Annotated in this window: 41 protein-coding genes and 1 pseudogene; 25 read left to right on the top strand and 17 right to left on the bottom strand. The window is 42.0% G+C overall.

Going from position 1 to position 50907, the window contains the following annotated elements:
- The first annotated feature begins 307 nt into the window (after positions 1 to 307).
- From LZF95_RS22070 to araD1, 4 genes are all read left to right on the top strand, one after another.
- On the top strand, positions 308 to 1342 hold the full coding sequence (locus LZF95_RS22070) for an LLM class flavin-dependent oxidoreductase (protein WP_233757443.1): 1035 nt from the start codon (positions 308 to 310) through the stop codon (positions 1340 to 1342).
- Between the two features lie 135 nt (positions 1343 to 1477).
- On the top strand, positions 1478 to 2308 hold the full coding sequence (locus LZF95_RS22065; RefSeq protein WP_233757439.1) for an alpha/beta fold hydrolase: 831 nt from the start codon (positions 1478 to 1480) through the stop codon (positions 2306 to 2308).
- A gap of 489 nt (positions 2309 to 2797) precedes the next feature.
- Positions 2798 to 3853 carry a family 43 glycosylhydrolase gene (locus LZF95_RS22060; RefSeq protein WP_233757437.1) on the top strand — a complete coding sequence of 352 codons (1056 nt, stop codon included), beginning with the start codon at positions 2798 to 2800 and terminating at the stop codon, positions 3851 to 3853.
- A 119-nt stretch (positions 3854 to 3972) separates the two neighbouring features.
- The gene (araD1, locus tag LZF95_RS22055) at positions 3973 to 4992 is read left to right on the top strand and encodes an AraD1 family protein (RefSeq protein WP_233757436.1); all 1020 of its coding nucleotides are present in this window, start codon (positions 3973 to 3975) and stop codon (positions 4990 to 4992) included.
- 368 nt (positions 4993 to 5360) lie between these two features.
- Here araD1 and LZF95_RS22050 read toward each other — a convergent pair whose 3' ends face one another.
- The 3 genes from LZF95_RS22050 to LZF95_RS22040 all read right to left on the bottom strand — a co-directional run bounded on the left by LZF95_RS22050 (position 5361) and on the right by LZF95_RS22040 (position 8510).
- The gene (locus tag LZF95_RS22050; protein ID WP_233757434.1) at positions 5361 to 5867 is read right to left on the bottom strand and encodes a DUF2911 domain-containing protein; all 507 of its coding nucleotides are present in this window, start codon (positions 5865 to 5867) and stop codon (positions 5361 to 5363) included.
- Positions 5868 to 6080: 213 nt separating this feature from the next.
- The gene (locus LZF95_RS22045; RefSeq protein WP_233757433.1) at positions 6081 to 7229 is read right to left on the bottom strand and encodes a Gfo/Idh/MocA family protein; all 1149 of its coding nucleotides are present in this window, start codon (positions 7227 to 7229) and stop codon (positions 6081 to 6083) included.
- A 171-nt stretch (positions 7230 to 7400) separates the two neighbouring features.
- Positions 7401 to 8510 carry an MBL fold metallo-hydrolase gene (locus tag LZF95_RS22040; protein WP_233757432.1) on the bottom strand — a complete coding sequence of 370 codons (1110 nt, stop codon included), beginning with the start codon at positions 8508 to 8510 and terminating at the stop codon, positions 7401 to 7403.
- Positions 8511 to 8962: 452 nt separating this feature from the next.
- On the opposite strand from LZF95_RS22040, the gene LZF95_RS22035 reads away from it, so the two are divergent.
- Entirely contained in the window at positions 8963 to 9421 is a 459-nt protein-coding gene (locus LZF95_RS22035) for a (2Fe-2S)-binding protein (protein ID WP_233757431.1), read from the top strand.
- Between the two features lie 2 nt (positions 9422 to 9423).
- A complete protein-coding gene (locus LZF95_RS22030; protein WP_233757430.1) occupies positions 9424 to 11589 on the top strand; it encodes a xanthine dehydrogenase family protein molybdopterin-binding subunit in 2166 nt (721 codons plus the stop codon).
- A 361-nt stretch (positions 11590 to 11950) separates the two neighbouring features.
- Here the strand turns inward: LZF95_RS22030 and LZF95_RS22025 are convergent, their stop codons facing one another.
- Entirely contained in the window at positions 11951 to 12295 is a 345-nt protein-coding gene (locus tag LZF95_RS22025; protein WP_233757429.1) for a hypothetical protein, read from the bottom strand.
- Positions 12296 to 12534: 239 nt separating this feature from the next.
- Between LZF95_RS22025 and LZF95_RS22020 the strand changes: the two genes are divergently transcribed.
- From LZF95_RS22020 to LZF95_RS22010, 3 genes are all read left to right on the top strand, one after another.
- Positions 12535 to 13689: a cysteine desulfurase family protein gene (locus tag LZF95_RS22020; RefSeq protein ID WP_233757428.1), complete on the top strand. Its 1155-nt coding sequence runs from the start codon at positions 12535 to 12537 to the stop codon at positions 13687 to 13689.
- 171 nt (positions 13690 to 13860) lie between these two features.
- Positions 13861 to 14235: a hypothetical protein gene (locus LZF95_RS22015; RefSeq protein ID WP_233757427.1), complete on the top strand. Its 375-nt coding sequence runs from the start codon at positions 13861 to 13863 to the stop codon at positions 14233 to 14235.
- A 306-nt stretch (positions 14236 to 14541) separates the two neighbouring features.
- Complete coding sequence (locus LZF95_RS22010; RefSeq protein ID WP_233757425.1) at positions 14542 to 15414, top strand: AraC family transcriptional regulator; 873 nt, start codon at positions 14542 to 14544, stop codon at positions 15412 to 15414.
- 7 nt (positions 15415 to 15421) lie between these two features.
- Here the strand turns inward: LZF95_RS22010 and LZF95_RS22005 are convergent, their stop codons facing one another.
- The 6 genes and pseudogenes from LZF95_RS22005 to LZF95_RS21985 form a co-directional block, all read right to left on the bottom strand.
- The gene (locus LZF95_RS22005) at positions 15422 to 16102 is read right to left on the bottom strand and encodes a LytTR family DNA-binding domain-containing protein (protein ID WP_233757423.1); all 681 of its coding nucleotides are present in this window, start codon (positions 16100 to 16102) and stop codon (positions 15422 to 15424) included.
- Positions 16103 to 16283: 181 nt separating this feature from the next.
- Positions 16284 to 17351, bottom strand: a complete 1068-nt coding sequence (locus LZF95_RS22000; RefSeq protein ID WP_233757422.1) for a serine hydrolase — start codon at positions 17349 to 17351, stop codon at positions 16284 to 16286.
- An 80-nt stretch (positions 17352 to 17431) separates the two neighbouring features.
- Entirely contained in the window at positions 17432 to 18829 is a 1398-nt protein-coding gene (locus tag LZF95_RS21995; protein WP_233757421.1) for a sensor histidine kinase, read from the bottom strand.
- Between the two features lie 604 nt (positions 18830 to 19433).
- Positions 19434 to 20900, bottom strand: coding sequence for a DASS family sodium-coupled anion symporter (locus tag LZF95_RS21990; RefSeq protein ID WP_233757420.1), 1467 nt, complete (start codon positions 20898 to 20900; stop codon positions 19434 to 19436).
- Between the two features lie 175 nt (positions 20901 to 21075).
- Positions 21076 to 21282: pseudogene (locus LZF95_RS27810) on the bottom strand (ATP-binding protein); the annotation flags it as partial.
- A 76-nt stretch (positions 21283 to 21358) separates the two neighbouring features.
- On the bottom strand, positions 21359 to 22015 hold the full coding sequence (locus LZF95_RS21985; RefSeq protein ID WP_233757419.1) for a hypothetical protein: 657 nt from the start codon (positions 22013 to 22015) through the stop codon (positions 21359 to 21361).
- Positions 22016 to 22276: 261 nt separating this feature from the next.
- On the opposite strand from LZF95_RS21985, the gene LZF95_RS21980 reads away from it, so the two are divergent.
- From LZF95_RS21980 to LZF95_RS21965, 4 genes are all read left to right on the top strand, one after another.
- Positions 22277 to 22711: a helix-turn-helix transcriptional regulator gene (locus tag LZF95_RS21980; RefSeq protein WP_233757418.1), complete on the top strand. Its 435-nt coding sequence runs from the start codon at positions 22277 to 22279 to the stop codon at positions 22709 to 22711.
- 114 nt (positions 22712 to 22825) lie between these two features.
- Positions 22826 to 23176, top strand: coding sequence for a hypothetical protein (locus LZF95_RS21975; RefSeq protein ID WP_233757417.1), 351 nt, complete (start codon positions 22826 to 22828; stop codon positions 23174 to 23176).
- On the top strand, positions 23173 to 24168 hold the full coding sequence (locus LZF95_RS21970; RefSeq protein ID WP_233757416.1) for a type II TA system antitoxin MqsA family protein: 996 nt from the start codon (positions 23173 to 23175) through the stop codon (positions 24166 to 24168). The genes LZF95_RS21975 and LZF95_RS21970 overlap by 4 nt, the downstream gene beginning before the upstream one ends.
- Before the next feature lie 8 nt (positions 24169 to 24176).
- Positions 24177 to 24470 carry a helix-turn-helix transcriptional regulator gene (locus tag LZF95_RS21965; protein WP_233757414.1) on the top strand — a complete coding sequence of 98 codons (294 nt, stop codon included), beginning with the start codon at positions 24177 to 24179 and terminating at the stop codon, positions 24468 to 24470.
- A 221-nt stretch (positions 24471 to 24691) separates the two neighbouring features.
- Here the strand turns inward: LZF95_RS21965 and LZF95_RS21960 are convergent, their stop codons facing one another.
- The 4 genes from LZF95_RS21960 to LZF95_RS21945 all read right to left on the bottom strand — a co-directional run bounded on the left by LZF95_RS21960 (position 24692) and on the right by LZF95_RS21945 (position 30626).
- Positions 24692 to 25987, bottom strand: coding sequence for a serine hydrolase (locus LZF95_RS21960; protein ID WP_233757412.1), 1296 nt, complete (start codon positions 25985 to 25987; stop codon positions 24692 to 24694).
- A 304-nt stretch (positions 25988 to 26291) separates the two neighbouring features.
- The gene (locus tag LZF95_RS21955; RefSeq protein ID WP_233757411.1) at positions 26292 to 29237 is read right to left on the bottom strand and encodes a M43 family zinc metalloprotease; all 2946 of its coding nucleotides are present in this window, start codon (positions 29235 to 29237) and stop codon (positions 26292 to 26294) included.
- Positions 29234 to 30076: an energy transducer TonB gene (locus tag LZF95_RS21950; RefSeq protein ID WP_233757410.1), complete on the bottom strand. Its 843-nt coding sequence runs from the start codon at positions 30074 to 30076 to the stop codon at positions 29234 to 29236. Before LZF95_RS21950 ends, LZF95_RS21955 begins: the two co-directional genes overlap by 4 nt.
- Complete coding sequence (locus LZF95_RS21945) at positions 30066 to 30626, bottom strand: RNA polymerase sigma factor (protein ID WP_233757409.1); 561 nt, start codon at positions 30624 to 30626, stop codon at positions 30066 to 30068. The genes LZF95_RS21950 and LZF95_RS21945 overlap by 11 nt, the downstream gene beginning before the upstream one ends.
- Positions 30627 to 30897: 271 nt before the next feature.
- On the opposite strand from LZF95_RS21945, the gene LZF95_RS21940 reads away from it, so the two are divergent.
- A complete protein-coding gene (locus LZF95_RS21940) occupies positions 30898 to 31563 on the top strand; it encodes a hypothetical protein (protein WP_233757408.1) in 666 nt (221 codons plus the stop codon).
- Here LZF95_RS21940 and LZF95_RS21935 read toward each other — a convergent pair.
- Positions 31538 to 33067 (bottom strand): GH3 auxin-responsive promoter family protein, encoded by a 1530-nt coding sequence (locus LZF95_RS21935; protein WP_233757407.1) that lies wholly within the window; start codon positions 33065 to 33067, stop codon positions 31538 to 31540. The genes LZF95_RS21940 and LZF95_RS21935 overlap by 26 nt on opposite strands.
- Positions 33068 to 33240: 173 nt before the next feature.
- Here LZF95_RS21935 and LZF95_RS21930 point away from each other — a divergent pair, with 173 nt between their 5' ends.
- From LZF95_RS21930 to LZF95_RS21905, 6 genes are all read left to right on the top strand, one after another.
- Positions 33241 to 35292: a glutamine--tRNA ligase/YqeY domain fusion protein gene (locus tag LZF95_RS21930; protein ID WP_233757406.1), complete on the top strand. Its 2052-nt coding sequence runs from the start codon at positions 33241 to 33243 to the stop codon at positions 35290 to 35292.
- Between the two features lie 337 nt (positions 35293 to 35629).
- The gene (locus tag LZF95_RS21925; RefSeq protein WP_233757405.1) at positions 35630 to 36256 is read left to right on the top strand and encodes an RNA polymerase sigma-70 factor; all 627 of its coding nucleotides are present in this window, start codon (positions 35630 to 35632) and stop codon (positions 36254 to 36256) included.
- 189 nt (positions 36257 to 36445) lie between these two features.
- Positions 36446 to 37408 carry a FecR family protein gene (locus LZF95_RS21920; protein WP_233757403.1) on the top strand — a complete coding sequence of 321 codons (963 nt, stop codon included), beginning with the start codon at positions 36446 to 36448 and terminating at the stop codon, positions 37406 to 37408.
- 120 nt (positions 37409 to 37528) lie between these two features.
- Positions 37529 to 41080 carry a TonB-dependent receptor gene (locus tag LZF95_RS21915; RefSeq protein ID WP_233757401.1) on the top strand — a complete coding sequence of 1184 codons (3552 nt, stop codon included), beginning with the start codon at positions 37529 to 37531 and terminating at the stop codon, positions 41078 to 41080.
- Between the two features lie 41 nt (positions 41081 to 41121).
- On the top strand, positions 41122 to 42867 hold the full coding sequence (locus LZF95_RS21910) for a RagB/SusD family nutrient uptake outer membrane protein (protein WP_233757399.1): 1746 nt from the start codon (positions 41122 to 41124) through the stop codon (positions 42865 to 42867).
- On the top strand, positions 42867 to 43745 hold the full coding sequence (locus tag LZF95_RS21905; RefSeq protein WP_233757397.1) for an endonuclease/exonuclease/phosphatase family protein: 879 nt from the start codon (positions 42867 to 42869) through the stop codon (positions 43743 to 43745). Before LZF95_RS21910 ends, LZF95_RS21905 begins: the two co-directional genes overlap by 1 nt.
- A gap of 129 nt (positions 43746 to 43874) precedes the next feature.
- On the opposite strand, the gene LZF95_RS21900 is transcribed toward LZF95_RS21905, so the two are convergent.
- Positions 43875 to 44843: a PmoA family protein gene (locus LZF95_RS21900; RefSeq protein WP_233757396.1), complete on the bottom strand. Its 969-nt coding sequence runs from the start codon at positions 44841 to 44843 to the stop codon at positions 43875 to 43877.
- A 229-nt stretch (positions 44844 to 45072) separates the two neighbouring features.
- On the bottom strand, positions 45073 to 45945 hold the full coding sequence (locus LZF95_RS21895; protein WP_233757395.1) for a sugar phosphate isomerase/epimerase: 873 nt from the start codon (positions 45943 to 45945) through the stop codon (positions 45073 to 45075).
- Positions 45946 to 46321: 376 nt separating this feature from the next.
- Here LZF95_RS21895 and LZF95_RS21890 point away from each other — a divergent pair, with 376 nt between their 5' ends.
- The 5 genes from LZF95_RS21890 (at position 46322) to hppD (ending at position 50777) form a co-directional block, all read left to right on the top strand.
- A complete protein-coding gene (locus LZF95_RS21890; protein ID WP_233757394.1) occupies positions 46322 to 46969 on the top strand; it encodes a SatD family protein in 648 nt (215 codons plus the stop codon).
- Positions 46963 to 47673: a DUF3307 domain-containing protein gene (locus LZF95_RS21885; RefSeq protein ID WP_233757393.1), complete on the top strand. Its 711-nt coding sequence runs from the start codon at positions 46963 to 46965 to the stop codon at positions 47671 to 47673. Before LZF95_RS21890 ends, LZF95_RS21885 begins: the two co-directional genes overlap by 7 nt.
- The gene (locus tag LZF95_RS21880; protein ID WP_233757392.1) at positions 47670 to 48572 is read left to right on the top strand and encodes a bile acid:sodium symporter family protein; all 903 of its coding nucleotides are present in this window, start codon (positions 47670 to 47672) and stop codon (positions 48570 to 48572) included. The genes LZF95_RS21885 and LZF95_RS21880 overlap by 4 nt, the downstream gene beginning before the upstream one ends.
- A 33-nt stretch (positions 48573 to 48605) precedes the next feature.
- Positions 48606 to 49607 (top strand): 1-acyl-sn-glycerol-3-phosphate acyltransferase, encoded by a 1002-nt coding sequence (locus tag LZF95_RS21875; protein WP_233757391.1) that lies wholly within the window; start codon positions 48606 to 48608, stop codon positions 49605 to 49607.
- A gap of 75 nt (positions 49608 to 49682) precedes the next feature.
- Positions 49683 to 50777, top strand: coding sequence for a 4-hydroxyphenylpyruvate dioxygenase (hppD, locus tag LZF95_RS21870; protein ID WP_233757390.1), 1095 nt, complete (start codon positions 49683 to 49685; stop codon positions 50775 to 50777).
- Positions 50778 to 50907 lie beyond the last annotated feature (130 nt).

Raw genomic sequence — 50907 nt, 5'->3', positions numbered from 1 at the left:
AAGGCTACATTTAAGTCTTGTTTTTGCACACCTCAAAATACATGTTTTGAGTTAAAACAGGAAAGGCTAGCCGAGAAATCGACTAGCCTTTTAAACTAGCTACTTTTGAGACAGCCTCTTTGTTTTTCCTTGTTTCATTATGCTTTTGCTATTTCACCACTAACTACATGTGGTACATTCCTAGATATAATCCCATTTCAATAGATACCTCCTAATCTTCCAGCTTCCCACCCTCTTCAATAAATCTACTTTTCACTAAACTTTTTACCCTCCCATGCCTGTTGTGCTACCAAATTTTAGCCAAAACATGGAATTAGGAATCAGTACTTTCGCCGAACTCACCCCGGACCCCAAAACAGGAGAAACACTATCTCCCGCACAACGAATGAAAAATCTGATGGAGGAAATCCAGCTTGCAGACCAGGTAGGCCTGGACGTATATGCCATAGGTGAGCACCATCGGCCAGATTTTGTGGTTTCTTCACCCGCTACCGTGTTAGCTGCTGCCGCTATGATCACCAAAAACATCAAACTTTCGTCTGCAGTCACGGTACTGGGTTCTGAAGACCCTGTCCGTGTTTTTCAGCAATTTGCCCATGTGGATTTACTTTCCGAAGGACGTGCTGAGATCATGGCGGGAAGAGGGTCATTTATCGAATCTTTTCCTCTTTTTGGCCAGGATCTGAATGACTATGATGCCATCTTTGCGGAGAAATTGGATTTACTCCTACAACTGAACAAAAGTGAGCAAATCAGCTGGAGAGGTAAATTCAGGCCCGCTATCGCCAATAGAGGTGTTTTTCCCAGGCCATACCAACAAGAAATCCCTGTATGGTTGGCAGTAGGAGGTACTCCGCAATCGGTAGTCAGGGCAGCAGAAAAAGGCTTACCTCTGGCGTTGGCTATTATCGGTGGGAGTCCTGACCGCTTTACCTATTTCACTGATCTATATAGGCAGTCTTGGATCAAAGCTGGGAGAAACCAAGAAGACATTCAGATTGCCGTTCATTCACACGGTTTCATCGGAGCGGACTCACAGCAAGCTGCCGATGACTTTTATGCCCCCTATGCATTGGTGATGACCCAATTGGGAAAAGAGCGGGGTTGGCCTCCGATGAATAGAGGTCAATATGACGCAATGCGGGCCAAAGACGGTTCTTTGGTGCTGGGCAGTACCCAGGAAGTCATAGAAAAGATTCTGATGCAGCAGGAGATGATGGGCTTGACGCGCTATTTGCTTCACTTGAGTGTGGGAACTATGCCTCACGACAAGCTGATGAAAGCCATTGAGCTATATGGGGATGTAGTCGCTCCGGCAATCAGAAAAGCACTGAAAAAATAGGGAATAAACTTCCCGAAAAGAGTAAGCATTTTGGTAAGGATATTTACAATCCCCTTCTAATTACATCATTTGCCAATGAATTTAAGGCGGCACTGCTTTTGAAGATTCTAAAGAGACAACCCTAAAGACTAAACTATGCCCTTTTTAAAACACGATAACGGAAACGAAAAAGTAAGAATCTTTTACCAAGATTACGGACAAGGAGATCCTGTCATATTGATTCATGGTTGGCCGCTGAGTCACCAAGCCTGGGAAGGACAAATCGCCACCTTGATAAACGGCGGCTACCGAGTGATTGCATACGATAGACGGGGATTTGGAAAATCATCCCAACCATTGGAAGGTTACGACTATAGCTCGTTAGCAACGGATCTGAGGGAATTGATTTTACATCTGGATCTTACTAATGTGACTCTGGTAGGCTTTAGCATGGGTGGGGGAGAAGTAGTGAGATATTTCACTGATTACGAAGGAGACAGAGTAATCAAAGCTGCGCTGATCGCCTCTATTATCCCATTAGTGGCACAAAAAGATGACAATCCTGATGGAGTCCCTCAGAAAAACCTAGATGAGATCATGGAAGCATTGAAAAATGACCGCATTGGTTTTCTAAAGGGGTTTCATGAAAACTTCTACAATTTCGATCAGCTGAAAGGCCAGATATCGCAGGCAAGTCTGGATTATGACTTTTCTATTGCCAGTCATGCATCCCCAATCGCGACGATCAAAGCTGCAGAAGCTTGGGCTACTACGGATTTTAGATCAGAACTGAAAAATATAGATGTTCCCACACTGATCCTCCATGGTGATGCTGATAATATTGTGCCTTTCCAGACTTCAGCCCAGCAGGCAGCACAAGGAATCGCCACAAATGAGTATCGCCTCATTAAAGATGCTCCCCATGGTTTGACGCTGACCCATAGGGATGAAGTGGACAAATTGATCTTGGAATTTTTGAAGAAGTAAACGCTTCTGCCTTTACATAAATTCTAGTCTTAAAGGCGGGACTGAGACGGTTTAAATTGCCATTTAACCTTCAGTTTCGCCTTTCTTATATTTTGGTGCTACTTTCAGTAGAGTCACTTTTTGGATTGTAAATAAATAGGGTAATTTAGGAAGGCATAAAGTTTCTTATATGCTGTGACCTTCTCAGTAGTGTTTTAAGAAGGCAAACGAATAGGGTATTCCCAATCTTTTTATTAGTAGTATTTACCGGTTTAGAGGTCATCGATCTTTTGATAGATCCTGTGCAACTGTGGAAAACACCTTGTAAAATTTTCCATTAGTAGCCGATAAAAAATACATCTAACTGTTCTTAAGCTCTTTCCCGAGATCTTGAACTCTATTCAAAACTGATTTGTGACTATTATTCCTAGTCAGATAATCGATGCAATGAAGTTGTCTGCGGATCAATGAAGAAATTCCCAATCCAATTAACTCAAACCCATAAAAAACATGTTTAACAATAAATTTTTCAGTAATGGAGAAAGTAGCTCACATGTAAGATTGCTACGATTATTCATCTTCTTTAGCATTCTGGCTATAAGTTCTCAAAATGTACATGCCCAACGAAGGATACCCGATGATTCGAAAGGACTGATAGCCCATGATCCGGTGATGATCAAGCAGGATAGCCTCTATTATTTGTTTCTGACCCATGGGGGAATAGCCAAAAGCACCGATATGGAAAACTGGACTAGAATAGAGCCTGCGCCAAGAAATCTGGAATGGGTAACAGATGACATCGTACCGGATTACCGGGGCGGATTTTGGGCTCCGGACATCCAGTATTATAACGGACTGTATTATCTATATTATTCCCCTTCTGCCTTTGGCAAAAACACTTCTGCCATAGGTGTAATGACCAGTAAAACCTTGCATCAGGACAGTCCTGACTACAAATGGGAAGATCATGGCATGATCGTACAGTCCATTCCGGGGAGGGATTTTTGGAATGCGATAGATGCCAACGTCATCTTTTCGAAAGAGAATTCCGGAGAAACAGTAGGGTGGTTGTCTTTTGGATCTTTTTGGGGGGGATTGAAGCTGGTGAAGCTGGCACCGGATATGAAGTCTCTGGCCGAACCACAAGAGTGGTATGGAGTAGCCCAGCAGGAGCGTACATTTGGCAGACCTGACACGAATGGTGGAAATGGAGCTATTGAAGCACCATTTATTTATCATAGGGACGGCTATTACTACTTATTCGCTTCTACAGATTACTGTTGCCGGGGATTGGAAAGCACTTATAAAACCATCGTAGGTAGAGCAGAAGATGTAAGAGGCCCATATTTGGATAGGAATGAGACACCAATGTACGCCGGAGGCGGAGAATTGATTGTGGGTGAGACTGACCAATATGTTGCCGTGGGACATTGTTCTGTTTATGATTTTGATGGGAAAACCTATTTTGTAGCCCATGGGTACGACAAAGAAGATGAAGGAAAATCAAAGTTGGTCATAAAGGAAATCCACTGGGATGCTGATGGTTGGCCTTCGCTGGTATATTAATCTTTCGATAATTGTTAAAAACTCTACGGATTACGGCTGAGAATTTCTATGTTTAATATTCGATTTCTTGCACCAAAGCGGCTCGCTGCTTTGGTGTTTATCTTTCATTTGACATTCCAATGCAAAATAAAATAAGACTTGTCCAACTCACACATCCTTCCCATGGAAGAAGAATTGCACTGGTCCAAGAGCCTAATTTGACTTTTCTAAACAATGTCAATTCAGTGTACCAACTTGCCTTACAGGCTTTGGATCAGAATAAAAAAATCAAAGATTTGATTCTGGATAATTTATCAGGAGAAAACCTGGTTTATGATTCCATATATGAAGGAAACAGCGAGTGGAAATTATTGCCTTCTTTTGATCATCCCGAATCCCCTTTTGCCTGCATGGTCTCAGGCACGGGATTGACTCACCATAACAGTGCTTTGAACCGGCAAATGATGCATAGTAACAGTAGTCAGTCTGAAAATCCAACAGACAGCCTCAAAATGTATGAAATGGGGGTAAAGGGAGGCAGTCCGGCAAAGGGTGAAGTGGGTGTTCAGCCTGAATGGTTTTACAAAGGCAACGGAGCAGTATTGCGGGCACATGGAGAAACGCTAACTGTCCCTTACTTCGGCGATGACGGTGGGGAAGAGCCGGAGATAGCAGGGGTCTATATTATTGATAGGTCAGGAAAACCTTGGAGAATAGGCTTCACCACAGGGAATGAATTTTCCGATCATGTCATGGAAAAGATGAACTACCTCTACCTGGCCCCATCCAAAATCAGAACCTGTGCAATAGGGCCTGAACTCGTAATTGATGCGGATTTCGAAAACTACTCTGGCGAAGTCTCCGTATTCCGGGCTTCTGAGCCTATCTGGAGCTCGGCAATCAATACAGGACAAAAGAACATGTGTCACAATCTGGCCAACCTGGAGTTTCATCATTTCAAATACGACTCCCATAGAATTCCGCTTCAGGCTCATGTTCATTTTTATGGAGCTGATGCTTTTAGCTTTGGGAATAAAGTTGTGTTGGAAAATGGTGATTCCATGCGTGTGACTTGGAATGGAATGGGTAGAGCTTTGGTGAATCCTATAGCAATAGATTCTTCCGACAATCCAGAATTCCCGGGGATAGGGACCTTATAAGACTTCCTTCTGAAAGTAACCTATAAGCCTCTGAGTTCGACCTTAATTTATTGATCAACTTTTCCAAAGTTGAAGTTTAGTTGATATTTCTTAATATCTGTCAGAATTTATAGTTGCATTAAACTCTTAAAATTAATTGAAACTTTGGAAAAGGTTTGTTTAAAGTAAGCCAGAACATATACCATGTGGTATAATTATCGATTAATTAATCGAACTCAGGCTATAAGGTATCTGAAAATTGTCAGTGACTCTCATCAACATGTACGACTTAGAGTATTACTTGATTTACTCTTATAAAATTCATCGTAGAATAATAAAAAAACCACGGAATAACTCCCGTGGTTTCTTGTTTGTGTACCGAATTAATCTTATGAGCCTAATTTAGCCGATGCTTTTCCGTATTCCCAACGGATCTCAAAGCTATCGGGCTTTACTTCATAGACCAAACGCTCCTCCAATGAAGAAGTCTGTTGAGAAGGAACAGACACTCTCAACGCATCTTCTTTTGAATCATAATCAAAAGCTCCCCATTGCTTGGCAACCTTGTTGAAAATCAAGGTAGAGGAAGTCTCACCAGGGATCACAAAAAAGCTATAAGTACCTGCGGGCAAAGTCTTACCTTCAACCATGATGTCCTTAGTAGTGGTAAACGTGGTAGCCTCATTGGCCCCCGCTCTCCATACTTCTCCCATAGGAACCAAATCTCCCCAGATCGTGCGGCCTTTCACCGCAGGACTGCTGTAATTAATGGTGATTTTGGCATCGCCAACTGTGCCTTCGGCAGTTTTTGCCGGGCTGGCTTTCTCTTGGGCAAAGGCCGCTACTCCCATAAAGGCCAATAGGGCTGTTGCCAGTAAACTCTTTTTGAAATTCATTGCTGTTAGTTTTATTGTTATGTAGGAAAAATAAAGAAATTAATTAATTCCTCTAGTCATTGAGCTAACATTTCTGACAAAAGGTTTTGAGAATTAAGCCTTTGAACTCGAACTAGAAGATAAATACAAGAATTGTCAGCCTGAGCGAAATCGAAGGGTCTCGGCTCCGCTCAACTGACAAATTTTAAGCTAGCTATTAAGAAGAGAACAGGCTTAAATCTTTACCCAAGCTTCTTTCGCATTACTTTCCACGATAGCCTCTCCGATGATCAACTCTCTCAAGCCATCAGCAAAAGTAGGGTAGGTAGGGGACTCTGGCTGCTTACCTTCTCTCACTGCCGCATACACCTCTTTGAAAAGCTGCTTGGAGGTATCCGGAAAACCTTCTTGGTGTCCACCAGGGAAACTTACCAAAGAACGTGCGCCTTCGTCCACCAAAGCAGGATCTTTCATCAATATAGAATTGGCCGTATCACGCTTTCCAATCCATAATTCGTTTGGCTTCTCCGCGTTAAACTCAAAGTTGGCTTTCGACCCTGAGATCTCGATGTTCAGACGGTTTTTACGTCCTGCATTCACCTGACTTACGACGATGGAACCAGTGCGACCGTTGTCAAAGCGCAGCATAATGGTAGCGTAATCCTCAGATTTAACCTCATATTCTTCATAATCCTTTGGATCCAAGGCTTTGCCTGAAAAAGATTCCACGGCCTTCAGCGGTTTTAATCGGGTAGGGTGTACAATGGAAAAATCGGCCATTACCGCCGTGATTTTCAATCCAGTCACATATTCGGTCATATCCAATAGATGGGAACCGATATCTGCCACCACTCTTGATCCGCCGGACTGCTTAGGATCCAATCTCCAGCTGTAGTCCGTTTTGTGGATAAGCCAATCCTGCAGGTAAGATCCCATTACAGAGTAAACATCTCCCAGTTCACCTTTTTGGCGCATGACCCGCATCTGGCGCACCATAGGGTAATAGCGTAGGTTAAAGTGAACCGCATTGATCAATCCGGTTTCTTTGGCCACAGCCACTAGTTCCTCCGCCTCTTCGATGGTCATGGATAGTGGCTTCTCACATACCACATGCTTGCCGGCCAGCATACACGCTTTTGCCTGAGGGAAATGCAGGAAGTTTGGCGTACAGATATGCACCACATCTATGCTGTCATCTTTCAGCATATTGTCAAACGTGTAGGCATTTGCAATTCCAAGCTCTGCTGCTTTAGCTTCAGCCACTTCTTGATTGACTTCCACAAGGCCTGTTACCTCAATATTTGGAATTCTTCTAAGTGCTTCTAAATGAGCTGGGCCGATAAATCCTGTTCCCACGATAGCGGCTTTGATAGTCTGAGACATAGGTTTTTTAGGTTGTTTATAATGAATTTTAGAATGTCAAATTAGGAAAAATGGCTTAAAAAACGGCAGGGTTGATTTCATGAAATTAGAAATATCTCTATCGTTCATACGTATTTGAATTTAATTCAGGCTTAATTCATCTTTTTTAAACTTTGATAGCCAGGATTTTAATCATCGAGATGGAGATCTCCACCATTCGGAAATTGTTTCAAGATTTTCACCCAGAATAATAAACTCCCCGATTTCCGGGACTATTATCGGTTGGTTGATTTTGGCCGCTTTATCTATTACTCGTGTCACCGGATCAGTCCAGCTATGCATGGCCAGCGTAAATGCAGCCCAATGTATGGGCATAAATACCTTGGCTCCAACATCCTGGGCTGCCTGGGCAGTTTCCTCAGGCATCATGTGGATCTCTTTCCATCGCTCATTATATTGACCGCATTCCATCATTGCAAAATCAAACGGACCATACTTTTCACCTATTTCTTTGAAGTGAGGCCCATACCCGCTGTCCCCGCTAAAGTAAATCGCATCAGACTCTCCCTTGATGACCCAGGAACCCCAAAGTGTGGAAAAGCGGTTGGTAAGCCCTCGACCGGAAAAATGCCTTGCAGGCGTCAAAGCCAGAAATATCCCGTCTGCCTGGATTTCCTCCCACCAAGACAGTTCATGGATTCTGGAAGTATCTACGCCCCATTTTTCAAAGTGTGCCCCCATTCCCAAAGGCATATAAAAGGATTTGGTCTTAGTCTTTAGTCGCTGGATGGAGCCATAGTCCAGGTGGTCATAGTGATCATGGGACATGATAACCATGTCTATTTGTGGAAGTTCTTCTATGGCTATAGGCAGCTCATTGCTAAAACGCTTTTTGCCTAAAAGAGGATTTGGAGCCGGAACATCCCCAAACATAGGATCAACCAGAATATTTTTTCCGTCCATCTGAAGTAAAAAAGAAGAGTGTCCAAACCAGATTAGGCGTGTCTCATTGTTTATTTTTACCAGTTCAACTGAATCCCTCTTTACTACGGGAATTTCAAAATCCGGTCTCCGGGTTGGATCATTTTTGAAAAACTCCGGAAGCATCTTTACCGCCTCGATGAAGTCCATGTCCATATTGGTGGGAGTAAGATTACTGAACTTCCCATCTTCGAAATAGTCAAGCTTTTCATATTGAAGGATCCTAACTTTAGATGGATTTGCTCCGAATTGAGGACTAAGATTGATGAAAAGAACGGCTATGACGGTTACAACAAGAAGTATTGAAATGATGGTAATCATTAGGTATTTGAGCGTTTTAGATAAAACCTTATTCATGAAATCGAGCACGACGCAGAGCGTCACAGAGTGAGAGATTATAATGCATGCGAGATTCCATGTGGCTATTGAAAATCAAAATATAATCACATGAAAAGTCTATGATGCATGGAAGTAAACTAGTGGCTTTAACTGTGAAACACTACAAAAAGGTGCAAGAAAGGCTTGATTATTTCTGGATTTAATTTCCTGAAACTTACACGGGACTTTAGAACAGTCAGTGGGCACTGTCCGGAAACAAGAGCGTTTTTAGGTTTGTGCCCTTTTAATATCGCATCAGGGTGATGTTCCTGAGGGACGAATGTTGCTTTTTTAGAATGAATTCAAATAGTGGGAGCCAAGCCATTTTTTTACAGTCGGTTTCTCTACTCTCCTGATTTTCTTTAACTTAATGCGGTAAACTTAATCAATAACCCATGGCACTTATAAACCTTAAAATCAACGGAAAGGCTCATTCAGTTGATGTAGAAGAAGATACACCATTACTCTGGGTACTTCGGGACCACCTAGGATTAGTCGGGACCAAGTATTCATGTGGGGTAGCCCAATGTGGCGCATGCACTGTCCACAGAAACGGGGAGGCGATGTTTTCCTGCATCACACCGGCTGCAAGCCTGACCGAAGATGAAATCACGACAATAGAAGGACTGTCCAAAGATGGTGATCATCCTGTGCAAAAAGCCTGGGCGGAGGTGGACGTGGCCCAATGCGGCTATTGCCAGGCTGGACAGATTATGAACGCGTCGGCTTTTCTCAAAAAGAATCCTGCCCCCAGCATGGAAGAAATAGATGAGGCGATGAACAAAAACATCTGTAGATGTGGAACTTATCATAAAATCAGAGAAGCTGTTGCGATGGCTGCAAAATCGAAATAATCATGGCTACACTGACTAAAACTAACCGAAGAGATTTTCTGAAAATCGCAGGAACCACCGCCGGAGGCTTATTTATCGGCTTCAATTGGATGAGCTGCGACTCTCCAAAAATGGAAGTTCTGAGCACAGAGGAAGTACTGGCGAATGCGCAAAATTTCAATGCTTTCCTAAGCATAGCCCCTAGTGGGGATATTGTGATTTATTCACCAAATCCTGAATTGGGACAGAATATCAAGACTTCTTTTCCCATGGTGGTAGCTGAAGAACTGGATGCGGACTGGAGTAAAGTCAGAGTGCTCCAGGCCAATCTTGACACAGAAAGGTTTGAGAGACAGCTGACCGGTGGATCCGGAGCCATGCCTCACTCTTGGGAGCGCTTGCGCAAAGCCGGAGCTACAGCTAAATACTTACTCGTATCCGCAGCTGCCAATAAATGGGAAGTTCCGGCTGAAGAATTGACCACTTCTGAGGGGGTTATTTATCATAAAGCAAGTGGCAAAAAAATAGGATACGGTGAAGTAGTAAACGACGCGGCGCAGCTGACCCCACCTGAGGAAGTATCATTGAAAGACAAGAAGGATTTTAAAATCATCGGCACTCCGGTGAAAAATGTGGACAATAAATCGATTTTCACAGGAGAGCCTCTTTTTGGACTCGATTTTTATAGAGAAGGGATGCTTCATGCGATGATTCAGCGGGCTCCTTTTGGTATGAAAATAAAATCCATCGATGATGCCGAAGCGAGAACTGTTTCAGGGGTGAAAGATGTAGTGACTTTTGAAAACAGTGTGGCTGTAGTCGGATCTTCCACCTGGCCCTTGATGAAAGCCAAGAAGCTTTTGAAAGTGGAATATGAAGCTGATGGAAAGGTGGAGAGCTCTGCCGATCATGACCAAATATTCAAAGACTTACTGGCCAATGGAAAAGCCGAAATAAAGCGGGAAGATGGCAATGTAAATTCAGCATTCAAAAATGCTGCTCAGGTAGTGACTGCGGAATATCAATGCCCTTTTCTTTCACACTCTCCTATGGAACCCATGAATTTCTTTGCCCATGTCAAAGAGGGTTCTGTGGAATTAGTTGGCCCAACACAAACACCAGACAGTGCCAGAAGGGCTGCCGCAGAGATTACTGGAATTGCCCCTGAGAATATATCAGTGGAAATCACTCGACTAGGAGGAGGATTTGGTCGAAGGCTGCGTGCAGATTATGTAGCAGAAGCGGTACATGTTTCCAAACTGATGAATGCCCCGGTGAAATTGACGTGGAGTAGGGAAGATGATCTAACTGGTGGGGCTTATAGACCCGCTGTCCGCTATAGATTTGAAGCGGCTCTGGATGCAGAGGGTAATATGACTGGATACAAACTGCGGGGTGTTGGTATGAATGCCGGCAACAGCACACGGGAGCATAACTTCCCTTCAGGCGCAGTGGATAATGTGCTGATAGAAAATGTGAATTACGAATCTTCCATAACCACCAATGCCTGGCGGGCCCCTATCACCAATTTCCTGGCTTATGCGGAGCAGTCCTTTCTCGATGAAGTAGCCTTAGCTGCAAAGAAAGACCCGGTGGAATTCCGACTGAAATTAATGGAAAAAGCAAAGGAAAATCCAGTAGGAGGTGAGCTACAGTATAATGTGGATCGCATGATCGCAGTGACTAAAACAGCTGCCGAGAAGTCAAACTGGGGAAAAAACCCTAATGTAAAGCAAGGATTTTCTGTTTACTTCTCTCATAGAACATACGTGGCCCAAGTGGCTGATATCGAGATGGAAAACGGGACTCCTTCACTGAAGAAAATTCATGTCGTAACAGATTGTGGGATGGTAGTCAATCCTACCGGAGCTGATCATCAGGTACGTGGCGGAGTAGTAGATGGAATGGGACATGCAATGTATGGGAACCTGACTTTTGAAGGGGGCTTGCCTACACAAACCAACTTCGACAAATATCGTCTGATCCGCATGAAGGAAGTTCCCGAAGTGGATACCTATTACCTGGATAGTGGCTACGACCCTACGGGACTTGGGGAGCCATGTCTTCCACCTACGGGAGGAGCTATCGCAAATGCCATCTACAGTGCCACCGAAAGAAGGCTTAGAAGCCAGCCGTTTATTGAGCAGAGTGAATTCCAGGATTTGAATCTGAATATTAAAAGAAGTTAGTCTCTAGATATAAGTATGAAGGTATTAGTAATAAGGACCAAGAATCTAGAGTCCAGAGCCTAGATTCCATCAGGTAAAATCTGGACATAATAGTTGTTCCTTTGCCACGGTTCTTATGACACAAAGAGGATCTGAGAAATGTGGACTTCACCCACTTTATGGTCAGGAATTCCATCATTATTAATAGCTGCCTCTTTCAGAGTTTCACGTGAGCTTATGTCTAAGTCAAAACCCAGCCATGACGGCTGGGTTTTGACAATTCGGGCTTTCAGCCCTCTAGTTATATATCCCACTAATCTCCTTGGACTTAAGCTGTTCCCTGCCAACTGTCTTGATTCTTGGCTCTTGATTCTAATATCTGTTAAATTTCATCCATCCCTCTCTCCGGCCAATACGGGCCAGTAAGAATAAGCCCATTATCTTCGATTTTGAAATTGATATTTATTTGATCGCGCTTTTGCTCATGAATCGCCAGACAGGCATTGAAGTGTACCAGATCAAACGCCAAGGTGAAGCTTCCGGAATTGTGGTCTTTCATACTTATCTCAGAGTCCAGGCTTACATTTTCCGCAAGCGCACCTTCTTTTTTGAAGTAATAGGAAAGAAATATGCCTAAATCCATTTTACTTTCTACTAAAACTTGCTTAATGACTTCTGAGGTCAGTTTTCCTGAATTTGGGAGAGGAAGTGTCCATGTCTCTTGCATGCTTAAAATTAAAGAAATATTACATGTCGCCAATTCATCAACCCAAGTAAAATCTAATATGACTCTTTGATAGAAAGTCAATGAAAAGTAATTGGGTTTTGATATCCTGCACGATGACACAAGTACGAACTTAGCGCGGAACAAGATAAGGAACCCACAAATTATCCTCTGGACCTGAAAACTCTCACAGACTTGAATTATGCGATTTCTTCCCATATAAAAATCCCTATTTTGCAGGCATGAATTATCCCGTTTATCTTGATTATAACTCTACGACACCTTGCTCACCTGAAGTTATAGAAGCTATGCTGCCCTGGTTTGGAGAGCATTTCGGAAATGCGGCCAGTAAATCACATGCCTTTGGATGGGTAGCGGAAAATGCTGTAGAAGAAGCTAGAGAGCGCGTGGCCAACCTTATTGGAGCAAAATCAAAGGAGATTGTTTTTACCTCCGGGGCTACAGAAGCCATTAATCTCGCCATCAAAGGAATTTTTGAATGGTACGCTCAAAGGAAAGACAATCAGCATTATATCACTTGTCAAACAGAGCACAAAGCAGTGTTGGATTGTTTTTCGGAACTGGAGAAGCGGGGTGCGGCAGTAACTTATCTGCCGGTGCGTCGCGACGGAACGCTGGATTTAGAACTCTTTGAAGCTTCCATCAGATCTGATACCAAGATGATCTGCCTGATGTGGGCCAACAATGAAACCGGAATAATCCACCCTATAGAAGAGATAGCAAAAATTGCGGAGGAAAATAACGTCATTTTTTTCACTGATGCTGTACAGGCAGCGGGAAAAATCCCGATTTCAGTACGTGGAGTTCACCTTTTGGCCATTTCGGCACATAAATTTTACGGTCCCAAAGGAATAGGGGCTTTATATGTCCGGCACAACCATTCTCTACCAAAACCCTATGCGCAGATATCAGGCGGGGGACATGAAAAAGGATTCCGAAGTGGAACCCTGAATGTACCCGCAATAGTCGGGATGGGAAAAGCAGCTGAAATAAGACTAAGTGAAATGCAAGGGGAATATCATAGGCTAAAAGAGCTAAGGGACAAGCTTGAACAAAGATTAATAGAGCTACCCAACGCGGTTTTGAACGGAAGTCAACATGGCCGTTTACCACATGTAAGTAATATTTCTTTTGGTGGGGTAGAAGGAGAGGAGCTCTTGCGAAAAGTTTGTCAAAAAGTAGCGGTGAGCTCCGGATCGGCCTGCAGCAGCATTACTCCCAAACCTTCACATGTACTGCTGGCCATGGGTGTGGATCCTGATTTGGGTAGGGCTTCTATCCGGTTCAGTCTCGGAAAACATACCGACGAGCAGGATGTGGACGATACAGGCGACTGGGTTGCAGATGTGCTGGAAATACTCAAGAAACAGGACTGAAGCCCTCTCTCTTTTTTGCAGCTGGCTGGAAAAGGTGTATCATTCAAACAAGATTTCTATGTAGCCAGGGGTAGTTTATAAAATTTTTCCCTGAACAATATTTGTAGCTTAAAAAAATATATGTTTATTGTACCAAAATAAGACAATAGCCAAACCCAAAAGCCTAGCTTCATGAATTCAAACAAACTTATCCTATCGGGAGCACTGTTTATGTTTTCCCTAGGTTTAGCATTTGCGGGACATATGCCCAGTCCTGAATATTTCGAAGGCAAGTGGAATGTGCTGATCAAAGGAACCCCTCATGGCGATGCCGTAATCCCAATACGCTTTGAAACAGTGGATGGTAAGACCACAGGTTACTTTATCGAAGAAGGTGCCGCAGAGGAGAAAAAAATGGATTCAGCAATTATAAGCGGAGATGTAATCAACACTTCCTTTACTATCAGTGGATACGACGTGACATTATCGTTGACTAAAGTTGATGAGGATAACTCCAAAGGTGATCTGATGGGAATGTTTGATGCTGAGGGAAGCAGGGTTAAGTGATTTCCGCATGGATTTCCCCAATCATCGAGGATCTACCTAGCCGTCTCATACTAACTGTACTATATATAAAACTAAAAATCCAGTAACCCAATCTATCTATAAACTCAAAAAAGGTGGCATAATGTTATGCCTCCTTTTTTTATGTTCTGGATCCTTTGAAAATATGGACGCTAAAAAATATATCCAAATACTGGATTTGATATAGCAAATCTGGCCTTTGATATAAAATTCACTTGAAAAATGACTGAATTATGATTAAATACGTATTCCAAAGAGATAAATCCAAGTATAAATCAGATAGAATAGATGAAGAAGCCTTTACAGAAATCTAAGATTCCAAGCAATAAGGTGTTTGTGATTAAGGAGTTGCGTGAGGCATACCTGGATAAATACTGGCATTCACACGAAGAGTACCAGTTAAATGTAATTCTGAAGGGTAGGGGGACACGCTATATAGGGGATCACATGAAGCCGTTTAAGGAAGGGGATTTGGTACTTACAGGCCCCAATCTTCCTCACGTATGGAGATGTGACAACGCCTACTTCGACCCGGAAAGCAGACTGGAGACGCATGACATTGTGATCTATTTCCCGGAAAGTTTCCTGGGCAAGGACAGTTTACAGAAAGATGAATTTGAGGAAATACGAAAACTGCTGGCCAGAGCTGACAGAGGTCTTGAAATCAAGGGCCATACCAATAAGGTGGTAATTAAAATGATGAAGGAACTGGTACACCGTCAAGGCGGTGCAAGTATTATCGGACTACTGGAAATTTTAAATGTACTGGCGCACTCCACTGAGCTGGAACCTATCACCCAAATAGACTATAAAAACAACTACACGGCCCACGAAAAGGATAAAATCTCTGAGATTCTGGAGTATGTCCTGCATAATTTCAAGAATAAAATCACCTTAAAGGAAGTGGCTGAATTGGCCAATATGTCTGAAAGCGCGTTTAGCAGGTATTTCAAGGCCCGGGTAAATAAGTCTTTCTCCGATTTCCTGGGAGACGTGCGGATCAGCAATGCTAGAAAACTACTTCAGGATGAGGATCTTAACATCAGCCAGGTGTGCTATGAAAGTGGGTTTCCTACGATTTCCAATTTTAACAAGCAATTCAAAGACAGAATAGGAAAAACCCCAATGGCTTACAAAAAGGATGTGATAGATTCACTTTAATACTCAATCAGCCTTTTTCAAAATAGCCCAATACCGTATCCATAAAAGACATGCTCACAGGAAAGGACTGCCCATCAAGGATGAGTTGATGGCGCTCTGCCTTGTCCACCAGTTCCGCATTGACGATATAGGAGCGATGGGTCCGGATGAAATGAGGCGGAAGTTCCTTTTCTATTTCAGCTAGGGTGATCCTACTGATCAGCTTTTGGTTTCTCAGATGGAAAGTCACGTAATTTCCCGTCGCCTCACAGCAAAAAAGGTCTGAAAACTTCACTTTGATCTGCCCTTCTGAGGTTTTAATATACAGGTGGTGCTGCCGGATCCCAGGTTGTAATAGTTGCCATTCCTGTGCCTTCTGGCAGGCTTTCAGGAATCTCCCCAGATTAAATGGCTTCAATAGATAATCCAGCGCATCCAGTTCAAATCCTTTCACCGCATAATCCGGATAAGCTGTAGTGAATATGACCATTGTCTCTTTTGGCAACAATCCCGCAAAATCAACCCCTGAAATATCCGGCATATTGATATCCAAAAAGACCAAATCCACAGTATTTCCTTTGATGTATTCCAACGCCTCTATGGCATCGGTAAAAACGGCGACCAATTCCAAAAAGGGGACTTTGGAAGCGTGTGATTTGATCACTTCCAAAGCCATATTTTCATCATCTATTGCTAAAGCTTGAATCATTCCTCTTGATTTTTTAATTGATTGATAGGTAGAGCAGTTCCCTCTTTCTCCAAATGATCGACTACAGAGGAAGTCATTTACTTACCTATTTAGTTGTGAGTTTGTTTTGGGTAAATTCTATAATTTCAGAGCTTTGCCCCTCATTTGTAATAGCTGCTGTTACCCGTTGACACATGACACGTTATTCCAATGTGGTTTTTACCATTAATCTCGCTATATCTCGTACAATTTGAGTCGGAGAATGACAATCACAGTTACTCAGCCCCAAAACATACATATCCATGTTTGGGACGTAAACACCCATTGATTTAAAACCAAAAATACTTCCTCCGTGCTCTCTCGTAGGGATTCCGTCCTCATTTTTTAAATGCCATCCGTAACCATATTCTATTATTTCACCGTTGTTTAAACTATGCATTGTAAACGCTTTGGCAAGATTTTCAGGTTGCAATAATACATTTTGATTAAGTGCATTTTGCCATTTTAGCATATCGCTCAAAGTGGACATCAAGGAACCTGAAGAAAAAGGAACACTAAAACTAATCGCTGTTTTGTTTACGAATTCATAACTTTTTTGATGATAACCGTACGCTCTGTTTTTTATCACTCTTCTGTCACTTGCAAAATAGGAATTTTCCATTCCGATTTTGTCAAATATATTTTTCTGAATGAAGTCTTCATATTTTTCTCCTGATGTCAACTCAATGAGATATCCAAGCACTACATAACCCGAGTTGTTATATTCAAATTTTTCACCGGGGCTAAAATCAACAGGTTCTTCTTTGAAAAAGTCCACCATATCTTTTGGGGTCATTTCCTTTTGTGCAACCTTGGAAATGGTTTTCATTTGGGTAAAATCCTTGATTCCAGAAGTATGTGTAAGTAGGTGATAGATAGTAATATTATTTCCATTAGGATAATCAGGGATGAATGTGGAAATCGGGTCATTTACAGTGAGCTGTCCTTGTTCTTCCAACATTAAAATTGCAACAGCAGTAAATTGTTTTGTCATTGAACCAATTTGAAAAACATTTTCAGATGTCATTTTCACATCTAATTCTAAGTTAGCCAAACCAAAAGCCTTTTTATAAATAGACTTTCCGCTTTTGGAAATCAAAAATGCACCTCCTGGTTCATAGGGATTACTAAATTCAGTATGGATTATACTGTCTATTTTGTTTTCTAAATTTTGAGAAAAAGAAAGATTTGAAATCAGGAATATGATTAAAAGTGATAATAGCTTTAGCATACATATAGATACTTTATGGTTTTCCCTTTAGTTTTTCCTTTATGCATTATTTAGGAGATAATACCCTCAGGGAGAGTTTTTTAATCCAACTGTAGAGAAAGATGAACGAAATGTTCCGCATCGTTTGCCACGATGGTCAAGTTATGTTTTTGCGGATAAAAATGCGCAAGTCTGCTCTTGACATTTTCCAGCCCGATCCCGGATTCATCCCTCGGGTCTTCACTTTGCTTTTTGGGATGTATGCTATTCACCACATCCAAATGGAGGGAGCCTTGCATGCACCGTAGGTTGATTTTGATCCAGGATTTATTTTTGGTACTGATGCCATGTTTGAAGGCATTTTCCACAAAAGGGATCAACAGCATAGGAGATATGGCTCCTGTACAAGGATCATCATTCAGATGGATAGTAACATCCAGGTGATCCTCTTTTGCAAAACGAAGCATCTGAAGATCAAGGTAATTCCGGAGGTAATCCAGCTCTCTGGAAAGCGGGATTTTATCCATCTGATTCTCGTGAAGCATAAAGCGCATCATGTCTCCCAGTTTCTGGATCCCGTCAGATGTCTTTTCAGCGTTTTCCATCAATGCCGCCCCATATAGGGTATTGAGCGCATTGAATAGAAAATGCGGATTGATCTGTGAACGCAGAAAACTTAAGTTGGCAGAGCTCTGATTTACCCGAATGGATAAGTCGTCTATTTTTCCGATGTAATCTTCATATTTTTTGAAGACAAGACTGGAAAGGGGAAAGATCACGAAAATAAGCAGTAAGACCATTCCCAGCCCCAGCAACATGATTTCGGGGATACCCTGCTCTACCGCAATGATAAAAAACACCAGGGAAATGATCGAAATAAGTCCCCACAGAAACCAACGATAGGCTCTCTTGTTACCTTCCAGTTTATTTCTAAACAATAGGAAGTAATTGTACAATACAAAGAAAACAATGCTAGGGATAATTACGAAAAGAATGATAAACACGGCTTCATTGACAAATATCTGTGAGGCTATGAGAAAAATGGCCACGAAGAGCAGCAGCATAAAAAGCCGAACCCCATTGTAGAGTTGGAAATCCTTAAATGCTGGAGGTAAGAACATTTTTTGCAGAAGAAGGGAAGTCAGAAGATATCCGGGATAAAGTGCCAGCATACTGAAGTAGAATCTGAAAAATTTCTCCGCATGGATACTGAGTCCTGCGGCACAGACCCCGGCCAGTACACCGGTAACTGCCGCAGTCAATATGCTGAAAATAATCAGCTGTCCTTTCTTTTTGTCTTTGAGGTATTTGGGAATGATTACCAGATGAATCATGTAAAATCCTAAATACACAGCAATGGGCATAAAAACACTTCCAAAGAATCGTTCGATTCTATCGTAGTCAATACCAATCACTATATTGGTGAGCACGATGATCAGGAACACAAAGGTGGCTACCCACCATTCAATATCTCGAAATACAAATCTTCTTGACTTCATAATGTATTGTAAATAAATAAGTTGAATTATTTTTGTTCAATTAGATTTGTTTGAATGTTCAAGGTGATTTTTTCACTATCTTCTTTCTCTACGCTATTATCGGCAAACATCAACACGATATTGTAAACAAGCGCCAAAAGGATAAGCAAATAAAAGACTTTCTTGGTGTTCATTAGTTCAATTTCTAATCGATAGCCAAGATTAGTTCTTGTAGGAAAGCTTTTCAAAAGAATGTGACGAAATGCGGGGATTTTGGGGCGGATAAAAAATTGGGATTTACGAAATACGATTTACGATTTACGATTTACGATTTACGGGATCAACGGAAAGTGAAGGTTTACTCTAAGAAGTTGAAACTTTTGGTCAGGAAGTCATTTCGACCAAAGGGGGAAATCTCCTATTAACTACAATTGACAAAAAACGAGGGATTGGATAGTCTTTGATCATCCTGATTTTTCAATCTTCAAATCTTACAATTTTCCAATGAGGTTCAAATAAACGTACCCATTATCAAGAATGCCGTAAATCCCATATCGTAAATCGTAAATAAGCAAATAATGAATGTAGAATTCCGAATGATGAATGTCGAAGTAAGTCTATGCTGCTAAAATGGGTTCTGTAGCAAATTAATTCCCCACATCAGCGGAAGTATAAAATACACCATAAAAGTAACCAAAACTATGGAAATGATATTCAGCCAAAAACCGGCTCTCACCATATCTTTCATTTGCAGAAAACCAGAACCAAAGACCACGGCATTGGGTGGGGTGGCCACAGGAAGCATAAACGCGCAACTTGCTGCCAACGTAGCCCCGACCATCAATCCGAAAGGATGTAAATCCAGCTTGAAGGCCACTGAAGCCAAAATCGGGAGCAACATGGAAGCTGTCGCTACATTGGAAGTGACCTCAGTAAGGAAGTTAACCGAGGCTACTATTACAAGAAGCAAGAGTAAAAAACTGATGCCTTCCAGCAGCGTGAATTTCTGCCCAATCCACTCAGCCAATCCGGTACTTTGAAACCCTGCCGCCAACGCCAGGCCTCCTCCAAATAAAATCAGTACTCCCCAGGGAATCCTCTCTGCGGTTTTCCAGTCGAGAATCTGCTCATTTTTGGTAGAGGAGGGGAGTATAAACAGCAGAACCACACCGATCAGTACGATAATAGTATCATTTAGCTGAGGTATAAATTGCTGTAGGACACTTTCACGAAGTATCCATGCGACACAGACCAAGCCAAAAACAATCAACACATTCCATTCCTCATAAGAGGTTCTCCCTAAATCGTTTAGCTGCTTCCCTATAATGCTTTTTTCATCATCAAGACGGAATTGCTTGGGAAGAGGGTTCGCAGAAGAAACCAAGTAATACCAGCAAATAAACAATAACACGGCGGCGAGGGGCAGCCCAAACTGAAACCATTCATTGAATCCTATTCTATAATCGTAAAGATCTTCTATGACTGCCGCCATGATGGCATTGGTAGGAGTGCCAATGAGCGTAGCGACACCGCCAATAGACGCGCTGTAGGCGATACCCAGCATTATATTTTTCCCAAAACGATCAGCAATGCTATTATTTGCGTCACCTAACTGTGCTTTGAATTGTCCGACAACTGCCAGACCGATCGGTAGCATCATCAGGGAAGTGGCAGAATTGGAGATCCACATGGAGAGAATTCCGGTGGCGAGGATAAACCCCAAAACAATGCGTCGCAGATCAGTGCCTAATAAATTTATTATGTTAAGTGCAATTCTGCGGTGCAGATTCCATTTCTCAATTCCTGTGGCCAGTAGGAAGCCGCCCATATAGAGCATAACTGTAGGATGCATGTAGTTGCTCGATACATCTACTATAGGCAATATCCCGAGCATAGGCATAAATATCAGCGGGAGAAAAGCCGTGGCAGCAATAGGAATGGCTTCAGAGATCCACCAGATTGCCATCCATGCAGCAAGCGCCAGCATGGCTCTGGATTCGGGAGTCAAGCCTGGAGAGTCCACAAGAAAAATAATCAGCAGAAAAGCTATAGGTCCAAGAAAAAGCCCCAGTCGGGGAAGTTGATTATTCATAAAGCTAGCAGGTCGGGGTATAGGGAATCCAGAGCCTTAAGTTAAAAATAAATGGGAAATGGAGGGGTATTGATTTTTATATTTAACATAATATAAATTATGTAACAAATAGTAAAACTTCATCTAAAGCTGGATGCCGCATAGAACTCCTTTCTGATTTTAACAAGCATGTCATTCAATTCCTTTTTATCCGGTTGGTCTGGCAAATCAGATTTTTCATACAAAGCATTGCCGGAATAAAGTGTCTTCTATCAGGATCATCTGTGTCGAATGAAGGCTTGTTAGAGCCATTATCATGTAGGGACTTTATAATCGTAGGAATACCAGTCCCTCTACCTTCTGTTAACCGTAGCTCCTTCAGAAATTCTCCCACACGTCTATTTCTGTATCTTCTTGCTAATTAAAATATTTGATGGCATATCGGATCCAACCCTAGCTACTTGGGTGTAAACTACCCCTCAATCTCCAAAATAAAAATACACCGCATCTATAAAGCTTCGGCATATTCCAAACCAAATCATCATCTGGTAATGCTCTCTAAGTTCAGGGTCATCTTGAAGTGATTCTGACTCTTTTGGATTATCCCTTGAATCTAGAATACTGATCTTTTCTAGAAATATCTCGTAATACGCAGGACCAACTATCGAAAGCACAGATCCTGCCAATTCACCTTGAAAATCCTCTAAGGTTATTTTATTCAAAATTTCTTTTAGCTCTTCTATTTCTGTATTCTCATTATTTATAATCGGCCAGATTCCTTCAGGTTTTTTATACAATTTTTCACCAAATAATTTCCAGCAGTTAACCACCATACTCATTAAAGAAGCTGCCAATGCGGCTTTTCGGACGCTATGTTTATTAGAAATTTCAGTTAAATCGAATTCAGGATCAAGCAGATCACTGATTTCGCATTTCTCCAATAGTTCTGGAAGACTGAAAACTAAAGTAAGTGTTTCTGGGTCGTTGTCCTTATAAAGCCAATCAAATATTCCGCTGATAAATGTGTCTTCGGTATGGTCGGTGAAGATTATTCTGAATATAGCTTTTGCCTGATCTAAGGTGGTTACCAATACCTTGTGTTTCTTTTTCTTCTCTTGGGACTTTTTCGGTGTCATAATGCGCAAGTTTATTTGTGATTTCCAAGAGTAAATTCACCGATGCCTGTATTCTAAACCAGTTTTAAGGAGTATAAATTACTTTAAGTAAAGGATATTTTAGAAATCAACTAGGATTTGAATTAAAGCCGATTTTCAGATATATTTATCAAACAATTTGCTTCAAAATAGTTATTAAGCGTAGCTTGCTGTACAATTGAATGGGAATCCTTCACAATATTTTATGTATTTTTCCTATATAATTTTGAATAAAAACTTCTTATGAACGCAACAACCAACTCCCCTCACAAGTCCATTCACGAAGGACGAAACATCAAACGTTTTCGGGAAATGCTAGGCATCAAACAAGAAGCACTGGCCTATGAATTGGGCGATGACTGGAACCAGAAGAAAATCTCCCTACTCGAGCAAAAGGAAAGCATCGAGACAGCACTGCTCCAAGAAATAGCTGATGCATTGAAGATTCCTGTGGAAGCCATCAGGAACTTTGATGAGGAACAGGCAATAACTTTTATCTCAAATACTTTTAATGATCAATCCAACGGATACAATTTTCATCCAACCTTCCATTTTAACCCAGTTGAAAAATGGCTTGAAGCCATGGATGAAAACAAAAAGCTGTACGAGCGTATGCTGAAGGAAAAGGATGATATGATCCTAACCTTGCAGGCGATGCTGGAGAATATGAAGAAATAGTATTCTTTTGAATCTATAGGTTTATCATAAGAACATAACCTTTAAAGGTGATATTTTTCGTAGATTTTTACTTTTTTAAACTTTAAAGTGTTAAATTTGCAAAACGATAATATCATGAAAACTGAGGTGAACGAATTCCTCAGCAATTTTCAGGAGAAAAGAAGGACTTTTGAGATCATTTTTATTGATCGTCCTAAAAACAAGCAAACGTTGCTTGACCTGGAAATAAGACCTATAGACAGAGAAAAATTCATCGATCAATTAAGTACCGAGGATTTTTCAGAAGGACCACTGCCAGAATATTGGCATGGAAGTAAGGAAATGTGGGTGTTTGGAAAGGAGATCAAAAGCAAAGAAGTGTATATCAAGATCTGCCTTGGAGCTCCAAACTCAAATGTTATTTGCATTTCCTTCCACATCGCTGAGTATCCCATGAAATACCCATTAAGATCGAATCAAAAATGAATAGTCCAATCACAGGAAAGCCAATGGCAATTCATACTGAAGTTCAAACACTGAACTTTCGTAAGGAAGAATTTACCGTAAAGCAGCGATTTTATCTCTGCGAGGATTCCGGTGAGCGATTTACCAGTACTCCATTAGATGAGTTAAATCTTTCTTTGGTGTATAATTCCTACCGGGCAAAGCATCATATCCCCTCACCTGAAGAAATTAAAGAAACCCGTGAGAAATATGGGTTGTCGGCTGCAAAAATGGGTGAAATTCTAGGCTTTGGGTCTAATAGTTATGGACTCTATGAGAGAGGAGAAATTCCTAGTTTAGCTAATTCTAAACTATTGAAATTGGCTTCAGATCCTGAAAGTTTCTATAGTCTTGTGAAAGATTGGGAAGTAGAAAATGCTAAAACAAAAGCTAAACTATTGGACAAGGTAAATGCAAGGATTGAAGAAGAATCAAAAACAGACTTTCTGGAATTTTATCTGATTGGAAATTCGTATTTAAGCAAATTGACCGGGTATAGAAAACCAAATCTTGAACGACTAAAAGAGATGGTTGTATTCTTTGCTCACAAAGTTCCCTCCTATAAGACAAAGATGAACAAACTCTTATTTTATGCTGATTTTCTGTGCTTTAGAGAGCTTGGATTAAGTATGAGTGGAGTCCGATACAAAGCAATCCCATATGGCCCTGTGCCAGATAAGTTTCAGACTTTGTTTGAGAATCTATCTGAGACAGAGGTTATAGACATATTTTATACTCCATTGGATACTGGAAACAGAAAGGAAAAATTAGTAGGCAGAGAGGATCGACCGTTCAATTCTACTCTTTTTTCAAAGTCAGAAATTAGTCTACTAGAAAAAGTAGCTAATACATTTATGAATACCACTCCTAGTGAAATCGTAGAAATTAGCCATAAAGAAGTGGGTTGGATCGAAAATGAAGCCGTAAGGAATTTTATCCCTTATGACTATGCGCTAGAATTAAAAGCTTTGTGATTTTGACTATGGGAAAGTTAAAAGATTTAGCGGCAAAGAATCCCAGTTCCAACTGGAAGGAGAAAGTTGTTTTTAGAAAAGAAAACAAGGAATGGCTCAAGAGTTCTAGAAAGATAGCTTTATGCATTCTGGATGCATTGGATGATAAAGGCTGGAATCAAAACGATCTGGCCAATACACTGAGTTTAACTCCTCAGCAAGTAGGCCAAATGGTAAAAGGTGAATTTGATTTTAATTTATCAACCATATCCCAATTGGAAAGAGCCTTAGATATTGACTTACATGCTGTTCGGGATTTGTAATCTCATGTGTCCTTCGCGCCTTTGCGGTTAAAAAAAATCACTCAGCTAGTTGGCTCTCGATAAATATCGAAGATGTAAAGCTGAAGATTGTTCTGAAGATCTGAAACCTTCGAGGTGTAAAAAACCTCAAAGGTTATTCGCATCGAAAACCCTACGATATAGGTTCATGATCAACACAGGTGGTTATAAAAGAAATTTCCCGTTTTTTTCACATCAGAAACCTAGTCCTGTCCCGCCTGATAAAAAACATCTTGCAAAGCTGTTCGAATATTGAGACTATACAAGTTCTGGTGGTCTCTGGACGGATAGACCCGGTTGGATAGAAATATAAACGTGAGCTTTTTTTCGGGATCGGCCCACACAAAAGTCCCAGTAAAACCAGAGTGGCCAAAACTTTCGGGGCTTGCCAAAGGGGAAGGATAAGCTTCCGACAAGGGAAGCTCGGCATTATTAAAGTAAGGTTTGTCAAAACCCAGACCGCGGCGGTTATCATTTTCTCGAAATTGCACCTCGGTAAACTCTTTCACGGTTTCGGCAGAAATAAGCTGTAAGCCGTCCACTCTGCCATAATTTTGATAAAAGAGCATCAATTTGGCCAAATCATCGGCCGTACCAAATAACCCTGCGTTGCCCGAAACACCTCCTTTAAGCGCTGCGTTTTCGTCGTGTACCCATCCTTTTACCAAGGTTTTTCTTAAGAGAGAATCCACTTCGGTGGGGACAATGTCGTTTACATAATCTTTTCCCTCTGGTAGATATCCCAAGGTATGACAACCTAACCGCTGGTAGAAATTCTCTTCCAAATAGGTTTGATAGTCGGTTCCCGTGAGTTGCTCGATCAAACTGGGAAAAATCAAAAAAGTGAGTCCCGAATACAGGTATTTCTTTTCGTCCGAGACCTTGGATCGCTTAATGATTCGGTTCATTTTCCGTTCAAAGCGATTGTTGATATAAAGCCCATCATATACTTGCCCTTGAAATCGATTATCTGATGAAGAATGCACAAATCTTGGTTTAATCTTGCCGTTCTTCCGAACCACTTTTTCCAAAAACACAATGTAGGGCACTAAACCTGCCTGATGTGCCAATATCTCCCGGAGCGTAAGCTCTTTTTTGTCTTTTCGGTTTCTCCAAGGTTTCCAATAGGAGCTGAAAGGCTTGTCCAGATCAAGTTTCCCCTCGTCCACCAACTTCATTAAGGCGGGTAAAGGCCCGGCAATTTTGGTCACCGAAGCTAAATCGTATAAGTCGTTCAATGCGACGGGTTGATTGTTGCCGTAGGTATGATAACCGTAGGCTTTGTGAAAAATAACCGTATCGTTCTTCGCTACCAAAAGTTGTGCTCCAGGAAAAGCCAAACTGTCGATTCCCATTTCCATAATTGAATCCACTTTTTGGTTGATGAAATCTTCATCAAATCCTAACGTAGCCGGCTTGGCATGAATCAGTTCCCGTTGGGCAAATCCAAGTTGCGTCACAGAAGTAAGTAAGAAAAACGAAAACGCTAATATTTTCATTATGGATAAGTTTTACCGCTAAATATGCAAAAATCTTTCACAAAATAACTGGCAATTGTATTAGCGGTAAGCTATGAGGCTTTATCATTTTATAATTCTCCTCACAATTCTCTGTCCCCTTCGCGGCTCATATGTAGTTAGCCATTTTTTTCACCACATGGAATCATATATTCCATAGTTTATGCGAAATACATGTGGTTCAAAATCTTCAGGCTTGGACATATTCTGGTGCAGTCTTTAAGACAACCATTCTTTTTCCCCGCTGAAAAACAATTCGCCTTGGCACCAACTAGGTTGAAATGCATTACCGAATCAAAACAAAACCACCCCTTAATTCACCGTTTTGAATAAGATCGTTTTGAGAGTAGCTATACTGTAATAGATAGGAATACCCTCCCAACAGGGATTCAGCTCCCGATATCTTCCCATCCCAGCCTTCTGAACCGAAATATACCAGCTGCCCCCATCTATTCCAGATCATCAGTTTATAGGTTATTTCACAGCTGAAAACAGGGAAATAGGATCCGTCCAAGGGATTGAATCCCGTAGGCATTCTGATCTGCGGAACGGCCTGTTCTACTTCACCGACGGCAGTTATAGTACATCCATTAGAATCTGTAATCGTCACTACGAATACTCCTGGGGTTAAACCTGCGAGTGTTGGACTTGTGGATCCGTCTTCCCATAGATAGGTGTACGGCTCAGTTCCCCCGGTTACTTCAGTGATCAATTGTCCATCGCCTCCCCCCGGACAGCTAGGGCTTTTGGAGATAAAGCTGAGTTGCAATGGCTCTGGACCGGGCATTTCTCCCTCGTACGAAATACTACAACCTAACTCGTCTTCAATCAAAATTGTAAATGCACCTTTGGAAATCCCAGGTACGGTTAGTGTTTCCCCATCCCAGACTGAAGGAAAATCAAGAACTTGAAACTCCCCTGCTCCTCCGCTTAAGGTTAGTATCACTTGCCCGTCATTTTCCGATGCACACGTGGGAGAAACAAGTATGGGTTCCTCTGTGATTTCTATTGGTTCAGGATCAATCAACTCAAGCTCCAAGAGCTCGAAAGTGCAGTTTGCGGCATCACTTACCTCGACAGAATACGTTCCTGCCGGGAGCCCGGAAGCCGTGTTTTCTGTCAAGTCAGGATCATGATCCCAGGCATAAGTATAGGTTCCGGATCCCCCTTCTGCAACAATACGGATCACTCCATCGGAATTTCCCGGGCAAGTAGGATTATCCAGCTCAGAGGATACGGTAAAAGGATCGTCAGTTTCATTACCCAGCGGATAGCTACTGAAGTTATTGTCATAGGTGAGCTCAGAATAGCCCGAAGGAGGGAAAATAGTGTTCACACTTAGCCTATCTTGATCTCCTGGAGGGAAAATAAGTGGTAAATCAACTGTACCGGTATCGTTAAACACCATAAACAACTCTTGAACGGATCGGATATCTCCTTCCACTACCGCCGAGAAATCTTCCTCATCAAATCCATATACCACCATAGGCAATTTCCATACGCCCAGCAACTGTGCGCTTGCTGACTTGCCGGGATCTCCATCGTAGAATGCCACCGGTGTATTCACATTGACCGTGTCATAGCCATAGTTGTGGAGGGTAAACGCTACCTGAAAAGAATCTTCATTTATGCAGGTGACTTGGCTGATTTTAGGACTTCCATCCATAGTGGGGTCATCCACCGTAAGGGAGAATGTAGTGCTGACGTCTTCGCAACTGCCGTTTCGGGCAAGTAGAGAAATCTGATAATCTCCAGGTTCTTTAAAATAATAGCTCAGATCAGTTTCCTCAGAGCGGAATGGCGGAAGACTTGGATAACTAGGATTGAAATTCTGATGGGTAATCGTCCACTCAAAAGAGCTCCCATTATAGGAACGGTTGGTGAATTTTACGGAATCAGTAAAAAGCGCATGTGGCTGTTTGGAAGCGATGATACGTTTGTCAGGATAAAATCTGGAATCCACGCCACAAGTAACATGTACATTCCTCGAAAAAGAGACAAAACAGGTTGGGTCATTTGCATCCAAAACCTGCAGTGTAACTCTATACAAGCCTTCATTGGCAAAGGAATGACTCAAATCAGGAGATCCGGAAACTTGATTTGCAGGGTTATCTGATCTAGACCAGTCCCCACTTAGGGGGCTTACAAACCATTTGTATGATGGGCTTGGGATATTTCCTGAAAGTTGACTGTTGAAAAACACGGTTTCTCCCGGTTTTGGATATGGGCGATCCATGTAAAATTGTACGGATGCATCATCATCACAAGGTGGTTTACATAAGGGATGTGATAATCCTCTAGAAAACAGCGATGGGTAATAATTTTCAAGAGTGAAGCGCATTCGCTCTGCCTGTCCCCAAGTAAAGTCCTGCGGACAGGGTGTGTAATCCATGAAATTAGTACTCATATCAGGCACATCAGTAAAGAAATTTCCATTACTGAAATTCGACAAAACGTCCGTATCGCAGGAATTGTCCCCACAAGGTTCGGATACACTTTTGTCCGGAGGAGTATCGCAAACCATATCCCCATCTACCAGACAATCGTCATTTTTACAATCCATTCCTTCCCAAGTATGCAACAGTCCAAAGTAATGACCGATTTCATGGGCTAACATTCCAGCTCCCAGGGAGGTGACCACCACCCCGTCCGGAGAAGAATAACCCCCAACCCCAACTCTTCTCCACCAATTTCTCCCTTCATAATAGGCTACCGCCTCGCCAGTTACATGTCTTACAAGCCAGACATTCAAGTACCTGGATACGTCCCACTTCACGGAATGATTCATTAGACCGCTATGGTCTAGATCTTTATCCGTATTTTGATATTCACTTGGAATGTGATTAACCCCGGTAGTGGCTCCCCCGTCAGGAGCCGTGTTTACCAGGCAGAATTGGATTCCTGTATCAGCGCCCTGTGGAGTATTGTAACTCCCCCTATTTGCAAATGCATCGTTAAGTTCACTCACAGCATTCTCAAAAATTGCCAATGAAGGCAAATCTGAGCTAATCACATGAAAGACGATAGGAACGGTCCATACCTCTACTTCGTCACTGCTTATCCTATTATTTTGCCTTGAATTCCATTCTTTGTATTCCCTTGCGTGTGCCAGTCTTTCATTTTTGCTCAGCTCTTGATGATTACCACAGGAAAATCCCCCAAAATAAGCCTGCGAAGGACTGTTGGGGACTATTATGAAAAGTAAGGCAAGTGTGAGTATAAATTGCTTCACCGACTTTCTACTTTGAAGCTAATAGGAAAAACAAGTGTTCTCGAAATAGGAATTCCACCGCGTGTTGCAGGTGCCCATTTTGGCATATGCTCAATCAGCCTAACTGCTTCCCGGTCAAAGGCCACTCCCAGCGATTGGGTTACTTTGACAGCACTTATCGTACTGTCTTTGTCCACCAGGAAAGAAACTTTCACAGAACCTTCAATTTTGTCTTTTCTATGTTCTTCCGGATAAGTGATATTGGAGGCAAACCATGCATATAAATTCTCAAACCCATCGATGGGATGGGCGTCTTCAAAGGGGATGTTTGATGCTGGTGTTTTTTCTTCTGGTAAAAGCAAAGAAAATTCTATGGGCACATCAATATCCGGAAGTAATCTCTTTGGAAGACTGATGGCCTGGTGATAAGACCTGAGGGAAACAAATGAATCTGACTTTGATTCAATCTGATCGCTCTTAGTTCTACCCAGTGGATCTTCCAGTCCCTTATTTTGTGCTGCCAAAAAATCAGAAGTGATGCTATTTTGACTTAAAGTAGAACTCTCATCTTTACTTGTGACTATTTCATCCTTGTTCAAAAAGCCACCTGCTGTATAATTGGCTGATTCAGGTGATAAACTATCAACATCACTAGCTTGATATACAGTATTGAAAATCAGTATTCCTATTACACTAAAAGATATCAAGGCAACTGAAAGCCAAACAACTGAATTCCTCCAATATCCCCGTTGAACAGTCACCGTATTGCGCTTCTTGAGGACAGATTCAAAATCCTTCAGCTTTTCAATCTCCATCGGTGAGAGATACACATCATCAATAATTTTAACCTTATTTTTCATGGCTCTTCTCCAATGCTGTTTTTAATTTCTTAAGTATTCTATAGGTTCTTACTTTGGCCAGATTCTCAGAAATTTTGAGGATAAATGCTATTTCTTTAAAGCTCTTCTTTTCAAAATATCTCAGTTCTATGGCTAAAAGCTCCTTCACAGAAAGCGATTCCATCGCTTTGCTCAAATCAGACAGCTCAGATTCAGTAGAGGTGTCTTCAGGTGATATTTCGCCAATCAGCATAGATTGAATATCAGAATCCATGGAGACATACCGCACCTTACTCGTGTCTCTAAAAAATTGATTGCACTCATTGGCAGCGATACGGTATAAATAGGATGAAAATGGCACATCTCGGTAAGTGTATTTGTCCAAGCTTAGTAGCGCCTTAAGAAAAACCTGTTGGGTGATGTCCTTAGCAGTCTCGATGTCCCCTACCCGCCTGATAACAAACCTGAAAATCTCTTCAAAATGTAGGTTATAAAGCTGCCGAAAATGGGTTGGATCCGATTTAGCTTGCTGAATCAGGTCTTTTTCATTCATGGCAATTTCACTTTCCATAAAAAATAACTCATTATTTGGCACACTTATACAATGCGGGTTTCTCCAAAAGATACAGCTAAGTACATCTTTTTTTAAAATTGGATTAAAAATCATCCCTTACCTATTTTCAAAAAACTAGATGAGTGCCCCGAATCATTATATCTCCTGTCTCTGGAACACTCTTTGCGCTTTTCAGGCTGATGAAATCGAGCATTACACAAGCGACACAAAGAGGAATGAATAAACCCGGCGAGATTCCATGTGGCCTTTAAAAATCAATTATAAACACATGAAATTAAAGTACAAAATTATTCTGGGATCTATTATACTTGTAGTTTTAGGGCTTTTTTCCTATTCAAGCAATAATCCCCGAACATTGCCCTCCCATACGCCGGCATTCTCCGAGGGGATGGATCAAAAAATCAAAGATGCTTTTCTGGAAGTATGGCAGGATTATCCTTCGCTGCATTCCTATGATTTCGAAGTGATCCAAATGGAGCTGGATGCATCTACCATGCAAGCCCGACCTGTGATAGACCTTGGTGATGTGTTTAGCAATAAACGTCAATACAGACTGAATGTGGGCCTAAAAGTCCTTGACTCAGGCGATCTCACGCTAGCAGGACTTCCCAAAAATGTCTTAAAAGGATGGTTTGCCCATGAACTGGGACATATAGTGGACTACGAGAATCACTCCAATCTGGGCATGGTAACTTATGGCATACGCTATTCATTATCTAGTAGATATAAGCGGGGTCGGGAGCATACTGCCGACAGCATCGCCATACGCCATGGCTTTAGAGACGAAATTATTACCACCAAAAAGTACCTAATGGAAAACGACTTTATCTCCCCTGCTTATCAGGATCAACTAAGTAAATATTACATGTCTATCCGTGGGGCTGAACTCTGTCCGGATAAGCGGGTCCCTATACTGCCAGAGGTCGATTTATAAATTTAAGAAGCATCGACATTTTCTCCCCCTGCATTACTTTAGGAGTCTTTGTCTGCCCTCCTTTTTTGTTTGATTGTCCTAAAAAATCCGTGTATAGCTCTTTGGATATCACTTTTACATCAACTCCCTTTAACGCTTTAGATCTCGCGACCGCATAATTATTATTCGCTTCTTTCAGTAACGCATCAAGTTTTTCGGCCAGACCAGATGGTTCCAGGTCAGACACCAAAACCCATTGGTGTATGTATTCTCCTTTTGCGTTTTTCATGGCGGCCACCATATATTCATTGATGGTTTTACCCTCTTTTTCGGCAAGCTCCAGAATGGCAGTATCCATTTTTTCCTCTGAGAGCTGAGACCCCACCACATTCAGAAAGAACTTAGTCCTGCCAGTGATTTTGATCTGATGTGGATCCAAAGATTCAAAGCGGATCACATCCCCTATTGCATAGCGCCATGCACCGGCACATGAGCTCAGCAGCAGCACATACTCCTTTCCTATCTCCACCTCATCTATTCCCAGAACCACCGGTTCTTCGCGCAGTTCCCCTGATTCGTTTACTCCCCGCTCATCAAAAGGTACAAATTCAAAAAAATATCCATGATGCAGTGCTAACCTCATGGCCATAGTACCGGGCTGACATGTATAAGCAATAAATCCCTCGGAGGCAAGATAGGTATCTAAAACGGTAATCGGTCTTTTGCAAATTGCCTCAAAATCCTCGCGGTAGGTTTCAAATGCTACTCCACCGGAAGCATAAACCTGAAAGTTGGGCCAAATATCATGTATGGTATCAAGCTGATGACGGTCTAGTATCCTTTTCAACATCAGCAGGACCCATGAGGGAATCCCTGCAATGGCTCCTATGTTCCATTCTGGGGCCTGCCCAACTATTGCATTTACACGTTCGTCCCAGTCAGATATAGACGCAATTGCCTTGCCCGGCCTGTAGAAAATGTCGTACCAATCGGGGAAATTACTCACATTGATCCCCGAGATCTCTCCCTCTTCAAACCCTTGGATATTTTTCTCCAGACTGGCAGAACTGCTCAACATCAACACCTCTGATTCGAAAAGTGTATCAGGAAAATCAAAATCATGGAGGGAATTGATCATGGAGGTCCCCACAGATTTCATTGTGGTCAAAAACTCTTTTGTAATGGGGATTCTTTTACTGCTTTTTCCGGTAGTTCCGCTGCTTTTGGCAAAAAAATCTGGCTTACCGGGCCAAGTAATATCTGCAAAACGCTCCTGTCTGGACCACCACTGGGCATGCATCTGCTCGTAATTGAAGATCGGTACTTCCTTTCTATAAGTAGCTACCAGATCATTTGATTTCAGGATTTCATCAAAGCCGTGATATTTGCCGAAGGCGGTGTTTTTGGCCTGGGACAAAAGTTCCCTCAGTTGGTTCTCCTGAGCAACCAGAGGTTCTTCTTTCTCTGATTGTAATATGGCAGTGATATCTATTCCCGCTTTTACGAGCTTACCTAGTATGGGCATGGATGAGTTTTTTGGAGGAAACAATCAAAGGCTGTGCCTTGGGAAAGTACGAAGGGAGAAGTTGGAAATTTTAAACCTTGCAACTCTCCTACTTTTCAACTTTCCCACATTGCAACGCTATTCCGGTTGCAATTACATGCATTTGCCTTATTTTTGACTTTCAATTTTGAACTATGACTGAAGAATACGCTTCCCTCAATTTTATAGAACAAATCATAGCAGATGACTTAGCTGCGGGTCTTGACCCGAAGAAGCTGAGGTTTCGTTTTCCTCCAGAACCAAACGGTTATTTACACATCGGGCATGCTGCTTCGATTTGCCTGAATTTTGGGCTCGGAGAGCAGCACAGCGCTCCTGTAAACCTTCGCTTTGATGACACCAATCCCAGCAAGGAAGAACAGGAATATGTAGATGCCATCAAACATGATATCCAGTGGCTGGGCTTTCAATGGGCGCAGGAATGCTATTCTTCTGACTATTTCCAGCAGATGTATGATTGGGCTGTACAATTGATCAAAGAAGGTAAAGCCTATGTAGATGAACAGTCAGCCGCAGCTATGGCCGAGCAAAAGGGTACCCCTACCACTCCTGGAGTTGCAAGCCCCTTCCGAGACCGTTCTGTAGAAGAGAACCTAGATTTATTTGCGCGGATGAAAGCAGGTGAATTTGAGCAGGGAAGCTATGTGCTCCGGGCCAAAATCGATATGGCTTCACCAAATATGCTGATGCGTGATCCTTTGTTGTATAGGATTGTTAGAAAAGCACATCACCGCACAGGGACTGAGTGGTTCATTTACCCTATGTACGATTGGGCCCATGGCGAGTCGGATTACATCGAGCAAGTATCCCATTCCCTTTGCACCCTGGAGTTCAAAATGCACAGAGAACTCTACGATTGGTTTTTGGATCAGATTTATGACCCAACCAGATTAAGGCCTAAGCAAAGGGAATTTGCACGAAGAAACCTATCCTATACGGTGATGAGCAAGCGAAAGCTGCTGGAATTGGTGCAAACCAAAACAGTGTCGGGCTGGGATGACCCCAGAATGCCTACGATCTCAGGCTTGAGAAGAAGAGGTTACACACCTGAATCCATCCGCAAGTTCTCCGATCTTTCCGGTATCTCCAAACGGGATTCTGTCACGGATGTATCCTTGTTGGAATACTGTATCAGGGAGGATTTAAATAAGACTGCCACTAGAGTAATGGCTGTGCTGGATCCGGTGAAGTTGGTGATTACAAACTATCCTACCGGAAAGACAGAGGTACTGAAGGCTGAAAACAATCCTGAAGATCCCAATTCGGGAACACATGATTTGCCGTTCAGCGGGGAGTTATATATAGAAAGAGAAGATTTCAAGGAAGAAGCAGGCAGCAAGTACTTCCGCTTGACACTGGGAAATGAGGTCCGTCTAAAAAGCGCCTACATCATCAAAGGAGAATCTGTGGTAAAGGATGCTGAAGGCAATATTACTGAGATTCATTGTACTGCTGACTTGGATTCAAAATCTGGAAGCGGCACGGAAGCCAGCACCAGAAAAGTAAAAGGAACACTTCACTGGGTATCAATCCAGCATGCTATAAAAGCTGAAGTCCGTGAGTACGATCGCCTTTTTCTAGACGAAGCCCCAGATAGCCATGAGGATAAAAATTTTATGGAGTTCGTAAACCCTGATTCTCTCAAGATCATTAAAGAAGCCTATTTGGAGCCTTTCCTAAAAGAAGCCACACTCGACGATAAGTTTCAGTTTCAGCGATTAGGCTACTTTACATTGGATAAAGACTCCTCAGAAGGTAAACTTGTATTCAACAAAACAGTCGGATTGCGGGATTCCTGGGCTAAGCAGCAGCCTGCTCCTTCCCTGCCTAATCAACCAGCTAAACAGCCAAAGCAAGGCGGCGCGCAGCCTCAAGGCCAGCGTCTTGCGATAAATGAGATTCAGAAAATCGCTAAGAAATACACCAATCTATCGGGTGACAAGCTTGCGGCAGCTAGAGCGGATATAGAGAAACTGGCAGAAGAAGTGACTTATGAGGAACTGGAGCCCCTATTCAATACAGCAGCCAAGAAAGTGGGAACCCGAATCGGTGTAATGATTGCATTAGGTGTTTTATTGAATAAAGGTCAAGCGTTAAATTCGGAGATTGAGGCCTTTATAGTTGCGGGATTGGCAGACGGGAATGAGTTGTTGGCGGAGGAAGCGAGGATTCTTAGGTCAAAATAACTCCTGATAGAAGGTCAGAGAAAGATCATATTGATCTCTGTATTTCACTTCAGAGTTTATAGCATCCGCTAGCCATAATGGAACTCCCCGGCAAAAGTTAATAGCTACCACTAGTTGAAGCCTCAAAGATGATATAGTGGTCAAGATTATAAGAATACTACCATTTCAAGAATTAAAAATCCTCCCTAATTAGAGAGGATTTTTTTTGTGCTGATATCAGATTAACTTTTTCAAATTAATGAAGTAAACAAATGCTTACTAAACGGCATAGTGTCTTAATAATTAAATAATTCAATTTTTCTATAGATGGATCAGTGATACTTTTAACTTTGGTCAAATGTCCAATTTAAAACTAACAGACGATCAAGGCCTTCTGCTGCTAATTAGGCAGAATAACTACGGAGCATTCAACGAGCTGTATAGGAGATATTGGAAATCACTTTATTTGACAGCTTCCAAAAAAATCGGATGTAGAGATGATGCCATGGATTTGGTACAAGATCTGTTTGTTGAGCTTTGGAACACAAGAACTACTGTTGAAATTCACTCCTCATTCAGTTCTTACCTCTATTCTAGTCTGTATTATAAAACTTTTCGCTACTTCCGGATTAAAGGCCTGAAGGATAAGCACATTCAAAACTTTATGGAGTTTTTGAAAGGGGAACTTACCTATGAGCACAAATTTGGTGACTCCTCCCCTATAGAAAAAGAGCAGGAATACAGGCAACTTCAGGAAATTATCAATCAAGCGATAGAAGAAATGCCTACTAAAATGCGGGAGATTTTCACGATGGCCAAGAAAGAAAATCACTCTATAAATGAAGTAGCCGCAGCTTTTGACCTATCTCCCCAGACTGTTAAAAACCAGGTAGCTAACGCGATGAAGCGTCTTAAAAAAGTTGCCCAAAATCTTCCTGTAGAATTTCCTACAGGGCATCTGATCATATTCGTGTTTTTAAATTGATCATTCTATTTTAAGTCATGCTTCCAATTGTATTTTGGGTTTATACCTATATGCCGGCAGTATAAAACCGGGATAAACTTAGGTTAGCCGGAGGCTTCAAAGCCCTTTTACCTCATTGCCAAAAAACAAATCAAAATTTTCTCCAAAAGTTCTAGTACCATTTATATGGATGTGACACTATGATAGTGTATGCTACCTGATAAAGAAGAACTAAACCTCCTGCTTGAAAAATATCTTCAAGGCAAAGCCTCTCAAGCTGAAATCAGCCTGTTATTCCGATGGCTTAACCAACTGGATCTGAGTGAAGAGATAGATAATCCGTTTGTAGCTGAAGAAAAGATAGGGCAGCTCATGAGAGAACGAATATTTTCACAAATCAGTGAGAATTCCACATCTGTCAAAGAAGTTAAGCTTTTTCCTAATTGGCTACGTCCGGTCGCTGCTTCCATCTTGCTGCTAATAGGCTTGGTCTTTATATTTCACCAGTTCCAAAATCCCTCTACTGTAAGCTCCCCTATTCTCCTATCTACAGAGCCAAATACAATAAAAGAATTCTTTTTACCGGATAGTACCCGGGTAATTCTAAATGCCTCAACCACACTGGAGCTTGCTGATAATTTTAATGAAGAGAGCAGGCAGGTGAAGTTAATAGGGGAAGCGTTCTTTGATGTCAAAAAAGACAGCAAAAAGCCTTTTATTATCCATTCAGGAGAAGTGCAAACGCATGTCATAGGAACCGCATTTAACGTGGAAGCATATGAAGGTGAACATCAGTATCGGGTCTCTCTACTGCGCGGTAAGGTGGAAATCAACGACGAGCGTGCACATTTTACCGAGCTATCTCCAGGTCAGATGCTAGTGTATGATATTTCCAGTCATAACGGAACTGTAGAATCAATCACGCCAGAGCATATCGGGGCTTGGATGAACCAAAAGATTATTTTCAATAATGTACCCCTCCAAGATGCTATCAGCAGACTGCGGACACATCTTGATTTTGCTGTTGAAATTGATCCAAAACTGTCTCTGAAGGGGCAATTTGTGACTGGTGAATACGCCAATGGCGAAGCAGAACAGGCATTGGAGGCAATATTACTGCTTCATAACATGAATTTTGAAAAGAAAGGAGGTACGATCTATATATCAAAATAATCATAAAAAAAGGCACCGCTGCGAACGGTGCCCATGATGAATGCTAAAGAATTTGAGATCCTGGCAGACCTCATATTCATTCCTTAATTATTCAACTGAACAGTAAAATTAAATATTACCATGCAAACATTTACTCCAAAGACAGGATTAAAGTTTCTGTTTATCCTGTTAATTTTTATTTGGTGGGCAGCACCTTCAATAGCCCAGCAGGAAAACAAGCTTAGACAAACAATTAGTTTAGATTTTAAAAATGAGCAGGTTGAAAAAGTCCTGCAAGAGATTCAAAAACAAGCAGGTATAACATTTACCTATGATAAATCTGCTTTAAAAGAAATTAAAATTCAGGAAGTAAATTTCAAAAATGCACCTGTAAGCCAGGTATTGGATTATTTAAAAAATGAAACTCAACTGGATTTCATCTCATTAGCTAGTACCATAGTAGTACAAAAGGCTAAAGACCCAGTAGTAGAATCTGCACAAAAGCAACAGCAAAGAACTATTTCAGGGAATGTAATTGATGAAAATGGGGAAGCAATTCCGGGGGTAACAGTGGTATTAAAAGGCACTTTAGTAGGGACAAATACTGCCACGGACGGTCACTTCTCACTTCAGGTACCGGAAAACGGGGGAACATTGGTTTTCTCCTTTGTAGGATATTTAAGCCAGGAAATTCAGATTTCAGATTCTAATACAGTGGACATTACCCTTCTTGAAGACACCAAATCACTGGATGAGGTGGTCGTGGTGGGTTATGGAACCCAAAAGAAGATAAATCTGACGGGTGCTGTAGATCAAGTTTCATCTGAAGTTCTGGAAAACCGTCCTGTGAATAACATTTCACAGATGCTGCAAGGTACCATGCCCAATGTGAATGTGACTTTTTCGGGCGGACAGCCTGGACAAGGAGGCTCAATCAACATTCGGGGCAATACTTCTATCAACGGAGGAAGCCCACTTATTTTAATAGACGGTGTCGCTGGAGATATCAACCGCATCAATCCCCGTGACGTGGAATCCATATCCGTGCTGAAAGATGCTGCAGCCTCAGCAATCTATGGGGCACGGGCTGCTTACGGGGTTATTTTGGTGACGACTAAAGCCGGACAAAAAGGCGAGATGCGTATCCAATATGACAACAATTTCAGCTGGTCAACACCAACATCCCGTACCGATTATATTACCACGGGCTACGATGCCGCAAAACTAAATGATGACGCTTTTAGGAACGCCACAGGCACTCCTTACACGATGTACACTGAAGAAGATTATGAGCAGCTTTTACTACGTCGGAATGACAAAACAGAACATCCTGACCGACCATGGGTAGTAACAAGCAATCGATCAGGACGTGACCAATATATGTATTATGGTAACTGGGATTGGTGGAACACCGTTTTTACCGATGTACAAAGCGGTGTTGATCACAATTTGAGTGTTTTCGGGAGTTCTGATAAAATAGAGTATCGGCTTTCTGGTAGATACAATGCCAAAGAAGGCATTATGAAAGTAAACCCTGATCAGTATAGGACATTCAACTTCAGGAGTAAGGTAAATGCTAAAGTTTATGATTGGCTGACTATCAGTAATAATACGCAATTCAATAACACCAACTATTCTTACTATGGTAGAGAAGGTGGCGCCAATCAGAACTTTGAGTCCATCCGTTCCCATGCCTTACCAAGTTATGCACCGCAAAATCCAGACGGGACCGCGTTTGCCACTACAGGGTTAAATTCCTACGCTGTCGCAGTATTTCCACAACTGCTCCAAGGGACAATGAAGGGGGAGCAAAACGGATATGAACTTAATACCATCACAAATGCGGAAATTAACTTAGGTCAATATTGGAAAATCACCGGTAGTTACGCCTACAACCTGTTTGTTGGTTCTTCCTACTTTCGAGGAACAAAAACCCCCTATTCACTTCACCCCGGAGAACTTCTTGAGGTACCTAATTATCAGGTAGATCAACTCAAAGAAACAAATACAATCAATCAGTACCAGGCTATCAACTTATATACAACTTACAACCGGGCATTTGGAGATCATAATATTGGTGCCGTGGTAGGCTTTAACCAGGAGGAGCAAAAATATAAGCCAATATCAGCTTCCCGGATGGATTTACTATCCCTGACACTGAATGATCTCAACTTAGGCACCGGCGATATGATGGTGGGTGGAGGTGCAAGTGAATGGGCTCTCAGGGGATTATTTTATCGTTTGAATTACGATTACGACAGCAGATACCTTATTGAGTTTGCAGGTAGATATGATGGCACCTCCAGATTTAGTAAAGAAAATAGATTCGGGTTTTTTCCTTCACTATCTGCAGGATGGAGAGTTAGTGAGGAGGCATTTTTTGAACCTATCCGGGAAGTGGTTAATAATCTAAAATTCCGTGGATCGTATGGCTCATTGGGCAACCAACAAGTCAACACCTATGCCTATATCTCCACCTTGCCTATGGGCAACTCTACTTATTTGATTGATAACGCACTTACACGCTACATTGGTGCTCCAGCTCCAATTGCTGATGATTTTACTTGGGAGCAGGCTATCACCTCTAATGTAGGGTTGGATGCGGATTTCTTAAAAAACAGGCTAACCTTTTCCTTAGACCTTTTCCAAAGGCTAACCAAAAATATGCTCACTTCAGGACGGTCCCTGCCCAATGTATTTGGAGCCTCAGAACCACGGGAAAATGCAGCTGATCTGAAAACCACTGGTTTTGAATTGTCTGTCCAATGGAGAGATCATATTGGAACGGGCAAAAAGCAGTTAACCTATCATGTTCAATTAATGCTAAGTGACTACACTGCGCAAATTACACGCTTTGATAATCCTACCAAATTGCTTTCTAACTTCTACGAGGGACAGACCTTGGGTGAGCTATGGGGATACAGAGTGGATGGTTTTTTCAAGACAGACGAGGAAGCCCTGGCTTATGAAGTCGATCAAAGTTTTGTAAACAGACAGCGGCTACGGGCTCCAGGAGAGTCAAGCCAACTCAGAGCGGGCAATATTAAGTTTTTGGACTTGAATGGGGATGGGGTAATAAATAACGGTTCGAATACCCTCGATGATCATGGGGACTTAGAGGTGATAGGAAACACGCAACCCAGGTATAGTTATGGGGCAAATTTAGGCGCTAATTGGAACGGAATTGACATTTCCATATTCCTTCAAGGGATAGGCAGACAACATTGGTACCCGGGGAATGATGCTGCTGATTTTTGGGGACCCTACTCCCGGCCATACCAATCTTTTATTCCTAAGTTCTTTATGGACGAGGTATGGTCCGAAGACAACCCTGACGCCTACTATCCTAGACTAAGAGGATATACTGCCCTAAATCCCAACGCGGAGTTATCATCCGTGAATGACAGGTATCTTCAAAATTTAGCCTATTTACGGGTTAAAAATTTACAAATCGGATACTCCTTGCCTAGGAATATCACAGACAAGTTGAGAATCAGCGCCTGCCGCATCTACGTGAGTGGAGAGAACATACTGACATTTACTAAACTGGAAAATGACTACATAGATCCTGAAATGGCCATTGCCAACATTTCCATGAACCGTGTAAATGGAATCAATAATAACACCTCTGGAAATGCCCGAGTATATCCTTTCAGCAAAACATACTCTATGGGTTTAAATGTGACCTTTTAAATTTAATGCCTAGGCAAACTAAAGACTTTAACCTTAAGAAAATGAACAGATTTATCATTTCAATTATACTAATTTCGATAACTGCAATCGCATCTTCCTGTCAAGATGACTTTCTGGAAAGATACCCACTAGCCAATGTGTCTCCAGAAACGTTTTTTACCACAGCAGAAGAGCTTCGCCTATATACCAATTCTTTCTACACTGCCCTCCCCTCTTATAATGCTATTTATGGAGAGACATTTGATAATGTAGTACAGAACACACTCAATGACGAGACCAGAGGATCGAGGGTAGTTCCAGCTTCTGGTGGAGGATGGTCATGGGGTCAATTGAGGAATATTAATTTTTTCCTGGAACACTCACATAAATGTGAGGATTTGGAAGCCGTGCGCCGGTATAATGCCCTTGCTAGATTTTTCAGAGCTTACTTTTATTATGATAAAGTAAGACGATTTGGGGACGTACCATGGTACAATACCGCTTTAAACACTGGAGATGAGGATTTGTTGACGAAGCCACGTGATTCACGCGTAGTGGTGATTGACTCGGTAATGGCAGATTTGGATTACGCGATTGATAATCTGCCGGAAACTAAAATGGTGGATCAAATTTCCAAGTGGACCGCATTGGCACTGAAATCAAGAATCGCGCTTTTTGAAGGCACCTTTCGCAAATACCATACTGAATTTAGTTTACCTAAGGCAGAAGATTTATTAGATCAAAGCATTTCTGCATCTGAGCAATTAATGGAAGAGAATGTCTATACTGTTTATACCTCTGGCAGTGAAGAATCTTATAATGAGCTATTTACCTCTGCTAGCCCAAAAACGGAAGAAATTATATTGGCCATCCACTACAATGCCGATCTGAATATTTACCATAGTGCCAATTGGTACACTTTGGTAGCTTCAGCAGGAAGACCGGGACTGGAAAAAAAACTGATCGATAGTTTTCTTATGAGTGACGGAAGCAGATTTACGGACTTGCCAGATCATGATACCATGTCGTTCTATGAGGAAACCCAAAATCGGGATCCTCGCCTATCTCAGATCATCCGAACGCCAGGATATACCAGGAGAGGCCAATCAACAGTTTTAGCTCCAAACTTCTCGGTGTCGATTACCGGATATCAACCGATCAAGTACGTGACAGAACCAGCGCATGATGCCAATCTCAGATCCACTAATCCCTTACCGGTTTTTCGGTTCGGGGAGGTCTTGCTTAACTATGCCGAGGCAAAAGCAGAGCGCGGAACAATTTCTCAGGAAGAGCTGGATCTGTCCATAAACCGACTACGTGAACGGGCAGGAATGCCGGGCTTATCTATGGGGACGGCCAATACTGATCCTGATTCTTTCCTAAGTGAGCAATATCCCAATGTAACTGGAGCAAATAAAGGGTTGATTCTAGAAATCCGGCGTGAAAGACGGATTGAACTCGTAATGGAGGGCTTTAGGAGAGATGACCTCATGAGATGGAAAGAAGGCCATTTATTGGCAGAACCATTTATGGGCATGTATTTCCCGGGTGCAGGTGAATATGATCTTGATCAATCGGGGAGCATAGATTTGGTGATTTATGAAGACACTATGCCCTCTGGCCCCTCCGGTGCAGTATTTATGAGTTTAGGCTCTGAAATAGACCTTGAAAACGGAGAAAGCGGTGGACAGGTATGGGTGCATAAAAGCACCGCAAAGACATTTAATGAAGATAGGGATTACCTATACCCATTGCCTACAGAAGATCTGCAGTTGAATCCAAACCTAGTACAAAACCCAAATTGGTAATGAAAATAATAAGAGATCTGAAAATCTACATACCTCTCTTTATACTGTTTCAGTGCTGTTCTATTACTACTGCTTCCGCCCAAAAAGAACCGGCTGAACTTAAAGTGATGAGTTTTAACATTAGGATGAACTATGCCGATGATGGCTCGAATAATTGGGAACACCGCAAAGAATGGATAGCAGATATGGTCAACCATTATTCTCCGGATATGATTGGCATCCAAGAGGGGCATTACCCTCAATATATTGATATGGTCGATATGCTTTCTGAATATGAAAGTATAGGTCCTAAAGAAGGCTGGCAAGGAGCGGAATCCGTAGCAATATTCTATCGCAAAGGCCACTTTAAGCTGCTGGATTCTGCCACATTCTGGTTATCAGAAACACCGGAAATGCAAGGGCCAGGATGGGATGCGGAATTGCGAAGAACTGCTGTCTGGGGAGCTTTTCAAGAAAAGACAAGCAAACGAAAGTTTTTCTTTTTCTCCACACACTTTGATCATAAAGGGGATATTGCCCGCACCGAAAGTACTATATTACTAAAAAGTAAGGTGAAAGAAATAGCAGGGACACTTCCCGCGATCATTGTCGGGGATTTCAATCTACGGCCGGAAAGTCCATATTATTCTCTATTAACTAAAGGAGATGATAATTTACCTGCATTCTTTGATGCATATATCAGGGCAAGGCACACTTATGGTCCGGGATGGACAGTTAATTCTTTTGGCGGAGTGCCTGTTGAGAAAAGGGGGAAAATCGATTACATTTTCTCCAATCAACCTTTGCCAGTTTCACACTATATCAATATCTGCGAGCAACGGGGAGAGGTCTTTCTTTCAGACCATAATCCTCAGCTAGCCACATTTATAGTGGATTGACCTTGAGTAAAACTGATTAGACCTAAATAAGTTATAGAGGCCAATTTTAACTAATTGGCCTCTAATTTAAAATTAAGCACGTTAGAACGCAATCCATGCTTTTTTTCAACAAGATATCTTCTTTTTTATCTACTTAGCCCATTGCAGGTAATCCTGGCTGGCCTGCCCATCTTGGATGCTTTCATTGGAGTAGATTACAATTCTATACTTGAATGTAGCCGATTCGCCTTTCTCAAGCTTGAAATTAAGTTCATCCTTTCCGTCACTCAGGGATTTTTGACCTAATGGATTTGCCGCAAACAGCCCATATCCTCTCGCATGCCAATAAGTGGGATAACCTGGATTAGTAGGGAAGTCAAAGATAGCAACGGAGATATTCTCATCGTCTATTTTACCGGTAAGACTTACCCACTCTCCCCTAGTACCCCATACGTCATGGCCTTCTATTCCCTCGCTGCTCAGATACATACCTGTGATACCTTCATTGTTCATCGTAGGCACATCAGTAGCTTTCCCAGAGGCATCCGTAAAAATCTCGGGTTTATCTGATGGATGCTCCAGCTGTCTGGCCGTTCGCAGTCCTAGCATCCCTTCCTTATTATCGGTCATCTTCACCTGGGCATTTGGTGCTGTCAAGGTCGCAATTCTATCTATAGTCCGCTGATCGTCTTTTCCGCTGAATATAAAGGTGGTATTCTCAGTCAAAAGTACTTCTCCTTTGTTGTTCATCCAATCCATACTCACTTCCAATACTCCTTCTTCATTTCCGCTTTTGATCGAGTTGATAGACTTGTGGACAATATGCCCATAGTTGGTTTTGTCTGTGATGGCAGACGAGTTGTTCCAAAAATCCAATCCATTCACATCTCCATAATTAAACCATAGACCCAGGTGATGTGGGTGATCCACGCGCTCTCCTGGCCGCGGAGTAACCGGCCAGCCACGGGTGATAGCATGGCCATTAGCAGTGTTGATTGGATACAGAACAGGCTTTTCCAAGGAATCCGGGTAGATATAGGAGGTGAAAAACTCTCCATCAATGATGACATCTACTTTCTTGGCAACATCATCATGTATTAACTCAATCCTTTCTTTCATTTCCTCAGTTTCCTGTTCAGTTTTTGAGTTTTTATCACTCGTTGTGCATGCAATACTAATTGCTGATAAGGCAATTACGGCACAATAGTTAAAGTATTTTTTCTTATTTGATATCATCTTATTAGTATTGGTAATTTGATTAAGTAGATTGTAACATGTGGTTAGGCTAATGATGTCAGGTGGTCTTTTATGAATCAAGAGTCAGCTGAATGAATCAGTTTCTTCCCTATTATGCTCCTGTCAATTGGTTGAATAAAACGAGTTGCTCTTTTAGTGCAGCCACTCGGTCAGCAGGTTCGGTCCGGGCTTCCATCAAGATCCATCCCTCATAATTGATGGCATTGAACAGTGTGAAAAGTTCTCCGTACGGATAATCCCCCTCATTGAATTCACGTACATGGACAGTATCACCAAACCATTTTTTTACTGAATTGAAATTCTCCTCCAAACCTGGGGGCAAAAGGTCCTCTTCGTTACAATTCCAACAAATCTTCACGGCAGACTCAGTCACCTGCTCAAAGATCGCTTTCATATTCGGGAGCTCCTGAGTCAAGTGGCCATGTACTTCCACTCTTACCAGCTGTCCATAGTCAGCAGCAAATTTCCCCACTTCATTAAAAGAGGCCGCGATCTGGGAGATGGTTTTTTCTTTGGGCACTCCCTCTGGTAGGTTATTTGGTTTTACTTTGATCCCAGTGGCCCCTATATCCTTGCACAGCTTGATATATTCTTTGGTGCCTTCTATATTTTTTCTTAGAACATCAGGATCCGGGCTGTGGTATTCAAAATTGCTCCCATACCCCAGGCAGGTCACTTTACTGTCCTTAAATCGCTTTTTCACTTCTGCCCGCTCCCTTGCGTTCAGGCTTGTCTCTACACCATGAGCATGCTCAGTCCTTAGCTCCACGCCTAATACCCCTGCCTTTTCACAATTTGAGATTAGCGTCGGTAAGTCCCAGTCCCTTCCCCATTGATAAGTTACCAAACCGAATTTCATCTGGGGCTTGGCTTTGGAAAAGGCATCTATAGGAAATTGCAAAGCTGCCAACCCTAAGCTGGCAGCCGTGGTTTTGTGTAAAAAATCCCTTCTGGAATTGCTCATAGTGTTACTGGTTTTTTGGGAATTGCTTATGGATTTTGACTACTATCTGGTTTACTTCTTAATATTCTTTCTAAAAGTCCGTAAACAAAATATTCATAACTGGTTTTTAATCTAAACATTCTCTATTTATCAACCAACAGTATTTATCTCTATCATCAATAATCTTGTGCAAACGATTGCTTTGCCTTCAAATTTTCACCGTTTTCCAGAAGCGAGCCTTAGTAAAGTATTTCAGGGTTGTTCGGTTAATCCTAAGTCCTCGACTATCGCTATAACCAGTAGCAATTGAATTTATCACCATAAAAGGTGATATTTTAATTTATCACCATAAAAGGTGATATTTTGGTTTATCACCATAAAAGGTGATATTTGGGCTATGTTAGCCATACTTACAGGAGATATCATCAATTCCAGAGAACTGAAAGACCAGAATCTCTGGCTGCAGCCATTCAAGGCTTTGTTGCTCAAATGGGGACAAACGCCAAAACAGTGGGAAATCTTCAGAGGAGACAGCTTCCAACTTGAGGTTTTGGATCCCACGGAAAGCCTAATGGCCGCATTGCAGATCAAAGCCTTGATCAAAAGCCTTTCCAACCCGGATGAAAAAAAAAGAAGTTCCCCCATAGATGTCCGGATGGCAATAGGTATTGGCACAAAATCCCATAATGCAGCAAAAATATCTGAAAGCAACGGAGAGGCCTTTATACGCTCCGGGGAAAAATTCGAGCAATTGAAAAGCGAAATGATCACCCTGGCAATCAACTCCCCTTGGAAAGAATGGAATGATGAAATGAACCTTTACCTCAAACTGGCAGGAATACAAATGGACAGCTGGTCAATATCATCCGGAGAATTAATGTCAGAAATGCTATCAAATCCTGACCGAACCCAGGCTCAGTTAGGCGAAATCCTCCATATAAACCAAAACTCTGTAAGTAAGCGCTATAAAACCGCACATGGTGAAGATATCATGGTGATGGAGAAATTGTTCAGAAAGAAACTCAGCCAACTACTCCAATGCTAATTCTAATAAAGCTGATTCTTGCCCACCTCATCGGTGATTTTCTGCTACAGCCTACCTCTTGGGTAAAAGAGAAAGAAAAACGCAAAGCCTCCTCGCCCAAGCTTTATCTTCATGTGCTGGTCCATGGGGTTTTAGCATCGCTGTTGCTTTGGGACATCAAGCAATGGCCTATAGTCGTCAGCGTAATGTTCACGCATCTGCTAATCGATCTGGCAAAGCTCTATGGGCAGAATAAAAAAACCAGGACAGTCTGGTTTATTGCCGATCAAGTGATGCACCTAATCAGTTTATTGCTCATTTGGGTAATATTCGGCCAGGTTACGGTAGATTTCAGTTCTATACTACAGGACACTAAAATCCTTTCCCTGATCACTTTGGTACTGTTTCTCACACAGCCGGCATCAATAATCCTATCTGCTGTGCTCAAAAAATGGGCAGATGCCATACCTTCCCAGTCTGGACAGTCCCTGCAGGATGCAGGTAAATACATTGGTGTTTTAGAACGATTGTTCGTCTTTGGCTTTATCGTCACAGGGCATTGGGAAGCGGTGGGTTTTCTAATCGCTGCCAAGTCTGTATTCAGGTTTGGCGATTTGCGAAAATCCAAGGAACGCAAACTCACGGAATACATTCTCATTGGCACCTTACTTAGTTTTGGTATCGCCATGCTCTCCGGTCTTGTCTTTCTATCCATAATTAAATGAACCCAAGCTCAGAACTGGATGCTATCCAGCTTAATTTTTCACCTAACGACCTGTTTCTACTTAATCTTGCTCTTGCCTTGATCATGTATGGAGTCGCCTTGGATTTAAGAGTCGAAGATTTTAAATACCTGGCAAAAAACCCGAAAGGTTTCTTTTTGGGGGTATTTTCGCAGTTTGTACTCCTGCCATTTCTCACCTGGTGCCTGATATTGCTCATGAAACCGCCTCCCTCCGTGGCCTTGGGAATGTTTTTGGTGGCAGCTTGTCCAGGTGGAAATGTCTCCAACTTCCTGTCTAGCCTGGCTAAAGGAAATACAGCACTATCCGTAAGCCTAACAGCATTTTCCAGTATTCTTTGCATCGTAAGCACTCCACTCAATTTCGCACTCTGGGCAGGTAATTATGCTCCTACATCTGCTTTACTGAGAGAAATAAGTCTGGATTACACAGATGCATTCATTACGGTGGCACTGATCCTGGGCATTCCTTTGATCCTTGGAATCATCACTCATAGGTATGCTCCTGCATTGGCCGAAAAAAACTCTAGGATTCTCAAGCCACTGAGCATACTGATTTTCGCGGCTTTTGTAGTGGTTGCGTTTGCAGGCAACTTTGACCTGTTCACAAAATATATCTCACTGATTTTCCTCTGGGTGCTGGCACATAACTTCGTGGCTTTAGGTTCAGGTTTTTTCACTGGAAAACTATTCAAACTGCCCCTGGAAGATGTGAAATCCATGACTATAGAGACCGGAATACAAAATTCAGGTTTGGGGCTGGTTTTGATTTTTACGTACTTTGATGGCCTTGGAGGAATGGCTATAATTACGGCCTGGTGGGGAATCTGGCACCTAATCTCAGGCATGTGCATCGCAAGTCTTTGGAAATCAAAAACCTGAACAAAACCGCATTGGGAAAATGCTACTTTATAAATGAAATACCTATTCAATTTTGTCCTTCGACTGCTGGTAAAAGTAGCACTTAAGGGATATTTCAGGACAATAGTCGTGGATGGCAAAGAAAACATCCCCAAAAACGTCCCTGTTATTCTCGTCGCCAACCACCAAAACGCACTAATTGACCCCCTTCTCCTGGCAACTCATACTACACTGAATCCCTACTTTCTCACCCGGGCTTCAGTATTCAAAAAATCATTTGTGGCCAAAATGTTGAATTTCATCCGTATGCTGCCGGTTTATCGTGTACGTGACGGTTTTGCTACAATCCAGCAAAACCAGGGTACTTTCGACCAGACCTACGAGGTGCTTCGCAAAAATGGTACAGTAATTATTTTTGCTGAAGGCAGTCATAGCCTCATCCGAAACCTACGGCCACTGAGCAAGGGGTTTACCAGAATGGCTTTTGGTCTAAAGGAAAAATACCCGGAAACTACTCCTGTGATCCTTCCTGTAGCTTTGGATTTCTCCGCACACAAAAGATCCGGAAGCAAAGCCCGACTGACTTTTGGTAAAATCATCCCGGTAGATATGCCTCCCTCTAAATCCGGACTGCTGACCAAATCCGTAGAAAAGGCCGTAAAAAACCTTGTGGTGGAAATCCCCGAAGAGACCTATGAGCAAGACTTGGCAAGACTTATAGAAAATAACGTGGATCTGACCAGCAGAGCTGATGTCAAATTGTTCCTTGAGACCGAAGAAGTCCCAAAGCCTGTACCCGAGCCCTCCGGACTGAAGAATAAACTGATGAAAATATTCCACTTCCCACTTTATTGGCTTTGGCTTTGGAAGAAATCAAGTGTGAAAGACCCTGTTTTCTCCTCAACTTGGAAATTTCTCATCGGCTTTGCTTTGGCTCCATTATATTACCTGTCTCTGCTTTGGCTGGCCATGGACACCCCAGTGGGATCTTGGGCTTTGGCATTTTTGATCATGGCATGGATCACACTGATTGGTAATAGAAATCCCCAAGAATAATCCAGTTCATGGCCAAATATTCTTTGGGATATTTTATAACTTTGATTTATAGAAATAACCCAAAAATAACTTACCATGAGTCAAGACTTTCTTCCGCTAAACGGAACAGACTACGTAGAACTGTACGTAGGAAACGCCAAACAATCCGCTCTTTACTATCAATATGCTTTTGGCTATGAACTAATAGCCTATGCCGGTCCAGAAACAGGTATAAGAGACCGGGCCTCTTACGTGCTCAAGCAGGATAAAATCAGATTGGTTCTAACTTCCCCTTTACATCCGGAAGGAGAAATCTCCGAACATATACAGAAACATGGAGATGGTGTGAAAGTACTGGCTCTTTGGGTGGATGATGCAGTCCAATCCTGGAAAGAAACCACCAGCAAAGGAGCTATATCAGCTGCCGAACCCAAAACAATATCCGATGAGTTTGGAAAGGTCATAGTAGCCTCAATCAAGACCTATGGGGATACGATACATACCTTTGTGGAACGTAAAGACTACAATGGCATCTTCCTACCTGGCTACCAGCCTAAAACAAGCACCTACACATCTACACCTATTGGCTTAAAATATATCGATCACTGTGTGGGAAATGTGGAATTGGGCAAAATGAATCACTGGGTAGAATTCTATGAAAATGTCATGGGATTTAAATTACTGATCACCTTTGATGACGAGGATATTTCGACAGAGTATTCCGCCTTGATGTCCAAGGTGGTATCCAACGGAAATGGCTATATCAAATTCCCAATCAATGAACCTGCTGAGGGGAAGAAGAAATCCCAGATCGAAGAATACCTGGATTTCTATGGAGGGCCTGGTGTACAGCACATGGCTATAGCTACTGACGATATTATCCATACGGTCACAGAGTTGAGGAAAAGAGGAGTAGAATTCCTGGTGGTGCCCCCATCCTATTACGATGACCTACTCGATCGTGTGGGACAAATAGACGAGGATCTGCAGCCGCTTAAAGATCTGAATATTCTGGTGGACAGGGATGATGAAGGGTACTTACTTCAGATTTTTACCAAACCTGTACAGGATAGACCTACCCTGTTTTTTGAGATAATCCAGAGAAAAGGAGCCAAATCCTTTGGAAAGGGCAATTTCAAAGCATTATTCGAAGCTATTGAGCGGGAACAGGGACTAAGAGGGAACCTCTAAAAGAAAGAGGCTGTCTCATATTGATGTTTGATAATTGAAGACAGCCTTTTTTATTCAATAGAGGCCGATTTCCTGATTTCGGCCTCTATTTTTTTGAATACCGTTTAATTTTATAGGAATCGGGATTCTC

This window comes from Algoriphagus sp. AGSA1 (assembly GCF_021390545.1).
Classification (GTDB): domain Bacteria; phylum Bacteroidota; class Bacteroidia; order Cytophagales; family Cyclobacteriaceae; genus Algoriphagus.
Note: the sequence above shows the minus strand (reverse complement) of the source record. Positions and strands in the feature narration are given on the sequence as shown.

Coding starts and splice junctions, on each gene's coding strand:
- LZF95_RS22070 (WP_233757443.1), top strand. CDS start 308: ATGGAATTAGGAATCAGTACTTTCGCCGAACTCACCCCGGACCCCAAA.
- LZF95_RS22065 (WP_233757439.1), top strand. CDS start 1,478: ATGCCCTTTTTAAAACACGATAACGGAAACGAAAAAGTAAGAATCTTT.
- LZF95_RS22060 (WP_233757437.1), top strand. CDS start 2,798: ATGTTTAACAATAAATTTTTCAGTAATGGAGAAAGTAGCTCACATGTA.
- araD1 (WP_233757436.1), top strand. CDS start 3,973: ATGCAAAATAAAATAAGACTTGTCCAACTCACACATCCTTCCCATGGA.
- LZF95_RS22050 (WP_233757434.1), bottom strand. CDS start 5,867: ATGAATTTCAAAAAGAGTTTACTGGCAACAGCCCTATTGGCCTTTATG.
- LZF95_RS22045 (WP_233757433.1), bottom strand. CDS start 7,229: ATGTCTCAGACTATCAAAGCCGCTATCGTGGGAACAGGATTTATCGGC.
- LZF95_RS22040 (WP_233757432.1), bottom strand. CDS start 8,510: ATGATTACCATCATTTCAATACTTCTTGTTGTAACCGTCATAGCCGTT.
- LZF95_RS22035 (WP_233757431.1), top strand. CDS start 8,963: ATGGCACTTATAAACCTTAAAATCAACGGAAAGGCTCATTCAGTTGAT.
- LZF95_RS22030 (WP_233757430.1), top strand. CDS start 9,424: ATGGCTACACTGACTAAAACTAACCGAAGAGATTTTCTGAAAATCGCA.
- LZF95_RS22025 (WP_233757429.1), bottom strand. CDS start 12,295: ATGCAAGAGACATGGACACTTCCTCTCCCAAATTCAGGAAAACTGACC.
- LZF95_RS22020 (WP_233757428.1), top strand. CDS start 12,535: ATGAATTATCCCGTTTATCTTGATTATAACTCTACGACACCTTGCTCA.
- LZF95_RS22015 (WP_233757427.1), top strand. CDS start 13,861: ATGAATTCAAACAAACTTATCCTATCGGGAGCACTGTTTATGTTTTCC.
- LZF95_RS22010 (WP_233757425.1), top strand. CDS start 14,542: ATGAAGAAGCCTTTACAGAAATCTAAGATTCCAAGCAATAAGGTGTTT.
- LZF95_RS22005 (WP_233757423.1), bottom strand. CDS start 16,102: ATGATTCAAGCTTTAGCAATAGATGATGAAAATATGGCTTTGGAAGTG.
- LZF95_RS22000 (WP_233757422.1), bottom strand. CDS start 17,351: ATGCTAAAGCTATTATCACTTTTAATCATATTCCTGATTTCAAATCTT.
- LZF95_RS21995 (WP_233757421.1), bottom strand. CDS start 18,829: ATGAAGTCAAGAAGATTTGTATTTCGAGATATTGAATGGTGGGTAGCC.
- LZF95_RS21990 (WP_233757420.1), bottom strand. CDS start 20,900: ATGAATAATCAACTTCCCCGACTGGGGCTTTTTCTTGGACCTATAGCT.
- LZF95_RS21985 (WP_233757419.1), bottom strand. CDS start 22,015: ATGACACCGAAAAAGTCCCAAGAGAAGAAAAAGAAACACAAGGTATTG.
- LZF95_RS21980 (WP_233757418.1), top strand. CDS start 22,277: ATGAACGCAACAACCAACTCCCCTCACAAGTCCATTCACGAAGGACGA.
- LZF95_RS21975 (WP_233757417.1), top strand. CDS start 22,826: ATGAAAACTGAGGTGAACGAATTCCTCAGCAATTTTCAGGAGAAAAGA.
- LZF95_RS21970 (WP_233757416.1), top strand. CDS start 23,173: ATGAATAGTCCAATCACAGGAAAGCCAATGGCAATTCATACTGAAGTT.
- LZF95_RS21965 (WP_233757414.1), top strand. CDS start 24,177: ATGGGAAAGTTAAAAGATTTAGCGGCAAAGAATCCCAGTTCCAACTGG.
- LZF95_RS21960 (WP_233757412.1), bottom strand. CDS start 25,987: ATGAAAATATTAGCGTTTTCGTTTTTCTTACTTACTTCTGTGACGCAA.
- LZF95_RS21950 (WP_233757410.1), bottom strand. CDS start 30,076: ATGAAAAATAAGGTTAAAATTATTGATGATGTGTATCTCTCACCGATG.
- LZF95_RS21945 (WP_233757409.1), bottom strand. CDS start 30,626: ATGGAAAGTGAAATTGCCATGAATGAAAAAGACCTGATTCAGCAAGCT.
- LZF95_RS21940 (WP_233757408.1), top strand. CDS start 30,898: ATGAAATTAAAGTACAAAATTATTCTGGGATCTATTATACTTGTAGTT.
- LZF95_RS21935 (WP_233757407.1), bottom strand. CDS start 33,067: ATGCCCATACTAGGTAAGCTCGTAAAAGCGGGAATAGATATCACTGCC.
- LZF95_RS21930 (WP_233757406.1), top strand. CDS start 33,241: ATGACTGAAGAATACGCTTCCCTCAATTTTATAGAACAAATCATAGCA.
- LZF95_RS21925 (WP_233757405.1), top strand. CDS start 35,630: ATGTCCAATTTAAAACTAACAGACGATCAAGGCCTTCTGCTGCTAATT.
- LZF95_RS21920 (WP_233757403.1), top strand. CDS start 36,446: ATGCTACCTGATAAAGAAGAACTAAACCTCCTGCTTGAAAAATATCTT.
- LZF95_RS21915 (WP_233757401.1), top strand. CDS start 37,529: ATGCAAACATTTACTCCAAAGACAGGATTAAAGTTTCTGTTTATCCTG.
- LZF95_RS21910 (WP_233757399.1), top strand. CDS start 41,122: ATGAACAGATTTATCATTTCAATTATACTAATTTCGATAACTGCAATC.
- LZF95_RS21905 (WP_233757397.1), top strand. CDS start 42,867: ATGAAAATAATAAGAGATCTGAAAATCTACATACCTCTCTTTATACTG.
- LZF95_RS21900 (WP_233757396.1), bottom strand. CDS start 44,843: ATGAAAGAAAGGATTGAGTTAATACATGATGATGTTGCCAAGAAAGTA.
- LZF95_RS21895 (WP_233757395.1), bottom strand. CDS start 45,945: ATGAGCAATTCCAGAAGGGATTTTTTACACAAAACCACGGCTGCCAGC.
- LZF95_RS21890 (WP_233757394.1), top strand. CDS start 46,322: ATGTTAGCCATACTTACAGGAGATATCATCAATTCCAGAGAACTGAAA.
- LZF95_RS21885 (WP_233757393.1), top strand. CDS start 46,963: ATGCTAATTCTAATAAAGCTGATTCTTGCCCACCTCATCGGTGATTTT.
- LZF95_RS21880 (WP_233757392.1), top strand. CDS start 47,670: ATGAACCCAAGCTCAGAACTGGATGCTATCCAGCTTAATTTTTCACCT.
- LZF95_RS21875 (WP_233757391.1), top strand. CDS start 48,606: ATGAAATACCTATTCAATTTTGTCCTTCGACTGCTGGTAAAAGTAGCA.
- hppD (WP_233757390.1), top strand. CDS start 49,683: ATGAGTCAAGACTTTCTTCCGCTAAACGGAACAGACTACGTAGAACTG.